50 protein-coding genes and 1 pseudogene (2 of these 51 only partly in view) are annotated in these 56,030 nt (G+C 70.0%); 25 read left to right on the plus strand and 26 right to left on the minus strand.

Annotated features, from left to right (window positions below; all coding sequences use genetic code 11):
* A protein-coding gene (locus ABD212_RS00540; RefSeq protein WP_344090085.1) for an SLC13 family permease crosses the window boundary here: on the plus strand, positions 1-261 show its 3' portion. It extends 1,302 nt beyond the left edge of the window; only the last 261 of its 1,563 coding nucleotides appear in the window; its start codon lies off the left edge, out of view; the stop codon is at positions 259-261.
* Positions 262-316: 55 nt separating this feature from the next.
* On the opposite strand, the gene ABD212_RS00545 is transcribed toward ABD212_RS00540, so the two are convergent.
* Complete coding sequence (locus tag ABD212_RS00545; protein ID WP_344090087.1) at positions 317-1,384, minus strand: SDR family NAD(P)-dependent oxidoreductase; 1,068 nt, start codon at positions 1,382-1,384, stop codon at positions 317-319.
* An 88-nt stretch (positions 1,385-1,472) separates the two neighbouring features.
* On the opposite strand from ABD212_RS00545, the gene ABD212_RS00550 reads away from it, so the two are divergent.
* Both ABD212_RS00550 and ABD212_RS00555 read left to right on the plus strand, forming a co-directional pair.
* Positions 1,473-2,042, plus strand: a complete 570-nt coding sequence (locus tag ABD212_RS00550; RefSeq protein WP_344090090.1) for a TetR/AcrR family transcriptional regulator — start codon at positions 1,473-1,475, stop codon at positions 2,040-2,042.
* Between the two features lie 21 nt (positions 2,043-2,063).
* Entirely contained in the window at positions 2,064-2,381 is a 318-nt protein-coding gene (locus ABD212_RS00555; protein WP_344090092.1) for a DUF7882 family protein, read from the plus strand.
* A gap of 171 nt (positions 2,382-2,552) precedes the next feature.
* Here the strand turns inward: ABD212_RS00555 and ABD212_RS00560 are convergent.
* The 8 genes and pseudogenes from ABD212_RS00560 to ABD212_RS00595 all read right to left on the minus strand — a co-directional run.
* A pseudogene (locus tag ABD212_RS00560) lies at positions 2,553-2,852 on the minus strand (DUF7882 family protein); the annotation flags it as partial.
* A gap of 60 nt (positions 2,853-2,912) precedes the next feature.
* A complete protein-coding gene (locus tag ABD212_RS00565) occupies positions 2,913-3,548 on the minus strand; it encodes an NADPH-dependent F420 reductase (protein WP_344090094.1) in 636 nt (211 codons plus the stop codon).
* A 69-nt stretch (positions 3,549-3,617) separates the two neighbouring features.
* Positions 3,618-5,021: an aspartate aminotransferase family protein gene (locus ABD212_RS00570; RefSeq protein ID WP_344090096.1), complete on the minus strand. Its 1,404-nt coding sequence runs from the start codon at positions 5,019-5,021 to the stop codon at positions 3,618-3,620.
* Between the two features lie 120 nt (positions 5,022-5,141).
* Positions 5,142-5,468, minus strand: a complete 327-nt coding sequence (locus ABD212_RS00575) for a hypothetical protein (protein WP_344090098.1) — start codon at positions 5,466-5,468, stop codon at positions 5,142-5,144.
* Between the two features lie 83 nt (positions 5,469-5,551).
* Positions 5,552-7,858: a beta-xylosidase/alpha-l-arabinosidase gene (locus tag ABD212_RS00580; RefSeq protein WP_344090100.1), complete on the minus strand. Its 2,307-nt coding sequence runs from the start codon at positions 7,856-7,858 to the stop codon at positions 5,552-5,554.
* The gene (locus ABD212_RS00585) at positions 7,855-8,721 is read right to left on the minus strand and encodes a carbohydrate ABC transporter permease (protein WP_344090102.1); all 867 of its coding nucleotides are present in this window, start codon (positions 8,719-8,721) and stop codon (positions 7,855-7,857) included. Before ABD212_RS00585 ends, ABD212_RS00580 begins: the two co-directional genes overlap by 4 nt.
* Positions 8,718-9,770, minus strand: coding sequence for a carbohydrate ABC transporter permease (locus tag ABD212_RS00590; protein WP_344090105.1), 1,053 nt, complete (start codon positions 9,768-9,770; stop codon positions 8,718-8,720). The genes ABD212_RS00585 and ABD212_RS00590 overlap by 4 nt, the downstream gene beginning before the upstream one ends.
* 11 nt (positions 9,771-9,781) lie before the next feature.
* Complete coding sequence (locus tag ABD212_RS00595; RefSeq protein ID WP_344090107.1) at positions 9,782-11,074, minus strand: ABC transporter substrate-binding protein; 1,293 nt, start codon at positions 11,072-11,074, stop codon at positions 9,782-9,784.
* 170 nt (positions 11,075-11,244) lie between these two features.
* On the opposite strand from ABD212_RS00595, the gene ABD212_RS00600 reads away from it, so the two are divergent.
* Positions 11,245-12,240, plus strand: a complete 996-nt coding sequence (locus tag ABD212_RS00600; RefSeq protein WP_344090109.1) for a LacI family DNA-binding transcriptional regulator — start codon at positions 11,245-11,247, stop codon at positions 12,238-12,240.
* A 17-nt stretch (positions 12,241-12,257) separates the two neighbouring features.
* On the opposite strand, the gene ABD212_RS00605 is transcribed toward ABD212_RS00600, so the two are convergent.
* Positions 12,258-13,421: an ROK family transcriptional regulator gene (locus ABD212_RS00605; RefSeq protein WP_344090111.1), complete on the minus strand. Its 1,164-nt coding sequence runs from the start codon at positions 13,419-13,421 to the stop codon at positions 12,258-12,260.
* A gap of 196 nt (positions 13,422-13,617) precedes the next feature.
* Here ABD212_RS00605 and xylA point away from each other — a divergent pair, with 196 nt between their 5' ends.
* The 6 genes from xylA to ABD212_RS00635 all read left to right on the plus strand — a co-directional run bounded on the left by xylA (position 13,618) and on the right by ABD212_RS00635 (position 19,606).
* Positions 13,618-14,808 carry a xylose isomerase gene (gene xylA, locus ABD212_RS00610; RefSeq protein ID WP_344090113.1) on the plus strand — a complete coding sequence of 397 codons (1,191 nt, stop codon included), beginning with the start codon at positions 13,618-13,620 and terminating at the stop codon, positions 14,806-14,808.
* Between the two features lie 15 nt (positions 14,809-14,823).
* Positions 14,824-16,128 carry a xylulokinase gene (xylB, locus tag ABD212_RS00615; protein ID WP_344090116.1) on the plus strand — a complete coding sequence of 435 codons (1,305 nt, stop codon included), beginning with the start codon at positions 14,824-14,826 and terminating at the stop codon, positions 16,126-16,128.
* A gap of 160 nt (positions 16,129-16,288) precedes the next feature.
* Positions 16,289-16,975: a GTP pyrophosphokinase gene (locus ABD212_RS00620; protein ID WP_344090118.1), complete on the plus strand. Its 687-nt coding sequence runs from the start codon at positions 16,289-16,291 to the stop codon at positions 16,973-16,975.
* Between the two features lie 41 nt (positions 16,976-17,016).
* Positions 17,017-17,868 (plus strand): transposase, encoded by an 852-nt coding sequence (locus tag ABD212_RS00625; RefSeq protein ID WP_344090120.1) that lies wholly within the window; start codon positions 17,017-17,019, stop codon positions 17,866-17,868.
* A gap of 53 nt (positions 17,869-17,921) precedes the next feature.
* Positions 17,922-19,124, plus strand: a complete 1,203-nt coding sequence (locus ABD212_RS00630) for a cation:proton antiporter (protein WP_344090122.1) — start codon at positions 17,922-17,924, stop codon at positions 19,122-19,124.
* Positions 19,121-19,606, plus strand: a complete 486-nt coding sequence (locus ABD212_RS00635; RefSeq protein WP_344090124.1) for a glutaminase — start codon at positions 19,121-19,123, stop codon at positions 19,604-19,606. Before ABD212_RS00630 ends, ABD212_RS00635 begins: the two co-directional genes overlap by 4 nt.
* Positions 19,607-19,616: 10 nt before the next feature.
* Here the strand turns inward: ABD212_RS00635 and ABD212_RS00640 are convergent, their stop codons facing one another.
* On the minus strand, positions 19,617-20,372 hold the full coding sequence (locus ABD212_RS00640) for a glutamine amidotransferase-related protein (RefSeq protein ID WP_344090126.1): 756 nt from the start codon (positions 20,370-20,372) through the stop codon (positions 19,617-19,619).
* A gap of 161 nt (positions 20,373-20,533) precedes the next feature.
* On the opposite strand from ABD212_RS00640, the gene ABD212_RS00645 reads away from it, so the two are divergent.
* The 4 genes from ABD212_RS00645 to ABD212_RS00660 all read left to right on the plus strand — a co-directional run bounded on the left by ABD212_RS00645 (position 20,534) and on the right by ABD212_RS00660 (position 25,984).
* Positions 20,534-21,151 (plus strand): RNA polymerase sigma factor, encoded by a 618-nt coding sequence (locus tag ABD212_RS00645; RefSeq protein WP_344090128.1) that lies wholly within the window; start codon positions 20,534-20,536, stop codon positions 21,149-21,151.
* Entirely contained in the window at positions 21,138-21,614 is a 477-nt protein-coding gene (locus ABD212_RS00650) for a hypothetical protein (RefSeq protein WP_344090131.1), read from the plus strand. Before ABD212_RS00645 ends, ABD212_RS00650 begins: the two co-directional genes overlap by 14 nt.
* Before the next feature lie 64 nt (positions 21,615-21,678).
* Positions 21,679-23,427 (plus strand): S8 family peptidase, encoded by a 1,749-nt coding sequence (locus ABD212_RS00655; protein WP_344090134.1) that lies wholly within the window; start codon positions 21,679-21,681, stop codon positions 23,425-23,427.
* Between the two features lie 64 nt (positions 23,428-23,491).
* Entirely contained in the window at positions 23,492-25,984 is a 2,493-nt protein-coding gene (locus tag ABD212_RS00660; RefSeq protein WP_344090136.1) for a CHAT domain-containing protein, read from the plus strand.
* A gap of 202 nt (positions 25,985-26,186) precedes the next feature.
* Here ABD212_RS00660 and ABD212_RS00665 read toward each other — a convergent pair whose 3' ends face one another.
* A complete protein-coding gene (locus ABD212_RS00665; protein ID WP_344090138.1) occupies positions 26,187-26,936 on the minus strand; it encodes a LysR substrate-binding domain-containing protein in 750 nt (249 codons plus the stop codon).
* Between the two features lie 34 nt (positions 26,937-26,970).
* Between ABD212_RS00665 and ABD212_RS00670 the strand changes: the two genes are divergently transcribed.
* Together ABD212_RS00670 and ABD212_RS00675 are read left to right on the plus strand one after the other, a co-directional pair.
* Positions 26,971-27,372: a DUF1304 domain-containing protein gene (locus ABD212_RS00670; protein ID WP_344090140.1), complete on the plus strand. Its 402-nt coding sequence runs from the start codon at positions 26,971-26,973 to the stop codon at positions 27,370-27,372.
* A 127-nt stretch (positions 27,373-27,499) separates the two neighbouring features.
* On the plus strand, positions 27,500-27,928 hold the full coding sequence (locus tag ABD212_RS00675; protein ID WP_344090142.1) for an SRPBCC domain-containing protein: 429 nt from the start codon (positions 27,500-27,502) through the stop codon (positions 27,926-27,928).
* A 34-nt stretch (positions 27,929-27,962) separates the two neighbouring features.
* Here the strand turns inward: ABD212_RS00675 and ABD212_RS00680 are convergent, their stop codons facing one another.
* Together ABD212_RS00680 and ABD212_RS00685 are read right to left on the minus strand one after the other, a co-directional pair.
* Complete coding sequence (locus ABD212_RS00680; protein WP_344090144.1) at positions 27,963-28,370, minus strand: LbetaH domain-containing protein; 408 nt, start codon at positions 28,368-28,370, stop codon at positions 27,963-27,965.
* Positions 28,371-28,567: 197 nt separating this feature from the next.
* Positions 28,568-29,974: an aspartate aminotransferase family protein gene (locus tag ABD212_RS00685; protein ID WP_344090146.1), complete on the minus strand. Its 1,407-nt coding sequence runs from the start codon at positions 29,972-29,974 to the stop codon at positions 28,568-28,570.
* 233 nt (positions 29,975-30,207) lie between these two features.
* Between ABD212_RS00685 and ABD212_RS00690 the strand changes: the two genes are divergently transcribed.
* The 3 genes from ABD212_RS00690 to ABD212_RS00700 all read left to right on the plus strand — a co-directional run bounded on the left by ABD212_RS00690 (position 30,208) and on the right by ABD212_RS00700 (position 32,769).
* Positions 30,208-31,791 carry a PucR family transcriptional regulator gene (locus tag ABD212_RS00690; protein WP_344090149.1) on the plus strand — a complete coding sequence of 528 codons (1,584 nt, stop codon included), beginning with the start codon at positions 30,208-30,210 and terminating at the stop codon, positions 31,789-31,791.
* Positions 31,792-31,906: 115 nt separating this feature from the next.
* Positions 31,907-32,335: a helix-turn-helix transcriptional regulator gene (locus ABD212_RS00695; RefSeq protein WP_344090151.1), complete on the plus strand. Its 429-nt coding sequence runs from the start codon at positions 31,907-31,909 to the stop codon at positions 32,333-32,335.
* A 23-nt stretch (positions 32,336-32,358) separates the two neighbouring features.
* On the plus strand, positions 32,359-32,769 hold the full coding sequence (locus ABD212_RS00700; RefSeq protein WP_344090153.1) for a VOC family protein: 411 nt from the start codon (positions 32,359-32,361) through the stop codon (positions 32,767-32,769).
* A gap of 103 nt (positions 32,770-32,872) precedes the next feature.
* Here the strand turns inward: ABD212_RS00700 and ABD212_RS00705 are convergent, their stop codons facing one another.
* From ABD212_RS00705 to ABD212_RS00715, 3 genes are all read right to left on the minus strand, one after another.
* Positions 32,873-34,309, minus strand: a complete 1,437-nt coding sequence (locus ABD212_RS00705) for an NAD(P)/FAD-dependent oxidoreductase (RefSeq protein WP_344090155.1) — start codon at positions 34,307-34,309, stop codon at positions 32,873-32,875.
* Between the two features lie 595 nt (positions 34,310-34,904).
* Positions 34,905-35,699: a DNA-formamidopyrimidine glycosylase family protein gene (locus tag ABD212_RS00710; protein ID WP_344090157.1), complete on the minus strand. Its 795-nt coding sequence runs from the start codon at positions 35,697-35,699 to the stop codon at positions 34,905-34,907.
* Positions 35,700-35,752: 53 nt separating this feature from the next.
* Positions 35,753-40,651: an Lhr family ATP-dependent helicase gene (locus ABD212_RS00715; protein ID WP_344090160.1), complete on the minus strand. Its 4,899-nt coding sequence runs from the start codon at positions 40,649-40,651 to the stop codon at positions 35,753-35,755.
* A gap of 124 nt (positions 40,652-40,775) precedes the next feature.
* On the opposite strand from ABD212_RS00715, the gene ABD212_RS00720 reads away from it, so the two are divergent.
* A complete protein-coding gene (locus ABD212_RS00720) occupies positions 40,776-41,783 on the plus strand; it encodes a hypothetical protein (RefSeq protein ID WP_344090162.1) in 1,008 nt (335 codons plus the stop codon).
* A gap of 16 nt (positions 41,784-41,799) precedes the next feature.
* Here ABD212_RS00720 and ABD212_RS00725 read toward each other — a convergent pair whose 3' ends face one another.
* From ABD212_RS00725 to ABD212_RS00740, 4 genes are all read right to left on the minus strand, one after another.
* Positions 41,800-41,985, minus strand: coding sequence for a PspC domain-containing protein (locus tag ABD212_RS00725; RefSeq protein WP_344090164.1), 186 nt, complete (start codon positions 41,983-41,985; stop codon positions 41,800-41,802).
* A gap of 91 nt (positions 41,986-42,076) precedes the next feature.
* Complete coding sequence (locus ABD212_RS00730) at positions 42,077-43,768, minus strand: ABC-F family ATP-binding cassette domain-containing protein (RefSeq protein WP_344090166.1); 1,692 nt, start codon at positions 43,766-43,768, stop codon at positions 42,077-42,079.
* A gap of 306 nt (positions 43,769-44,074) precedes the next feature.
* Positions 44,075-44,758 (minus strand): alpha/beta hydrolase, encoded by a 684-nt coding sequence (locus tag ABD212_RS00735; RefSeq protein ID WP_344090168.1) that lies wholly within the window; start codon positions 44,756-44,758, stop codon positions 44,075-44,077.
* Between the two features lie 38 nt (positions 44,759-44,796).
* Entirely contained in the window at positions 44,797-45,225 is a 429-nt protein-coding gene (locus ABD212_RS00740) for a CHRD domain-containing protein (RefSeq protein ID WP_344090171.1), read from the minus strand.
* Between the two features lie 187 nt (positions 45,226-45,412).
* Here ABD212_RS00740 and ABD212_RS00745 point away from each other — a divergent pair, with 187 nt between their 5' ends.
* Both ABD212_RS00745 and ABD212_RS00750 read left to right on the plus strand, forming a co-directional pair.
* On the plus strand, positions 45,413-46,081 hold the full coding sequence (locus tag ABD212_RS00745) for an NUDIX hydrolase family protein (protein WP_344090173.1): 669 nt from the start codon (positions 45,413-45,415) through the stop codon (positions 46,079-46,081).
* 256 nt (positions 46,082-46,337) lie between these two features.
* A complete protein-coding gene (locus tag ABD212_RS00750; protein ID WP_344090175.1) occupies positions 46,338-47,960 on the plus strand; it encodes a DivIVA domain-containing protein in 1,623 nt (540 codons plus the stop codon).
* A gap of 317 nt (positions 47,961-48,277) precedes the next feature.
* On the opposite strand, the gene ABD212_RS00755 is transcribed toward ABD212_RS00750, so the two are convergent.
* Positions 48,278-49,345: a threonine aldolase family protein gene (locus ABD212_RS00755; RefSeq protein WP_344090177.1), complete on the minus strand. Its 1,068-nt coding sequence runs from the start codon at positions 49,343-49,345 to the stop codon at positions 48,278-48,280.
* Between the two features lie 112 nt (positions 49,346-49,457).
* Here ABD212_RS00755 and ABD212_RS00760 point away from each other — a divergent pair, with 112 nt between their 5' ends.
* Together ABD212_RS00760 and ABD212_RS00765 are read left to right on the plus strand one after the other, a co-directional pair.
* The gene (locus ABD212_RS00760; RefSeq protein WP_344090179.1) at positions 49,458-49,961 is read left to right on the plus strand and encodes an SRPBCC family protein; all 504 of its coding nucleotides are present in this window, start codon (positions 49,458-49,460) and stop codon (positions 49,959-49,961) included.
* Positions 49,962-50,029: 68 nt separating this feature from the next.
* Complete coding sequence (locus tag ABD212_RS00765) at positions 50,030-51,424, plus strand: FAD-binding oxidoreductase (protein WP_344090182.1); 1,395 nt, start codon at positions 50,030-50,032, stop codon at positions 51,422-51,424.
* A gap of 12 nt (positions 51,425-51,436) precedes the next feature.
* On the opposite strand, the gene ABD212_RS00770 is transcribed toward ABD212_RS00765, so the two are convergent.
* The 3 genes from ABD212_RS00770 to ABD212_RS00780 are packed head-to-tail and all read right to left on the minus strand — an operon-like array spanning position 51,437 to position 54,456.
* Positions 51,437-52,246, minus strand: coding sequence for an alpha/beta fold hydrolase (locus tag ABD212_RS00770; protein ID WP_344090185.1), 810 nt, complete (start codon positions 52,244-52,246; stop codon positions 51,437-51,439).
* Between the two features lie 49 nt (positions 52,247-52,295).
* Positions 52,296-52,970 (minus strand): SDR family NAD(P)-dependent oxidoreductase, encoded by a 675-nt coding sequence (locus tag ABD212_RS00775; protein ID WP_344090188.1) that lies wholly within the window; start codon positions 52,968-52,970, stop codon positions 52,296-52,298.
* Between the two features lie 49 nt (positions 52,971-53,019).
* On the minus strand, positions 53,020-54,456 hold the full coding sequence (locus ABD212_RS00780; RefSeq protein WP_344090190.1) for a DUF6421 family protein: 1,437 nt from the start codon (positions 54,454-54,456) through the stop codon (positions 53,020-53,022).
* 145 nt (positions 54,457-54,601) lie between these two features.
* Here ABD212_RS00780 and ABD212_RS00785 point away from each other — a divergent pair, with 145 nt between their 5' ends.
* A complete protein-coding gene (locus ABD212_RS00785; protein ID WP_344090192.1) occupies positions 54,602-55,105 on the plus strand; it encodes an Lrp/AsnC family transcriptional regulator in 504 nt (167 codons plus the stop codon).
* A gap of 119 nt (positions 55,106-55,224) precedes the next feature.
* Here the strand turns inward: ABD212_RS00785 and ABD212_RS00790 are convergent, their stop codons facing one another.
* On the minus strand, positions 55,225-56,030 hold the 3' portion of the coding sequence (locus ABD212_RS00790; RefSeq protein ID WP_344090194.1) for a CoA-acylating methylmalonate-semialdehyde dehydrogenase. It continues 727 nt past the right edge of the window; only the last 806 of its 1,533 coding nucleotides appear in the window; the start codon falls outside the window, past its right edge; the stop codon is at positions 55,225-55,227.

The following is a 56,030-nucleotide window of genomic DNA, read 5'->3' on the forward strand; positions in this document are numbered from 1 at the left end:
AACACCGCGACGGTGCTCATCCTCGCCCCGGTGGGGATCTCCATCGCCACGGCGGTGGGCGTCTCCGTGCAGCCCTTCATGATGGCCCTCACCGTCGTCGCCGCAGCGGCGTTCCTCACGCCGATCGCCACGCCCGCGAATCTCATGGTGATGGAGCCGGGCGGATACCGGTTCAGCGACTACTGGAAGCTCGGGCTGCCGCTCGCCGTGATCTTCCTGCTGTTCGCGGTGTTCTACGTTCCGCTCATCTGGCCGCTCTAGCGAAGCGTCGTTGAGCGAGGAGCGAAGCGACGAGACGAAACGCGTTCGATCGCGACTACGCGGCGGACCAGCCGTTGTCGCTGGCGAGCACGATGCCGTTGACATTGACCCCGTCATCGCTCAGCAGGAAGGTGATGGATGCCGCGAGAGCTTCGGCCTCGGCGGCGTCCGGCAGGATCGACATGCCGAACTGGATGCGCTCGGCGCCCAGGGGGGAGCCGAAAGTCGCCTCGATGTTCGTGATGGTGGGTCCGGGCGCGACCGCGTTCACGCGGATGCCGCTCGGGCCGTACATGAAGGCGCTCGACTTGGTGAGTCCCACGACGGCGTGCTTCGATGCCGTGTAGGCGGCGCCTGCGGCCGAGCCGCGCAGCGCTGCCTCGGAGGCGGTGTTGACGATCGAGCCGCCGCCCTGCGCGAGCATCGCGGGGATGACGGCGCGGGTGAGCTTCATGGTGCCGGTGACGTTGACGCGCATGACGCGCTCCCACACGGCATCCGACAGATCGCCGACCGGGCTCATGTCGTCCATGATCCCGGCGATGTTCGCGAGCGCGTCGATGGTGTCGCCCGCCGCCTCGACGATGCGGGCGATGCCGGCCTCGTCGGTGATGTCAGCGGTGAGCGAGACGATGTCGGCATCCGCGTGCTCGGCGACGAACTCGTCGAGGCGCGCCTGGCTGACGTCGACCGCGATCACGCGGCCGCCCTCGCGTGCGACGCGGGATGCGGTTGCGCGGCCGATGCCGGAACCTGCGCCCGTCACGATGACCGTCTTGCCGGTGAAGCGGCCCTCGCTGATGCGCTCGGTCCATTCCCGCACTTGCACGGTGGGGGTCACGTCGTCCTCGAGGTCGTCGGAGCCGGCGACGTCGACGGTGAGCGTTCCGGCGGGGACATCGCCGTCCTGGGCGCGGCGGACGAGCTCATCGAGCATCTCCTGCGTGAATGCGCCCTGGCTGAGCTTGACGAGGCGCTTGATCGCGAGGCGTCGGACGGGCTTGAACACCTCCGGCGTCTGCCCGCCCTGGGCCAGCATGTCGGTGAGAATCGCGCTGCCCGCGGGGTCCGCGAGCCAGTCGGCGATCGAGGTGTCGCCCGAGAGCGGCTTGGTCTTGGCCATGGTTTCTCCCTCTTGTGTACCGGACAACTATGTCCGGAACAACGATACCATGATACCGGACAAAGATGTCCGGTACTAGGCTACAGCCGTGCCCACCCTGCCGAGTCCGATGCCGAAGACCAACCGCGGCCCTGCCGCCGGTCCCGCCAACCGGCAGGCGCTGATCGCCGCCGCCCGCGAGGTCTACGCCGAGTCGGGGCTCGGCGCCCCGTTCAGCGCGGTCGCCAAGCGCGCCGGCGTCGGACAGGGCAGTCTCTACCGCCATTTCCCGGACCGCACGGCACTCGCGGTCGCGGTCTTCGAAGAGAACGTGGCCGATCTCGAGGAGTTCCTCACATCCGAGGACCGCACGGTCGACGACCTGTTAGGCCGGGTCGTCGACCAGGCGGTGGCATCGACGGCATTCATCGAACTCGTCACCGCGGACCTCCACGACCCGCGCATCGTCCCGCTGGGCGAGCGGTTCAACCGCGTCGTTACGCGATTGGTGGTGCGTGAACGCAGCGCCGGACGCATCGGCGCACACGTCGAGCCCGAGGACCTCGCGATGGCGACGAGCATGCTCGCGACCGAGCTCGCCCGCACCGAACCCGATCAGCGGGCCGACGTGGCAAGGCGGGCCCGGGCACTGTTCCGTGCCGCATTCGCGCCGCGGTGACTCGCCACGTATAGTCCTCGCATGGGGCGCTTCATCTACGACACTGCGGGCAACTCGGTCGATATCGACGACCGGACGCTCGCGCACCTGCGCATCGTCGTCATGAACAAGCTCCGTCGCTCGGAGTCGTTCATGTTCGATGTCGAGATGGGCGATGGCAGTGGTCGCAGGAGCTTCTGGATGCACCCGTCCGTGCCGCTGCAGTTCCACTTCTTCGGAAGTCGTCAGCCTCGGATCAACCGGGCCTGGATCGAAGACCTCATGCAGGCTGCCAGCGGCCCCAACGGACTGAGCATCGTGCCCGAGCCGACCGACGAAGCGCCGCCCCTCGAAGGATGATCGGCTCGCGCGACGGGACGCTCAGTCGTCGTCGCGACCGCCGGACATGTCGGCCCCGGCGACGCTGAGCTTGTCGATCTCGAGGTTCTCGACCTCCACGGTGCCGAGGACGACGCCCTCGCTGCTGTCGACCGGGCTGCCGTCCTCGTCGAGCATCGGGATGGGCCCGGTGTCGAAGTGCTCCGCGACCAGCATGATGCCGCCGGAGGAGTTCGCCGAGTTCGCCAGCTCCTCGATCCATTCGCGGCTGAGCTCCGTCGGCTCCGGGTCGTCGAAGACGAATCGCAGCGGGATCGAGGGATGAAGCCACAGAGTGCTGCGCCCGCGCGGCTGGTCCTCGGGATGCTGCCAAGACACCGTGAAGCTCTCGTTGCGCCGGAGCTTGGTCGCGATGACGACTTTGAGGTGCGCGAGGGCGCGATCCTCGATGTGGATCGGAGTGGCCGATCCGCCGTAGTAGATGGTGCCCACGCTCTCACACTAAGCCCCTCGGGATCCCTCGCCGATCACCCGGCTCGGTTGCGGCGGTGGTCAGCGCGTCGCGCGGGCGAGGTTCGCGACGAGTTCCTCCCGGTTCTGGGGAACGACATAGGCGGGCTGGTCGCGCTCGACGCGCCAGCTTTCGGCGAGCGACCCGATGTCGACCGTGTCGAACCCGAAGGCGTCGTACCATGACGCGACCCACGCTGCGGCATCCGGATGATCGCTCGCCACGGCGAGGGCGTGGCGGTCCGGAGTGCCGGCCGGCGCACCCGTGGTGAGGATGTCGCTGGAGCGGATGTGGTTGAAGGCCTTGACCACCTCGGACTCGGGCAGGTGCCGCTGCAGCAGCCCGGTGACCGTGGTCTGCTTCTCGTCCAGCTCGGCGATGTGGCCATCGCGCTCCCAGTAGTAGTTGTTCGTGTCGAGCACGATCTTCCCGGCGAGCGGACCGGCGGGGATGTCCCGATAGGCCTTGAGCGGCACCGAGACGATCACCACCTCGCCTGCGGCGGCGGCATCCGTCACCGTCCCTGCGGAAGCGTTCGCCCCGAGGCCCGCGACCAGCTCCGTCAGAGTCTCGGGCCCGCGCGAGTTGCTGATCACGACCCGGTGTCCGCGGTCGACGAGACCGCGCGCGAGGGTGGATCCGATGTGTCCTGCTCCGATGATTCCGACTCGTGTCATGCCGGGGGGAAACGCGTCACGGGATGCCGCATTCCCTCGGCGAGCGGCGGGGCTCCGAAGCGGTCGGAGTCAGAGGCGGGACCAGGCCTCCGTCAGGACGCTTCGGAGGATCTGCTCGATCTCGTCGAACTCGGCCGGGCCGATGGTCAGCGGCGGCGCGAGCTGGATGACCGGGTCGCCGCGGTCGTCCGCACGGCAGTAGAGCCCGGCGTCGAAGAGGGCCTTCGAAAGGAAGCCGCGCAGCAGTCGCTCGGACTCGTCGTCATCGAATGTCTGCTTCGTCGCCTTGTCCTTGACCAGTTCGATGCCGAAGAAGTAGCCGTCCCCGCGCACGTCGCCGACGATCGGCAGATCGGTGAGACGCTCGAGCGCGGACCGGAAGACGGGCGAGTTCTCGCGAACCCGGGCGAGGAGGCCCTCCTCCTCGAAGATGTCGAGGTTCTCGAGGGCGACCGCTGCCGAGACCGGGTGGCCCGCGAACGTGTAGCCGTGCGGGAACGATACGTGGCCGTGCGAGAAGGGCTCATAGATCCGATCGCTGACGATCGTGCCGCCGAGCGGCGAATACCCGCTCGTGACGGCCTTGGCGAAGGTGATCATGTCGGGCTGGTATCCGTACGCGTCGCACGCGAAGTACTCGCCGATGCGCCCGAATGCGCAGATCACCTCGTCCGAGACGAGCAGCACGTCGTACTTGTCGCAGATCTCGCGGACGCGCTGGAAGTAGCCGGGGGGCGGCGGGAAGCAGCCGCCGGAGTTCTGCACCGGCTCGAGGAACACCGCCGCGACGGTGTCGGGGCCTTCGAAGTTGATCATCTCCTCGATGCGGTCAGCGGCCCACAGCCCGAACTCCTCGGGCGACCCGCCGCCGAATCCCATCTCGCCGGCGCGGTAGTAGTTGGTGTTCGGGACGCGGAACCCGCCGGGCGTCACCGGCTCGAACATCGACTTCATCCCCGGCAGGCCCGTGATGGCGAGAGCGCCCTGCGGGGTGCCGTGATAGGCGATGAAGCGCGAGATGACCTTGTGCTTCTGAGGCTTGCCCTGCAGCTTCCAGTAGTGCTTCGCGAGCTTGAACGCGGTCTCGACCGCCTCGCCGCCGCCCGTGGAGAAGAACACGTGGTTGAGGTCGCCGGGTGCATGATCCGCGATCCGGTCGGCCAGCTCGATCGCGGCGGGATGGGCATACGACCAGATGGGGAAGAAGGCGAGCTGCTCGGCCTGCCGCGCGCCGGCTTCCGCGAGACGCTTGCGGCCGTGTCCCGCATTGACGACGAACAGACCCGAGAGGCCGTCGATGTAGCGGCGGCCTGCCGAGTCCCAGATGTGATGGCCCTCACCCCGCACGATGATGGGGACTCCGGGCCCCTCGGTCATCACCGACTGCCGGGCGAAGTGCATCCAGAGGTGGTCCTTCGCCATCTGCTGCAGCTCGGACTCGGTGCGGGTCGGGCGTTCGGTCGTCGTCGACATGTCGTGCCTTCCGTCGGGCGTGCTCCCGACGATACCCGCGCGCCCTCGTCGCGGCCACGACGGTTCGTCCGGTTCGCCGCGCCGATGCGGCGGTCCGTCCGCGCCGCGCCGAACGGCGAGTCAGCGAAGGCCGGGGTCGCCGGGTCCGGGAGGCGCCTCGGGGGCGCTCGGCATGCCAGGCACGGGTTCGCTCGGCGCGGGAGTTCCCCCCGGCCCCGGAGGAGCCGGCGACGGTGCGGGCGGGATGCTCGGCTCGGGCGGGCTCGGCACCGTGGGCTCCTCAGGGGCAGGGAACGTCGGCTCCTCCGGCGTCGGGGCGAGGGGCTCGTCGGGGCCCGGCGCGAAGGGCTCCGCCGGCGTCGGCATCGGAGTCTCACCCGGTCCGCCGGGCGGCACCGGCTGCTCGGATGCGAGGGGACGGTCGGGGACGGTGTTGGGATCGCTCATGGAAGGCCTCCTGAGCTCTCAGCCTGCGCCGAAGCGCGGCATCCGTCTCCCGGGTTGACCGGGGGCCATGGCCGGTGTACCCGTCAGAGCGACGACTGCACCGCCGCCGCCACGGCGACCGAGACCGCTCGGGCGTCGGCTGCCGTCACCTCATGCACCGGCCCCGTCAGTCGCATCGTCGACCGCGTCTCCTGATCGTCGCAGGATGCACCCACCCAGAGCTCGATGTCGCCGGGCTCGACGATCCGCGTCCCCCGCCGATCCGCGAACGCGAGTCGCGCAGAGGGCACGTCGAACTGGACCACGGTTCGCTCGCCGGGCTCCAGCGCGACCCGCGCATAGCCCACCAGCTGGGCGACCGGGCGGGTCACACTCGCGTACGGATCTCGCGCATACAGCTGGACCACGTCGACTCCGGCGCGTCCGCCCGTGTTGTGGACCTCGACGCTGACGGTGAAGTGCGCGCTCGTCGCGGACTCGCTCGGAGCCGCCAGCCGGGTGTGCTCGAACGTGGTGTAAGTCAGGCCGAAGCCGAACGGGAGGGCCGGACTGCTGTCGGCGCTCGTGATCTCGGACGGGCCTCCCAGGATCGGATGCAGGTACGTGTACGGCTGCGCGCCCGCCGAGCGGGGCAGTGAGACCGGAAGGCGTCCCGATGGCGCCGTGCGACCCGAGACGATCTCAGAGATCGCCACGCCCCCTTCTTCGCCGGGGAAGAAGGCCTGGAGGACCGCGGAAGGTGCCGCAGGCCCGTCGAGCGCCCACCCGATCGAGTAAGGGCGGCCCGACAGCACGACCATCACCGTCGGCACGCCGGTGCTCACGACCTCTTCCACCAGCCGGCGCTGCAGGCCGGGCAGCTCGAGGTCGTCCACGTCGTTGCCTTCGCCCACCGTGCCGCGTCCGAACAGCCCGGCCCGGTCGCCGACGACGACGACGGCGACCTCGGCGGCGCGTGCTGCTGCGACTGCGGCGGGAATGCCGCTCGCGTCGTCCCCGGTCACATCGCACCCGGCAGCGACGTCGATCGCGGCATCCGTCAGCTCTGCGCGCAGGGCATCGACGAGGCTCGGGATCTCGAGGCCGAGCGGGACCTCGGGGTGGTGCGCCAGGACGTGATTGACGAAGGAGTAGCAGCCCATGAGCGCCTCCGGCGAGTCGGCGTTCGGACCGATCACCGCGATTCGCGCGTGGGCAGCCGGATCGAGCGGCAGCGTCCCGTCGTTCGAGAGCAGCACGACCGACTCCGCGGCGAGGCGACGTGCGACCTCCCGATGAGCGCGGGTGTCGAGATCGATCTCGGTGGGGGGCTCGTCGAACCTCTCGTCGAGCAGCCCGAGATCCTCCTTCTGGGCGAGCACCCGGAGCACCGCGCGATCGACGAAGGATTCGTCCAGCCGGCCCTCTCGCACGGCATCGGCGAGTGGGGCCGTGAATGCATCACCCGTCGGAAGTTCGACGTCGATGCCGGCCCTGAGGGCGAGCGCAGCGGCGGCTCCGAGATCCTCGGCGACGGCATGCATCGTGTGAAGGAACGCGACCGAGAAGTAGTCGGCGACGACGACCCCGTCGAACCCCCAGCGCTCTCGCAGGATGCCTGTCAGCAGTTCCTCCGACGTCGCGACCGGTACGCCGTCGATCTCCGCGTACGAGTTCATTATCGAACGGGCACCGCCGTCGCGCACGGCCATCTCGAACGGTGGGAGCAGCACGTCTGCGAGTTCGCGTCCGCCGGCATGGACGGGCGCGTGATTGCGCCCCGCCTGCGACGCGGAGTACCCCACGAAGTGCTTGAGCGTGGCGTGGATGCCGGCATCCTGCAGTCCGCGCACATAGGCGGTGCCGATCGTGCCGACGACGTAGGGGTCCTCGGCGATGCACTCATCGACACGTCCCCAGCGCGGGTCGCGGATGACGTCGAGCACGGGCGCGAGTCCCTGATGGATGCCGAGCTCCCGCATCGAGTCGCCGATGAGCCGGCCCATCTCCTCGACGAGGGCAGGGTCGAAGGACGCGCCCCACGCGAGGGGAGTCGGGAAGGTGGCCGCCTTCCACGCGGCGAGACCGGTGAGGCACTCTTCGTGCACGATCGCCGGGATCCCGAGCCGTGTCTGCTCGCGCAGCCGTCGCTGCTCAGTCCACAGCCACTCCGCGCGCTCGACCGGATCGACCGGTCGGGTCCCGTACACGCGGGTCAGATGCCCGATGCCGTGCGCGGTGGCATCCTCGTACCTCGTCGAGGTCACCATTTCGCCCGCCATGGGCGCCACGAGCTCATCACCCTGGTCGACCCAGTACCCGACCAGCTGGGCGATCTTCTCGTCGAGGGTCATCTGCGCGTGCAGGGACCGCACCCGCTCGGATACCAGCGGGAGTCCGATATCGCTCATCCCTTGACCGCCCCCGTCAGGCCGCCGACGATCCGACGCTCGAAGAGACTGAAGAAGGCCAGTGCGGGGATCATCGAAAGCGACGTGAAGGCAAGCACCTTCGCGGTGTCCACGGAGTACTGCGACGAGAATGCCTGCACCCCCAGCGGCAGCGTGAAGTTCGCATTGTCGCTCAGAAGGAACAGTGGCAGCAGGTAGCTGTTCCAGCTGCCGATGAAGGCGAGGATGCCGACCGTGATGACACCCGGGACCGCGAGCGGCAGCACCATGCGCCAGAAGAATCCGAGTCGACTGCACCCGTCGATGAACGCGGCCTCCTGGATCTCGTCCGGGATCGCGCGCAGGAACGGCACCAGGATGATGATCGTCGTCGGCAGCGCGAAGGCGATCTGGGGCAGGATGACGCCTCCGAGCGAATTGATGAGCCCGAGGTTGCGCACGACGATGTACAGCGGCGTGATCGCGACGGTGATCGGGAACATGAGCCCGGCCGCGAACAGTGCGTACAGCGCCCCTCGACCCCGGAATTGGTATCGAGCCAGGACGTAGCTGGCCATGAGGCCGAGTACGACGACTCCCAGCGTGGTCGTCACTGCCACGATCGAGGAGTTGAGCACGGCGGTCCAGAACGCTCCGCCTGTGAGCACTTCGAGGTAGTTGGTCCAGACCCACGGGTTGGGCAGCGCTGCGGGGTCCGTCGTGATCTGCGAATTCGTGCGGAACCCGCCCAGGATGATGTAGAGGACGGGACCCAGCATGAGGGCGATCACGATGAGTGCGACGAAGTACACGGCGGGCGAACCCGCCTTCAACCCCTCGCGTCGGGGCGGCGGCAGCTCAATGGTCGCCAGGGCGGCGGTCATCGGGTGATCCTTTCGGTGAGGGCGCCCGCGGTGTCGCGGCGCAGCACGAAGCGCTGATAGATCAGGGCGACGACAAGGGAGATGAGGAAGATGACGACGGCGACGGCGTTGCCGTAGCCGAAGTTGCCCGAGTTGCGGCCGTTGGTGACCATGTAGGTCGCCATCGTGGATGTCCCCGCGACGGGTGCGATGTACTGGCCCCAGATGATGTACACCAGGTCGAACAGCTGCAGCGCCCCGATGATGGACAGGAACGCCCAGATGCGCAGTGTCGGGCCGAGCAGCGGGATGGTGATGCTCCGTTGGATCTGCCAGTAGCTCGCTCCGTCGATGGCGGCCGCCTCGTGGAGCTCGTCCGGGATGCCCTGGAGCCCTGCGAGGAAGAGGATGACGGCGAAGCCGACATACTTCCACGTGAGGATCGCGATGAGCGTCCAGATCGCGATGCTCGGATCCGAGAGCCAATCTCGCGTGAGACCGGACAGCCCGAGGTCGTTGAGCAGCCCGTTCAGGGCGCCATTGGTCGCAAGCATGAGGCTGAAGCCGGTGCCGACGACGACCTCGGCGATCACGTAGGGCACGAAGATGAGCACCCGGATGACCGACTGCCCGCGCATCTTGCGGTTGAGCAGCAGTGCGAGCAGCAGCGCGACGGGTCCCTGGATGATCAGTCCGACCACCAGGATGAACGCGTTGTGGCTCAGCGCCGCCTGGAAGTCGGGGTCGGTGAGGATCGTGACGTAGTTCTTCAGGCCGATGAAGTCCGTCGCGGGTCCATACCCGTGCCAGTTGAAGAAGCCGTAGTAGGCCGCCATGATCACGGGGAAGATGACGAAGCCGATGAAGAAGATCATCGCCGGCCCGGCCAGCAGGGCGATCTCCCAACGGCCCGACCGTCCGATTCCCTTGCGTCGGAGGCGCGGCGATGCCGAGGGCGGCGGTGTGACGCCACCGCCCCCGGCGCGCTGCGCGAGACCCGTCTCAGGGTCGCGCTGCGCGAGACCCGTCTCCGGGCGATCGTCCGTCTTCGGTGTCTCGCTGATATCCATGCGCGGTGTTCCTAGCCCTTCGCGCCGGCCTTGTTGGCGGCGTCGATCATCCCTTGGGGTGAGCTCTGACCGGCGAGCATCGAGACGACCGCCACGTTGAGCGCGTTGCCGACGTTCTGACCCAGCACGGTGTCGAGCCACTGCGAGACGAACGGCGCCTTGTTGTAGGCCTCGAGGATCTGCTGCAGGTAGGGCTCGGTGACCGCCTTCTGCGCCACGGAGTTGACCGGGGGTGACGCGTACGCCTTGTAGTACGCAGTCTGCTGGGCGTCCGAGCCGACGAAGCTGAGGAAGTCGGCGCACTCGGGGGGCGCCTGCTTCGAGCAGGAGTAGCCGTCGACGCCGCCCATGATCGAGCCGGGCTCACCCTGTCCGCCTGAGACCTCGGGGAACGGGTACCACGCGAGGTCCGCCAGCGGCTTCTGGTCGGGCGTCAGCGAGGCGATCACGCCCGGGTCCCATGCGCCCATCAGTTCGCCGCCCGCCTTGTGGTTGGCTACGAGGCCGGCTGAGCTGCCGGCGCCCTGCTGTGCGGAGGTCGTGAGGAAGCCCTTGTTGAACGGCTCGGTCTTCGCGAAGTCTTGCAGGTCCTGCGCGGCCTTCAGCCAGCAAGGGTCGCTGAAGTCCTTCGAGTCACCCGTCTTCTCCATCGTCTGGGCGGAGCACTCGCGCAGCGCGAACCAGTAGAACCAGTGCGCCGCGGGCCATGCGTCCTTCGCACCGAGCGCGATCGGAGCGACGCCCGAGGCCTTTAGCTTGTCGTCGGCGGCCTGCAGCTCGTCGATCGTCGTCGGTGTCTGCGTGATACCCGCGGCCTGATAGAGGTCCTTGCTGTAGAAGATGCCGCCGGGCAGCACCGACAGCGGAATCGCCCACACCTTGTCCTGGTAGGTCTCCGCCTTGAAGGAGCCTGCCGAGATGTTGTCCTTCGCCTCGCCCGTGATCTTGCCGGTGAGGTCCTTGAGTTGGTCGGCCTGCACCATGGCCGCCATCTTGCCGCCGCCTCGCTGCAGGAAGATGTCCGGCGGGTCGCCGGCGTTGAGCGACGTCTGGAGCTTGCCGTCCAACTCCTCGTTCTGGATGGACTGCATCTTGATGGTGACGTTCGGGTGGTCCTTCTGGTACGCGGTGACCGCGTCCTTCCAGAACTGCACGCCCGGTCCGGTGGTGGAGTTCTGCCACAGCGTCATCGTGACCGGGCCGCCGCTGCTCGCGGTGGAGCCGCCCCCGCCGCTGCAGCCGGCGAGCGCCAGCGCGCCGATGACGAGTGCGGCGGACCCAGCGAGGATCCTGTTTCGCTTCATGTGATTCCCGTTCTCTTCTTTGAGGGCACCCCTGCTCCGGGGTGCGATGATCCGCGCGGTCGGGACCGCGCAAGCTCGGCGTGCGAACCGAGTAGGGAAAGTCTGCGTTCACAACAAATCAGATGTCAAACGTTTTCGAAAACGTTTTTTAACCGTTATGCTTCCAGATCATGGAACGACGCCCGACCATCATGGATGTCGCCGCTGCGGCAGGCGTGTCTGTGGCCACCGTCTCCAAGGCTGTCAACGGGCGCTATGGGGTTGCCCCTCAGACCGTCGATCGCGTATTGGCGGTCGTGGCCGATCTCGGCTACGAGTCCAGCCTCATCGCGAGCAGCATGCGCTCGCGGACCACGGGGGTCATCGGCGTACTCGTGGCGGACTTCGAGCCGTTCAGCGCCGAGATCCTCAAGGGCGTCGGGCAGGCCTTGAGAGACTCGCGGTACGACCTGCTCGCATATTCGGGCTCGCACGGGGCCGCGGAGGGCTGGGAGCGGCGCTCTCTCTCGCGGCTGAGTGGAACGCTCATCGACGGCGCGATAATGGTGACTCCGACGGTCGTCAATGTCGGCACCGAGGTGCCCGTCGTGGCGATCGACCCGCACACGGGGCCGGCCGACCGCCCGACTGTGGAGTGCGACAGCTTCGGCGGCGCGATCCAGGCGACCCGCCACCTCATCCAGCTCGGTCACTCTCGCATCGGCTTCATCGCCGGCAGAACCGACTTGCGCTCGTCGATCGCACGGGATGCCGGGTACCGGCGGGCGCTGACGGATGCCGGGCTCCACGTGGACCCCGCGCTCATCGGATCGGGCAGCTACCGCCAGGACGCGGTGCGGGTCGCCGCCCTCGAGATGCTCAGTCGCGTCGACAGGCCCACGGCAGTCTTCGCCGCCAACGACATCTCGGCGCTCGAGATCATGAAGGTCGCTGCGGAGCTCGGGCTCCGGGTTCCGCAGGATCTCTCGATCATCGGGTTCGACGACGTGCCCGAAGCGTCGGCCGCCAACCCCCCGCTGTCAACGGTCCGTCAGCCCATGCAGACGCTCGGCGCCGAGGCTGCCCGGCTGCTGGTCTCGCTCATGCAGGGCGAGACGCCCGCGGCGACGCACCTCACCCTGCCGACCCGACTCGTGCCGCGCGCGACGACGGCGCCGCCCGCCTGACGTCGTCGCAGCCGCGTTCACCGCAGCGCGAAGCCGGCGGGGTCCCGCAGCAGCTCGGCGAACGCCGCCTCGGCGGCGCCGATGAGAAGCCGATCCTCCCCGAGCGCCGCCGGGAAGATCTCGAGGTCCTCGCCGTTCGCGTGCATGGCGTGTGCCACGACGGCGCTGCGAAAGCCATCGAGATCGTGAGCGGCCAGCATCCCGAGGAATCCGCCGAGGATCACGACAGCGGGATTGAGCACGTTGACCGCATTGGCCAATGCCGTTGCGAGGATGCGGCGCTGCCGCGACATCTCGTCGAGAACGTCGGCGGAATGCGTCGTGCGCAGCAGCTCGGCGAGCGTGGGCTCGTCGACGTTTCCTCGGCCGAGCGCTGCGAGCAGGCGCAAGCGGCTGACCTCGTCCTCGAGCACGCCATCGTCGGCGCGACGATCGGCCGGAGACGGGATGCCCGGCCGGTTCTGGCCGAACTCTCCTGAGTAGCCCGACGCGCCGGCAACCGGCATCCCCTGCACGATGAGACCGCCGCCGATGCCGCTCGCGCCGCCATTGAGGTAGACGACGTCATCGATGCCCTGGGCGGCGCCGAACAGGTGCTCGGCGAGCACGCCCATCGCGGCGTCGTTGCCCACGACGGTGGGGAGCCCTGTCGCGGCCTCGATGAGTTCGCGGATCGCGACGTCGGTCCACGACAGGTGGGGGGCGTGGCGCACGAGCCCGTCCGACGCGCGCACCAGACCCGGCACCGCGACACCGATTCCGGTGATGGCTGCGTCGGCGAACTCATCGCTCCGCCACTCCTCGACCCGCTCGCCGATGAGTTGAGCGGTCCGCTCGGGGCCGATGAGTCCTGTCATCTCGATGCGCTCGCGCCGTCGCAGGGTGCGGTCGAGCCCGACGGCGCCCAGCGTGAGAGCGTCGACTTCGGGATTGACCGCGATCGCCACGACCCCGGGGTGCGCGCTCACCAGCGGGGAAGGCCGGCCCACACGCCGGCTGGGGTCGGGTGCCCGTTCCTCGACGAGGCCGAGCGCGACGAGGTCCCCGACGAGATCCGCGATCGTCGAGCGGTTCAGACCCGTCACGACGGTGAGCGTCGCGCGAGAGACCGGTCCCTCGAGGTGAACGAGGCGCAGCAGTCGCGACAGATTGGCTTGGCGGCTCCCGACCGTCTCGTTCATGGCATCACTGTACGGGGGTCTCGTCGAGGCGGCCGACCGGGACAGGAAACGCGGACGGTATACGTTGTAGTCGACAACAATCCACCGCCATGCGTCGATCGTAGCGCTCGAAAGCATCGGAACCGGTGGACGCGGCATCCATCATGCGATAGGTTGTCTTTAACAACATTTCGTTCATCGTCGAACTAGGAGCGTCATGCCCACCCCCACACCCGCCGACAAGTTCTCGTTCGGTCTCTGGACCATCGGCTACAACGGCACCGACCCCTTCGGCGGGCCTACCCGCCACCCGCTCGACGTCGTGCACGGCGTCGAGAAGCTCGCCGAGCTGGGCGCGTACGGCCTGACGTTCCACGACGACGACCTCTTCGCCTTCGCGTCCACGGATGCCGAGCGCCAGACCCAGATCGACCGGCTCAAGGGCGCGCTCGCCGACACCGGCCTGATCGTGCCGATGGTCACGACCAACCTGTTCTCGGCTCCGGTCTTCAAAGACGGCGGCTTCACCTCGAACGACCGACAGGTGCGGCGCTTCGCGCTGCGCAAGGTCTTCCGCCAGCTCGACCTCGGTGCCGAGCTCGGCGCGAAGACGTTCGTCATGTGGGGCGGCCGCGAAGGTGCGGAGTACGACTCCGCCAAGGATGTTCGCGCAGCCCTCGAGCGCTACCGCGAGTCGGTCAACCTTCTCGCGAACTATGTCACCGACAAGGGCTACGACATCCGCTTCGCGATCGAGCCGAAGCCCAACGAGCCGCGCGGCGACATCCTGCTGCCGACCCTCGGCCACGCGATCGCGTTCATCGACTCGCTCGAGCGTCCGGAGCTCTTCGGTGTCAACCCTGAGGTCGGGCACGAGCAGATGGCGGGCCTCAACTTCGCCGCGGGCATCGCGCAGGCGCTGTATCACGGCAAGCTCTTCCACATCGATCTCAACGGCCAGCGTGGCATCAAGTACGACCAGGACCTGGTGTTCGGGCACGGCGACCTGCACAACGCGTTCGCGCTGGTCGACCTGCTCGAGAACGGCGGCCCCGGCGGCGTCCCGGCATACGACGGCCCGCGCCACTTCGACTACAAGCCGAGCCGCACCGAGGACGAAACGGGTGTCTGGGACTCGGCATCCGCCAACATGAGCACGTATCTGCTGCTCAAAGAGCGTGCCGCGGCCTTCCGCGCCGACCCCGAGGTGCAGGAGGCGCTCGCCGCGGCGAAGGTCGATCAGCTCTCGGTGCCGACGCTGAACCCGGGGGAGTCCTACGACGACTTCCTCGCCGACCGCTCGGCGTACGAGGACTTCGACACGAGCGTGTACCTCGGCGGCAAGGGCTTCGGCTTCGTTCGGCTGCAGCAGCTCGCGACCGAGCACCTGCTCGGCGCCCGCGGCTGACGGCGTCCGGCCGCCATGGCTCTGGTCGCAGGAGTCGACTCGTCGACGCAGTCGTGCAAAGTCGTGATCACGGATGCCGCGACCGGTGCGGTCGTGCGGTCCGGACGGGCGTCCCATCCCGACGGCACGGAGGTCGATCCCGCCGCCTGGTGGGTCGCGCTCCAGTCGGCGCTCGCGGATGCGGGCGGGCTCGCGGATGTCGACGCGTGGGCGATCGGCGGCCAGCAGCACGGGATGGTCGTCCTCGACGATGAAGGCCGCGTCATCCGTCCTGCGCTGCTGTGGAACGACACGCGCTCGGCGGGCGCCGCGGCCGCGCTGATCGCGGAGTTCGGCGCCGACGCCCTCGCGAAGCGCACCGGCCTGGTGCCGGTGGCATCCTTCACGATCACGAAGCTGCGATGGCTGCGTGACAACGAGCCCGTCAACGCGGCGCGGGTCGCGGCCGTCGCGCTGCCGCACGACTGGCTGACGTGGCGGCTGCGCGGCTTCGGGCCCGCCGCCGAGTCGCCGCGCGGGCCGGTGCTCGACGAGCTCATCACCGACAGATCGGATGCCTCGGGCACCGGCTACTGGGATCCCGCGAACAGCGGCTACGACCGTGGGCTTCTCAGCGCCGCGCTCGGGCACGACGCGGTGCTCCCGCGCGTGCTCGGAGCCTACGAATGGGTCACGGACGAAGCCGGCCGCAGAGTCGGCCCTGGGGCGGGTGACAACGCCGGCGCGGCGCTCGGGCTCGGCGCCCAGCCGGGCGATGTCGTGGTGTCGATCGGGACCAGCGGCACGGTCTTCGCGGTGAGCGAGGAGCGCACGATCGATCCTTCCGGCACGGTCGCCGGCTTCGCCGACTGCACCGGGCGGTTCCTCCCGCTCGTCGCGACGCTCAACGCGGCGCGTGTGCTCGACGCGATCGCGCGCCTGCTCGGCGTCGACCATGCCGAGCTCAGCAGACTCGCACTGCAGGCGCAGCCGGGAGCGGGCGGCCTCTCGCTGCTGCCGTACTTCGAGGGTGAGCGCACGCCGAACCTCCCCGACGCCACGGCCGCGCTCACCGGCATGACCCTCACCTCGACGACACGCGAGAACCTCGCGCGCGCCGCCGTCGAGGGGATGCTGTCGGGGCTGGGCGCCGGGCTCGAGGCGCTGCGGGCACTGGGCGTGCCCCTCGAGCGTGCGCTCCTCATCGGCGGAGGAGCGCAGTCCGAAGCCGTGCGGGTGATCGCCCCGGCGGTGCTCGGCGTCGAGGTGAGTGTTCCCGAGCCGGGCGAGTACGTCGCGCTCGGCGCGGCGCGGCAGGCCGCGATCGTCGCGACGGCGTGAGCCTCCCCGGGCGAGTGGGACTGCGGCGCATCATCCCGGTGGCCGACCACGGCACCGTCGAGTGCCTCGCCCCTCCCGCTCTCACCGCGTGGCTCGACCGGTGGACGATCGGCGACGCAGCTCACAGAGGGTTCGTAGCCAGCGTCCGTACGGTGGAGCAATGGCGTCCTCGCTCGATGAGCAGCAGATCACCCTCTCGCCCGCCGAACTGCGCAGCGCGCGCGACGAGCTCCAGCGATTCCTGCTGGAATACCGCTTCGGGATGCAGGAGATCGAGACGAAGATCGGCATCCTGCGCGACGAGTTCCTCCACAACCACGACTACAACCCGATCGAGCATGTCTCGAGTCGCGTCAAGTCACCCGACAGCCTCGTCGACAAGGTCATCCGAAAGGGGATCGACGCCGACTTCGAGTCGATCCGCACGAACATCCTCGACATCGCGGGAGTCCGGGTCACCTGCAGCTTCATCCCCGACACCTATCGCCTGTTCGACCTGCTCACGGCACAGGACGACATCACGGTCCGTGCCGTGAGGGACTACGTCGCCGAGCCGAAGCCAAACGGCTACAAGAGCCTGCACGCGATCGTCGAAGTTCCGGTCTTCCTCTCTACCGGCCGTGTGCAGGTGCCCGTCGAGGTGCAGTTCCGCACGATCGCCATGGATTTCTGGGCGAGCCTCGAGCACAAGATCTACTACAAGTACGACCGGCAGGTGCCGGCACGCCTGCTCTCCGAGCTCAAGGGCGCCGCCGACACCGCCGCCGAGCTCGATGCCCACATGGAGCTGCTCCACCGCGAGCTGCACGGGTCGCGGGGCGACAGGGGCGGTCTGCTCTCGACCTGAGCGCACTCGCGGCGGCCGTGCCCGAGGGCGAGAATGGGCGAATGAGCGCCGCCGAAGAAGCGATCGACGCAGTGGATGCCATCGCCGTCGAGCTCTACGCCCTGCCGCCCGAGCAGTTCACCGCCGCGCGCAACGCTCGGGCCGCCGGAGACCGCGAGCTCTCGGGGCGTGTGAAGGCGCTGCGAAAGCCCACTGTCGCAGCATGGGCGGTGAACCTGCTCGCACGCGAAGGCCAGCTGCGTGATGCGCTCGAACTCGCCGCGGCACTGCGCGAAGCACAGGACGATCTCGATTCCGCAGAGCTTGCGCGGCTGAGCCGGCGGCGCCGCGCGCTGGTCTCCGCCTTGGCGACCCAGGCCGTCCAACTCGCGCACGATCGCGGTGTGACCGTGAGTGGCGCCGCGCGCGACGACATCCAGAAGACGGTCAACGCTGCGGTGATGGATGCCGCCGCCGCCGCGGCCGTGATGTCCGCGCGGCTGGTCCGGCCGCTGGAGGCCAGCGGGTTCGACGCCGTCGATGTGACGGATGCCGTCGGCGGGAGCCTTCCCGGACTGCCGGACACTCCCGCCCCCACAAGGGACGACCTGGCCGAGCGGCGCGCCCGAAAAGCGGCGGAGCGCGAGGCGCGAGAGGCGGAGCGCGCCGCGGGCGAAGCCGGACGTGAGCTCGACAAGATCGAGGCGCTGCTCGCGAAGACCCGCGAGCGGTCGGGTCTGCTGCGCGAGCGCATCGAGGATGTGCGCGCCGACCTCGCGCGGCTCGAGGCCGAGGAGGCGAAGGCCGCCCGCGAGACCGAGCGGCTCGACGAGGAGTTCGGGGCCGCGGCATCCCGCGCCAGGGCAGCGACCAAGCGCGCGGATGCGGCGCGCGCCGCCGTGAGCGCGGACTGATCCGCCCGGTGATGGCCGCCCAGACTGCCCCGACCCATCGCTAGGGTGAGTGCGTGGACTCGCTCGAGCCGACGCTGCTGATCGTTCCCCTCCTCGCCGTCCTCGCCCCCCTGCTGGCGCGAGGGCTGAGCCGCTGGGTGCGCGTGCCGATCGTCGTGTTCGAGCTGCTGCTCGGCATGATCGTGGGGCCGGACATCCTGGGATGGGCACACCCGCACGAGTTCCTCGCGACGCTATCGCAGCTCGGGCTGGCGATGCTGTTCTTCGTCGCCGGGTCCGAGATCGAGTTCGCCGTCTTCCGCGGCAGAACGGGCCGCAACGCCATCGTCGGCTGGCTCGTCAGCATCGGCGTCGGCGTCGGCCTGGGATGGCTGATCGCGCCGGGCGAGGAGGCGATCATCATCGGCATCGCACTGTCGTCCACGGCGCTCGGCACGATCCTGCCGTTCCTGCGCGACTCCGGCGAGCTGAAGACGCCGTTCGGCCGCGCGACGAGCGCCGTCGGCGCGGTCGGCGAGTTCGGTCCCCTGATCGCCATCTCGATCTTCCTCGGGGGCAGGCAGCCGGGCGTCTCGACGATCGTGCTCGCCCTCTATGCCGCGATCGCTGCCCTTGCCATCGGGCTCGCCTTCAAGCTGCCGCGGGGGGCGATGCACAGATTCGTGAATGCGAGCCTGCACACTTCGGGTCAGTTCGCGATCCGGGTGGTGCTGTGCATCCTCGCAGTCCTGCTGTCGGTGAGCATCTTCCTCGACCTCGACATCCTGCTCGGCGCGTTCACCGCCGGCATCGTCTGGCGTCTCATCATGCGCGACGCCGACGAGTCCGATCGCGAAGCGGTCGAGAGCAAGGTCGAGGCGGTCGCGTTCGGGTTCCTCGTGCCGATGTTCTTCCTGTACACGGGGCTGACGTTCGATCTCAACGCCCTCCTCGCGCAGCCGGTCCTCTTCCTGCTCATCCCCGTCGTGCTCGTCGTGCTGCTGGTCGTCCGGGGGCTGCCGTCGACGCTCGCCGCACCCGAGGGCTCGACGATCCGGGACCGTGCGTCACTCGCGCTGTTCGGTGCGACGGCGCTGCCGATCATCGTGGCTGTCACCGCCATCGGCATCGACCAGAAGATCCTCTCGAGCTCGAACGCCGCGCTGCTGGTCGGCGCGGGGATGCTGTCGGTGCTGCTGTTCCCGTTCCTTGCCGCGACCATCCGCGGCGAGCGGAAGGCCCTGACGGCGCAGCCTGTGGAGGACGACCTGGCGTGAGCTTCGCCTCGCTCTTCGACGACGCCCGCGGGGCGCTCGCCGGGGTTCCGCGCGAGCCGCTCGGCGAGCTGCGAACACCCCGCCGGGTGCTGGGGATGCCGCGCGCCACGCGGATCGTCCGCGTCGGATCCGCGTGGCACCTCGGCGTGCTGCTCCTCGGTGATGACGTCGTCTACGCCACCGGCCAGATCGTTCGCGCCCGGCAGGAGGCTCCGCGCGGGTACACCGCCGAGTCGCAGCGAGCCCGGGCCGACCTCGCCGCCGCGGCGCGGCGCGGCGGATTCGCCGAAGGAGAGGCGCTGCACATCGGCTGGCGGATGCTGGACCTCGAGGCGGTGGCCGCGGGTGCGGCATCCGGTCCGCTGGCGCAGATCGAGGGCATCCCGAGCGTTCGATGGAGCGCGGCGGCCGCGCACGTGCCGCTCGATGCCTACCTTCGCGAGCGCGTGGCGCTGCTGCGGGATCCGCCCCAGGGAGCCTGAGCACCGCGCCTCACACCGAGACGGGTCCGAACATGCGGGCGAAGGAGCGAAGCAGGCGGACGGGCTCGGTGATGGATGCCGCGCGCACGCGTCCCGCGATGAGGTCGTAGTCGTTGGCGGCGAAGTAGCCGTCGTCTCGGTACACCGCCATCCGCTCGGTGAACGCCTCGCCCGTGGGCTCGGGATGGAACTGCGTCGCGTACAGCCGGTCGCCGACGCGGTACGCCTGAACCGGGCATTCGGCGTTCTCCGCCAGCAGCGTCGCGCCGGGCGGAGTGAGGGCAGCGCCTTCCTTGTGCGCGGTGAGCGCCGTGAACCTCGTCGCGAGGCCGCCGAACAGGGCGTCCGAACCGGCGTCGGGCCCGAGTTCGATGGTGACGGGGCCGGTGTTCTCGGGGTAGGCGCGGCTGACGGTGCCGCCGAGCAGGCGCGTGACGATCCCGATGCCGTAGCACGTGAAGAGGGCCGCCGGGGCATCCGCGCGCGTCGACGGAGCGCATTCCGTGGCGATGCGCTCGAGGTCCGCCTCGAGCCTGCGCTGGACGTCGGTCTTGGTCGACTCCGGATCGGTGACGTTGAACGGGCTGCCTCCGATGAGGAAGCCGCTGCAGCGCTCGAACACGCCGTCCGGCAGGGGCTCGCGCACCAGGTCGTGTTGGGCGAGGTCGGCTTCGTCGAGCCTCATGGCGGTACGGAAGGAGTGGTACTCCGCGGCGGCCGCGCCCTGCTGGGGTCGCACGCAGACGTACAGCAGCGGGGCGGTCATGGCGCGAGTCTAGGCGGGGTGCCCGGCGGGCGCGAGCGATCCGTCACGCAGCGAGCGGCCCCGCGCGCGCGCGCCGAGCCACGCATGCCGCCAGGCGTATTCGAGGGCATGTATCAGGCCCGGCCTATCGCTCTCTGCCCAGTGTGGACACAATGGGCGCTATGACGCATGCGGGCGCTGAGGCCTCCGTCGACTCCGTCGAGCCGCCGAGGTGGGAGCGTGCCGCTGCGCTGTTCGTCCGGTGGCGGGAGGGCGACAGCCGGGCGATGGATGAGCTCGTGCGCACGATGACGCCCACGCTGTGGCACGTCGTGCGCGCGTACGGTCTCGACTCCGCGCTGGCGCAGGATGTCGTGCAGACCACGTGGCTGACGCTCGTCCGCCGGCATGAGTCGATCCTCGATCCGCAGGCGATCTCGGGATGGCTGACCATGTGCGCGCGGCGCGAGGCCTGGCGCGTGGGGAAGCTGCACCGCCGGGCCGATGCCACGGACGTCGAAGCGCTCGAGCCGCATCTCCCGGTCCAGGAGTCCGCAGAGCAGACGGCTGCGACCGACGATGAGTCCCGCCGGCTCTGGGTCGCCGTCGGCACGCTCAACGAGCGATGCCAGCGCCTGCTGCGGGTCGTGGCGTTCGAAGAGCGCCCGGACTATGCGCGCATCGCAGAAGACCTCGCGATGCCGATCGGGTCCATCGGACCGACACGCCAGCGCTGTCTCGCCAAGCTTCGCGCCTTACTCGAGGGCGACGGATGGGGAGGAAGTGATGACGATGGATGATGACGACTTCAGCGCCGACGCGGCGCTGTTCGCACGCCTTCGTGCGGTATGGCAGGAGGTCGACCCGGTGCCCGCCGATCTCGTCGATCGGATGGTGGCCGCCGTCGCGGTCGAAGACCTGTCGCGTGAATACGCCATGCTGACACTCGTCGAGGGGTCGAGTCTCGCCGCGGTGCGCGGCGAGACCGATACCGCGACGCTGCAGTTCAGCGACGGTGAGACCAGCGTGCTGCTGCACGTGACCGCGACCGAAGACGGCGGGCGCCGCATCGACGGATGGGTGGATGCCGAGACCCTCGCCATCCGGCTCGTCCAGGATGACCGGGATTGGGCGGCCGAGGCGGGCGAGCACGGTCGCTTCGCGTTCGATTCGATACCTTCCGGAGTGTCGAGGCTGCGCATCGTCGTGCGCGGCGCCGACGGCGATCTGCATGACTTCCAGACACCGCGATTCGAAGTGTGAGTGAAGAGCGGATGCCGCTGCCCCTGGCCGAGGCATCCTGTCGATGAGACGAAGGGGATCATCCATGGCCGATGAGCAGACGTGGCGCGAGCGCGAAGTCGAGGACGAGGAGAGGGGAGTCTGGCTCGATCCGTCACGCGACCCCGTTCCCGGCCTTCAGGCGTACACCACCATGTACGCACCGGGACACCTGCTGATCTCGGGCGACACGGCGCGCGCGGAGAGGGCCCTGTTGGCCGCCGGCGCAGAGCTCGGGTGGGATCTGGAGCTGGAGCCCATCCGCGGGGCGAAGGACGGCACCGAGCCGCTGACCCGCGCCCGGATCATCCAGCTGCCGCGTCCGGATCGCGACGATGAGCCGGTGCCCGCCGTGGACGCCTGGCGGCTGCTGCAGCTCGCGAGGCGCAAGGCGCTGCTCGCCGAGATCGTCGGTCCACCGGGCGGCACCCCGCTGTCCGCCGCGTCCGTCGAGGCGGAGCAGCTCGATCCCGACGCCGAGAGAGAACGTCAAGCGGAGATCCAGCGGGTCAAGCGCGACATCGCGATCGAGGCATCCGCCTCCGTCGATCGCTTCCATCTCGGGGTTCCGCGCGAGACCACCCCCTACCAGCGTCCCGGGGGGGACGACCCCGCGCTTCGCGGCGTCGGTCTCGACCACGTGCTGAGCGTGGATCCGATCGGGGTGAATCCGCACGGACGGACCAATCCCCACGGCCGCACCAATCCCCACGGCCGGACCAACCCGTCGGGGACCGACGGGTATGGGGCTCCCGGAACCGGCGGGCTGGAGCTCGTCTCGTACGTCGGGCCGGCGCCGGTGCGCTCCGAGGTGGGGGACGGCGGCCGCCGCCCGGTCGTCGCGGTCGTCGACACCGGATGCGGAGTGCATCGGGACTGGCTCCCCGAGGAGACGGGAGCGGACGACATCGTACGCAGACGGGTTCCGTCTCCGACGGGGGTCGGCGTGATCGGCGTCGAGGACCCGAAGACCGATCCGGAGGTGTACGGCGACCAGGCGGGGCCGCGGGATGGCTTCATCGACGACGCCTCCGGTCACGGGACGTTCGTCTGCGGGATCGTCCGCCAGGTATGCCCCGACGCCGACCTCATCGCCGTCAGGGTGGCCGACAGCAGCGGGAATGTGCTCGAGAGCGAGCTCATCTACGCGCTCGAGGAGCTGGCGGAGCTGGTGGAAGGCGCCGGCGGACACGAGCCCGGACACATCGACGTGCTCAATCTCTCGCTCGGCTACTACCACGAGACACCCGAGGACGGCCGATACAGCACCCGGCTGCACGACACCCTGTGCCGGCTCCGGGCGAAGGGGTGCATCATCGTGTGCTCCGCAGGGAACGACGCGACGGATCGCCCGACGTTCCCGGCCGCGCTGTGGCAGTGGCCCGGCTCCGACCTGAACCTCGTGGAAGCGCCCGGGCTGGCACGGCACCTTGCCGCCGGGGCGTTGAATCCGCAGCGCACATCCGTCGCCCTGTACAGCAACATCGGGGCCTGGGTGAGTCACTTCGCGCCGGGGACGTCGGTGCTCAGCTCGTTCCCGTCCTTCGAGGGGGGCGTGCAGGCAGGATCGCGGTTCGACCTGTACGGCCGCTGCCGGCAGGGGATCGATCCCGACGACTTCAGCGGCGGCTACGCGATCTGGAGCGGGACCTCGTTCGCGGCGCCGTACCTGGCCGGGAAGGTCGCCCTCGCGCTCGCGCCGACGTTGATGAACGCGGCGACGACCGTGACGGACCCCGACCCGGTCGGGAGGGCGCTGGACGACGTGGATGACTTCGACAAGTCGAAGAGATAGCCGTTCGCTGCCGTCCCGCGCGCGGCCGGTCGCAACCCGACGTCGGGAGAGCCATCATGGCTGAATGACGACCAGCGCAGCAGGGCTCTACGAGCGCGGCGTCGAACTCGCCAACCGCGGCCGGTACGCGCAGGCTCAGCGCGCACTCGCATCGGCGCAGCAGGCAGCCGCGGAGGCTCGCGACATCGAGCTGCTCGCCCGCATCGCGGGCACCACCGCGTACGTGCTGGCCCGGCTGGGGGATGTCGACGCCGGCGAGCGGCTCTGCCTCGACGCGCTGGCGCGAGAGGGCCTCTCGCCGGCGGCCGTCGCCCAGTTGCAGGGTCAGCTCGGCGCGCTCGCCCTGGAGCGAGGGCTGCTCGATGAGGCGGCATCCTGGCTGACGAAGAGCATCCGAGGTCTGGCGGGCGAACCGGTGCGGGAGGCCAACATGCGCATGAACCGCAGCCTGGTCGACATGCAGCGCGGCCATCTCGCCGACGCGATGGCGGATCTGGAACGCGCAGAGGCTGCCTACCGGGATGCCGGGCTGGTCGCCGAGGCGAACCAGGCCGTCCACAATCGCGGCTACACCTGGATGCTCGCAGGGGACCTCGTGACCGCGCTGAACATGATGCAGTCGGTGCGCGAGCCGCTCGACGAGGAGTCCGACCTGTGGGCGGCCATCAACGAGCTCGACCATGCCGAGGTCCTTCGCGAGGCCGGACTCGTCACCGAGGCCGAGCGGACTCTCGCGAACGTGTCGGTGGCGCTCGGTCGGCATCACGCTCCCCGCGAGCGGGCGACCGCCGACTACCAGCTCGCGCGGTCGCTGCTCAGCCACGACCCGGTGCGGTCGGCGACCGTCGCCGGGGCATCCGCCCGGCGCTTCCGGCGGCTGGGCAGTCATGGCTGGGCGGTGCGGGCCGAGGCGATCCGGCTGCGGGCACAGCTCGCGGTCGGGCGGATCGATCGCGCCGGAGTGCCCATCCGTCCGCCCGGCCGGCTGCCGTCGAGGCAGCAGGTCGAGGGCATCGTCGACGAGCTGGGTGCACGGGGGTTCTCACCCGAAGCCGATGCCCTCCGGATGACGGCGGCGATCGCCCGGCTCGGGCGCGAAGCGGACAGCGCCATCCCCCGTCTGCGCGTCAGTGAGCGCACGCCGCTCGAGGTCGCCCTCCTCGTCTACGAGGCGCGCGCTGCGCGCGCGGCCGCGCACGGGCGCGAAGCCCAGGCGCGAGGACAGGCGGCGCGGGGGCTGCGGGTGCTGGAACGCACCCAGCGCGCCACGGGAAGCCTCGATCTGCAGGGCTCCTCGGCGATGCGCGGCTCGGGGCTCATAACAGCCGGCCTCATCTCCGCCGTGCGGTCGAGACGCCACGACCTCGTGTTCGAATGGTCCGAGCGTGCGCGGCTCATGAACCAGCAGATCGTGGCCGTGCGCCCGCCACCGGATCCCGCCATGGCCGCCGACCTCGCCGAGCTCCGAGTGCTGCGCTCAGCCGAGCCCGACGGAGACTGGCTGGCCAGCCCGCGGGCCGTGGTGCTGCGACACCGCGCGCGAGAGCGTCAGTGGTCGGGCACACACGCGGGCGAGCTGCGCAGCCGCGCGAGCCTCGAAGAGGTGCGGGCGGCGCTTGCTCCCGGCGAGGCGCTGGTCTCGTACGTGTTCGACGGCCGAGGCCTGGTGGCGCTCGCCATCACGCCTGCGCGGACCGAACTCGTCGACCTCGATTGGCGGGCCATCAGCGCTGCCCTCAGCGGGATCCGCGCGGACCTCGATGTGTCCGCCTCGGTCACATCGGGCCCGATGGCGCGCGTGGTGCGGGCAAGCCTGGAGGGCCGCCTGTCAGCGCTCTCGAGGCTGCTGATCTCGCCGCTGGATACCCCGCTCGCCGACGCGGAGCGCATCATCCTGACCGCGCCCGGGGTGCTCTCGGCGCTGCCGTGGACCATGCTCCCGGCGATCGCGCAACGGCCTCTGACGGTGGCGTCGTCCGCGTCCGGATGGATGCGCGAGCGGCAGGAGCCGTTCGCCCGGCCCGCATCATCGGCCTTCGCCGTCGGGCCGCGGGTGGCTCGGGGCGACGAGGAGGTGACGATCGCGGCATCCGCGTGGGCGTCCGCGAGCGTGCTCCAGGATCGCGCCGCCTCGGTGGATGCCGTGACCGCACTGGCTTCGCGCGTGCAGGTGCTGCACATCGCCGCTCACGGTCGCCACGCCTTGGACAACCCGCTGTTCTCGGGGCTCGAACTGACCGATGGCGCCCTGTTCGGCTACGACATCGATCTGATGGAATCCGTCCCCGAGACGGTCGTGCTGTCTTCCTGCGAGGTCGGCCGCTCGGCGGTGCGCTGGGGCGAGGAGGCGATCGGGATGGCGCGCATCTGGCTCCACGGTGGTGCGCGGTGCGTGATCGCGGCTCCGGTCGTCGTCGCGGACGACGTCGCCTGCGAGTTGCTCGGCGCCATGCACGAAGGCCTGGCGGCGGGAGTCGCGCCCGCCGTCGCGCTCGCCGGGGCCGCAGAGCGTACCGGAATCGTCTCGCCCTTCCAGGCTCACGGAGTCGGATTCTGAGGCTCCATGTATCACCGGGCCTGGAGCGCACTCCTGTGCTTCGGAACGACTCCAGAGCAGCCGGGTATCGGGGGATCGCCGGGCGCTGGGGGCGGAGACTCGCTGGGGCAGTTGGGGAGGGGAGTCTCCGGAGTCGGATCCACGGGGGATGCCGCAGTGACCGAAGTCAGCGGCATCCCCCGATCATCGTCTCCATGAGCCGTCAGCGGGACGAGTTCGCGGTGCGGCCGCGCACGATCCCCACGAACGCTTCGACGGCGGGCGTCGTCCGATCCGCGGGCCAGGCGAGGGCCACCGTCGAGACCGGTCCGTCGCGGAGGGTGCGGTAGTCGGCGTCCTTGCGGTGATGAAGCCGTGCGAGCGACATCGGCACGACGACGAAGCCGACCCCCGATGCTGCGATCGCAATCGCCTCCTCGGTATCGTGCGGCGGGGCGAAGGATGCCGCGACGGCGCCTGGCACCTCCACTCCGAGCACATCGTCCTGCGGCACGACCACGATCTCGCCCGCCAGATCGCGCAGGCTCAGTTCGTCGGCGGCCATGAGGTGGGATTCCACCGCCGCGACGACCACCGGCACCTCGTCGTAAAGCGCGATGACGTGGAGGGCCTCGCGGTCGAGCGGCAGACGGACGAGGGCGGCATCCAGCCCACCCTCCAGCACCGCCTCGCGCTGGCCGGCGACCGGGATCTGCCGCAGCTCGAGGACGACGTCCGGCATCCGCTCGTTCCAGGCGTCGATCCACTTGCCGGGGGTGGCCCCGGGGATCACTCCCAGCACGAACGGACCCTCGATCGGCTCGGCGCCCTGGCTCGGTTCTGGCGCCGCCCCGGCCGACTTCTCGGCCCCGTCCCTGGCGGTCCCGGGTCTGGCGGATCGGCGTGCAGGGGCATCCCGCACCGGCCGTCCCGGTCGCCTGCGTGAGCCGCCTGCACCACCGGGCTTCGCCATTCCGCCAGCGTAGCCCGGGCGCTATCGTTCGGACATGACCCCGATCCTCGCCACCGTGTTCGGCGCGCTGGCCGCGCTCCTGCACGTCTACATCTTCGTCATGGAGAGCGTGCAGTGGTCGCAGCCGCGCATCTGGAGGCGCTTCGGCGTGCCCGATCAGGCCACCGCAGACGCGACGAAGCCGATGGCGTACAACCAGGGGTTCTACAACCTGTTCCTCGCGATCGGGGCGATCCTCGGGATCGTGCTGTTCTGGGCGGGTGGGGGCGATGGAGCGGCGGCGGATGTCGCCGGTCGCGCCCTGGTGCTGTTCAGCCTCGGATCGATGGTCGCGGCGGCTCTCGTGCTGCTCACGACCGGCATGAAGTATCTGCGGGCGGCGCTCATCCAGGGCACGCTGCCACTCATCGGGTTCGTGCTGTTCCTCTTCGCCTGAGCCGCTCGCGCCCGGCTGTCAACCGGGATGTGCCACGTCGGCGGCGGTGGGTATCGTGTCGATCGTTGCCGCCCGACGGCCGTTCGACGAGTTCGAGCCGCGGAGAGCGGCTCGAAGGGGGCCGATCATGACGGATCACATCTCGCGCGCGCAGGCGGACATCGAGGCACCGCCGGAACGGGTGTGGCAGCTGCTGACCCAGCCTGGTTCCGACCCCGACATCATGTTCGGCGCCGAGGTCGTCAGCGACTGGCGCGTGGGGTCGTCGATCCGCTGGAAAGGCGAATGGGAGGGCAAGGCCTTCGAAGACAAGGGCGAGGTCGTCGAGATCGATCCGCCGTCACGCCTGGTCGTGACGCATTTCAGCCCGATGTCGGGTGAAACCGACTCGCCGGACAATTACCACCGGCTGTCCTTCGAATTCGAGGAGGCGGGCGCCGGCACGCACGTCGTCCTCACCCAGGGAGGAAATGCGACCGAAGAGGCGGCGGAACACTCCACTGCGAACTGGCAGCAGATGCTCGAGGGCCTCAAGCGCGCCGCGGAACGTGAGTGAGCTGACGCCCGAGTACCTCGACCGCTCGCCGGGATCAGGCCGCGAGTCGCAGGCCGCGCCGGTCGGTGGCGACCCGCTCCCCGTCGCCGATGGTCTCGTCGTCGCCGATGAGCGATCCCACCGCGACGCGAGCGCCGGTGCCGACCTGCGTGCGCACGCCGATCTTGACGCCGGCGCCGATCGCGGCGCCGGACCCGATGTGGGCGTGCGGGGCGATGTCCGCGTCAGGGCCGATCACGGCATCCGATTCGATCCACACTCCGCGCCCGATGTGGGCGCCCGCGGCGATCTGGACACCCGGTTCGACATACGACCCGGCTTCGACGATGGCGCTCGGGTGCACCTTGGCGCCGTGCGCAACGAGACCTCGGCCGTTGGCGTGCTTGCGGTAGCGCAGCATCTCACCGCGGTCGTTCTCGATGTCGACGTAGTTCTTGCCCACTGTCCCCTCCTGCGGCACCATAACGTGCCGAGTAAAGGATTAACCGACTTCTCAGGTGATTCATTCCCTCACGCGACCCGCTCATGCACCTGTTATTCGAAGGTGACACGAGTTCGGATTCCCTCAGGTTCACCTACCCGTCGATGCGGGGGATTCCCAGGTGGGGCGCGGTGTGCGAACGAGGCTGCGCGAACCGCTCAGACGACGTGCTCGTCGGCGACCGACAGTGCCCGGTCGATCACCTCGAGGCCGCGCACGAGCTCCTGTTCGCGGATCACGAGCGGCGGCGCGACGTGCACGCGGTTGAAATGCGTGAAGGGCCATACACCCCCGCGCTTGCACGCCGCCGCCACCGCCGCGACGGGCGCGGCATCCGCCCCACTCGCGTTGAACGGCACCAGCGGCTCTCGCGTCTCGCGGTCGCGGACGAGCTCGATCGCCCAGAACAGGCCCATACCGCGCACATCGCCGATCGACGGATGCCGCCTCGCCATCTCGCGCAGGCGAGGTTCGACGATCCGCTCGCCGAGATCGCGCACGCGCGCGAGGATGCCGTCGCGCTCGAACACCTCGAAGGTCGCGACGCCTGCGGCGCATGCCAGGGGGTGACCCGAATAGGTGAGGCCGCCGGGGAACGACAGCGTGTCGAAGTGCGCCGCGATGCGGTCCGAGATCACGACGCCGCCGAGCGGGACGTAGCCCGAGTTGACGCCCTTCGCGAAGGTGACGAGGTCGGGGACGACGTCGAAGGCCTGGAACGCGAACCACTCCCCGACCCGCCCGAACCCGACCATGACCTCGTCGGCGATGTAGACGATGCCGAACCGGTCGCACAGCTCCCGGACGCCCGCCAGGTAGCCCGGCGGGGGCACCAGCACGCCGTTCGTGCCGACGATCGTCTCGATGACGACAGCCGCGATGGTGGAGGCGCCCTCGAGGATGATCGTCTGCTCGAGGTGCTCCAGAGCTCGCTGGGTCTCCTCCTCGGGCGATGCGGAGTGGAACGCGGAGCGGTAGGGGTAGGGGCCGAAGAACTTCGCCACCGAGCCGTCGGCCGGCTCGTTCGGCCAACGGCGCGGGTCGCCGGTCAGCGCGATCGCCGTCGACGTGTTGCCGTGGTAGCTGCGGTACATCGACAGCACCTTGCGCCGGCCCGTGACGAGGCGGGCCATCCGCACGGCGTTCTCATTCGCGTCGGCACCGCCGTTCGTGAAGAACACCTTCTCCATGCCGTCGGGGGCGACCCCGGCGATGCGCCGCGCAAGCTCGCCGCGGACGTCGTTGGCCATCGACGGCTGGATCGTCGCGAGCCGGCCGGCCTGCCGCTGGATGGCGGCGACGAGATCCGGATGCTGGTGCCCCAGGTTCAGATTCACGAGCTGCGAGCTGAAGTCGAGGTATGCGTTACCCGCGTAGTCCCAGAACGTCGAGCCCTCCCCCGCGGCGACCGGCATGGGGTCGATCACGGCCTGCGCGCTCCACGAATGGAACACGTGGCCGCGGTCGTCGGCTCTCACGAGCGCATCGGCATCGAGATCGGGAAGCGTGCGGATGCCGCCCGCGGCGTCGGTGTACACGGCGGCCGAGGAAAGGGTGTCGGTCATGGGTGCTCCTTCATCATCGACGCTCGTCTCGGCTCCCCGTTCGACGGCCGGGAGCCGACGACGCTCAGCAAGGCTGAGGTCGCGTCCGGACAGATCGACCGGGGTCGACTAAGCTGGCCGCGTCTCAGCATGTCAGACCCGAAGAGGGGTTAGCGGTGCGTCACCGTCACGAAGATCGGACGAACCATACGGATCGTCCGGCTCCGGCATCCGCCTCGGGAACCCTGCCGACGGTGCGCGATGTGATCGCCCTGGACGCCGTCGCACACGGGGTTCCCGAGGTGCTCGTCGGCGACGACGCGCTCGATGCGCGGGTGCGCTGGCTGCACGTGTCCGACAGCGCCGGAGTGGCGCGGCTGCTGGACGGCGGCGAGCTACTCCTCTCGACCGGCTCCGCGTGGCCGGCGGACCCCGCGGACCTGCGTCGCTTCATCGGGGAGCTCGCGGATGCCGGTCTGTCGGGCGTCGTGCTCGAGCTCGGCGCCCATCACCGGTACGTTCCGAGTGCCGTCGTGGAGGCCGCTACGCAGCGACACCTGGCGCTGATCGTCCTGCATCGCGAGGTCAAGTTCGTGACGCTCACCGAGGCCGTCCACAGCATGATCATCGCCGGGCAGAACGACGCGCTTCGCGCGCGGGACGAGGTGCGCGAGCGGTTCACGGCGCTCGTGCTGCGGGGTTCTCCTGTCGACTTCATCGTGCACCAGCTGGCGCAGACGCTGGGGGCGCCGGTGATCCTGGAGAACCTCGCGCACGAGGTGGTGGCAGCCGAGGTGCCGCTCGCCATGGAAGAGGAGCTCTTCACGGATTGGGAGCTGCGCTCGCGGTCCGCGCACCGGCGTTCCGAGCGCCGGCGCGAGCCCGAGGGGCCCGGCGACGACGAGTGGCTGATCGTGCCGGTCGAGGCTCGCGGCATCCGCTGGGGAAGCCTCATCGCGCTTCCTGGACCCGATCACCCCGCCGGGCGGACAGCAGTCCTCGAGCAGGGGGCGATCGCGCTCGCGGTCGGGCGGCTGGCCGACGGCGATGCGGACGAATGGGGACGGATCGGCCGGAGGCGGCTGCTCGACGGACTGCTCGCCGGGCGGTTCGCCGGTGTCGGTGGGGCGGCGGCGCGGCTCGAGGCGGCGGGGCTGCCGCTGCGCGGCGCGCGGCTCTACGGGGTGGTCGTCTCGGGTGCCCCGGTGTCGGCGGAGTCGGCGGCTGCGGCGGCGAAGACGCTGCGCGGGCGGGCGATCGTCGGCACCGCGCCGGACGGCATCGCGCCGCCGGCAACCGCGATGCTGCTGTCGATTCCCGCGGATGCGTCGTTCGATGACCCCGCCGCGCTCGCGTTCTCGCGTGCGCTGGTGGAACCAGGTGAGGCCTCCGAGCGCGTCGTCGTCTCGGTGGGACGCGGCGCCGAGGGCGTCGATGCGGCGCTGATCTCGCTCCACGAGGCCATCGACCTCGCTCGCGGGCGTCGGCGGCGAGCCGGTCGCGGACTGCAGCTCCGACGCGCCGAGAACCGCCCGCTGGTCCAGCTGGTGACAGCGCTGCGGGACGACCACCGCGTGCTGGAGCACGCCGAGCGGATGCTCGCGCCCATCATCGAGCATGACCTCAGCCGAGGCGGTGACCTGCTGGACGTGCTTGAGGCGATGCTCACGCATCCCGGCAACCGCACGGCCGCGGCATCCGCTTCGCATCTGTCCCGGTCGGTGTTCTACCAGCGCATCGCGCTGCTCGAGGAGCTGCTCGGGGTCGACCTCGACGACGGTGAGACGCAGACCGCCCTGCACCTCGCACTGCTGGTTCGCCGCAGCGCCGGTCGCTGAATCACGGATCCGTCGAAACGGGATTCCCGCGGCAGCGTGGGTGCGGGGCCGCACCTCGTTCGAGGGTGCGTTCAGACGGGGTGGCGGCGTCCGTGACCGGTGCTACCGTCGAATCATGAGCCCGCAGGAGATCGAGACCCTGACGTACCTGCGTCGCGCGCGTGATCTGATCGACCGCGAGTACGCGAAACCGCTCGACGTGCCGACCATGGCGTCGCGGGCGCTGATGTCGCCCGCGCACTTCTCGCGCCGGTTCCGCGCGGCATACGGCGAGACGCCCTACAGCTATCTCATGACTCGCAGGATCGAGCGCGCCATGGCGCTGCTGCGCGAGGGCGCGACCGTGACCGATGCGTGCATGGCGGTGGGCTGTACCTCGCTTGGCTCGTTCAGCTCGCGGTTCACCGAGATCGTCGGAGAGAGCCCGTCGGCCTACCGCAGCCGAGAGCATCGCGCCGTCAAGGCGATGCCGGCATGCGTCGCCAAGGCGCGCACTCGACCGGTGCGCAACGCATCGAGCAGGATCGAAGAAGCAGCCGCGTAGCCGGGGTGCCTAGAGTCGGATTCATGACCATCGCACTCCAGTACACCAACATCACCGTCAGCGACGTCGACGAGTCGATCGCGTTCTACAGCGACGCGCTCGGCCTCGAGGTCAAGAACGATGTCGCCTCCGGCGACTACCGCTGGGTCACGCTCGGCAGCGACGCGCAGCCCGGGCTCGGGATCGTCCTGTCGGAGCCGCACGCCGGCCGTTCGCAGGCGGACGGCGACGCCCTTCAGGAACTCCTCACCAAGGGCGTGCTGCCGATGCTCGTCTTCGCCTCCGACGACGTCGACGCGACGTTCGAGACCGTGCGCGCTTCGGGCGCCGAGGTGCTGCAGGAACCCATGGATCAGGGTTGGGGGCCGCGTGACTGCGCGTTCCGCGACCCGTCGGGCAACACCGTCCGGATCTCGCAGGCCCCGCCCGTCTGAAGGTCACGGCGGCGGCGTTCACCGCGCGCGGGCTGACCCGCGTTGAGGGCTTGTCCAAGGCCTTGGGTGGCGGCATCCATGACCTGCCCTCATGCGGCAGGGTTCAGGAGTCGAATCCGAGACCGAGCGCATCCAGCGTCTTGAGCAGGATGTTGCGGCGCCCCCGGTCGTGATCGGCGCGATCGAGCGACCAGCGTGTGACGTTGATCCCCGCGGCAGCGACGGGCTCGGGCGGGAAGGGGAGTGGACGCTTACGCACCATCTCGAGCTCGGTCCGCTCGGTCGGCTCTCCCGCGAGAAGGTCGAGCATCACCTCTCCTGCGAATCGCGTGGCAGCGACGCCGAGACCGGTGAATCCGGCTGCATAGGCTACGCGGTTGCGCCGGGCGGTGCCGAAGAACGCGCAGAACTGCGTCGACGTGTCGACCGCGCCCGCCCAGCGATGCGTGAAGCGCACGCCCTCGAGCTGCGGAAAGGTCGTGAAGAAGTGGCTCGCGAGCTTCTCGAACGTCTCAGGACGGTTCTCATAGCCCGAGCGGACCCGTCGGCCGTAGTGATAGACGGCGTCGTAACCGCCGAACAGGATCCGGTTGTCGCGACTCATGCGGAAGTAGTGGAACTGATTCGCGAGGTCGCTGATGCCCTGCCTGTCGCCCCAGCCGATGTCGTCGAGCTGATCGTCGGTGAGGGGCTCCGTCATGAGCACATAGTCGTAGACCGGGACGGTCATCAGCCGGTTGCGCCGCAGCAGCGACGGGAAGACGTTGGTCGCGAGCGCCACTCGTCGCGCGATTATGCGGCCATCGGCCGTCACGACCGCCACTGCGTCTGCCTCGTCCTCAATGCGGCGCACCGGTGACGCCTCGAAGATCTCCACGCCGGCCTGCTCGGCGGCGCGCGCGAGTCCCGCCGCGAGCTTGCCGGGATGGACGAGCGCCGTGCCGTGGGCATCGCTCACGGCACCGAGGAACGTGGGCGAGGCTACGGAGGCCCGCACCTCGGCCTCGCCCAGGCGCGTGATCCCGTCGTCGCCGCGGGAGGCGGCATCCGTCGCCCATTCGTCGAGCCACGCGAGCTGGTGGGGCTCGGTGGCGACCGTGAGGCTGCCGACGCGCTCCCAGTCGGCGTCGATGCGATGGGCGGCGATGTCTTCGCGCATGGCGTCGAGGTTCTCGCGACCGAGACGCTCGAGCCGGTCGATCTCGCCCGGCCAGCGGCTCAGGCCGTTGTCGCGGCCGTGTGTCAGGCTCGCCTCGCAGAATCCGCCGTTGCGGCCCGAGGCCGCCCAGCCGACCGTGCGGGCTTCGAGCACGATCACCCTGGCCGCCGGGTCACGCCGCTTGGCGTGCAGCGCGGTCCACAGGCCGGTGTAGCCGGCCCCGACGATAACGAGGTCGACGGAGACGGTACCGGTGAGCCCGGGTCGAGCCTCGCGCGGGCCGAGATCGTCAAGCCAGAACACGCGCTGCTGCGTGCCGATGAGGCTTTCACGGATGACGGATGCTGCCGGCCGCTGTCGTTCGAAGACGGTCGTGCCCACGGGTATCACTTCCCTCTCGCTCGGTGCTGTTCCATCTTTCCGGCGAGTGGCTGCCGCCGCGAGGGCTCCGTGTCGCGAGTTCTGCGGGATCCGGACACGCTGTCGGTTCGGTGCCGCCGGGTTCGGGGCGGCGTCCGTCCGTGGGGGCGCATACCGTGAGCCCCAGCGGACCAGGTCCGCCCCAAACCCAGGCGTGTCCGGCGGCGCGGCCGGGGAGGCCCGGCTGCGGCGGCCGGGGAGGCAAACCCGCTGAGGCCGAAGGGCGCGGCCGGGGCGGCGGGTTCGGGGCGGGTTCCGTCCGCTGGGGCGAATCCTGGGCACCCCAACGGACCTAGCCCGCCCCAAACCCGCTGAGGCCGAAGGGCGCGGCCGAGGCGGCGGGTTCGGGGCGGGTTCCGTCCGCTGGGGCGCATGCTGTGCGCCCCAACGGACCAAGGGCGCCCCAAACCCGGGGAGGCCGAGCGCCGCGGCCGGGGCGGTGGGTTCGGGGCGGGTTCCCTCCGCTGGGGCGCATGCTGTGCGCCCCAACGGACCAAGTCCGCCCCAAACCCGGCGGCAGGCCGAGCGCCGTGGCGGGACGGTCGGATGCCGGCGGTCAGCCGGCGCTCGCGCCCGGAGCGGCCTGGCAGACCGGGCACCAGAACACGATGCGCTCGCGCCTCTGGGCCGCGCCGAGCGAACCGCCCCGGATCAGCGTGCCGCAGCGCCGGCACGGGCGGCCTTCGCGCCGATAGACCCATGTCGTCCGGCCGGGCCTGGTGTCGCCCGTGAACGTGCGATCCGGGCGGTCCCGGTTGGCGCGGATCATGCGCGCGCCGAGGTCGACGAGGGCTGCGGCATCCGTCTCCCGCGCCGGGGTGGTGGGGAGGATGCCACGCACGAACAGGATCTCGTTCGCGTACTCGTTGCCGAACCCGGCGATGTTGCGCTGGTCCTGGATCGCGACGTGGACGGGCCGCTCATCCGCCGCCAGTCGTCGCGCGGCCTCGACCGGGTCCCAGTCCGCGGACAGCGGATCGGGGCCGAGATGCCCAACGAGCCGCGATTCGTCGGCCGTGGCGACGACCGCGATGCCGGCGAGGTCGAAGCCGACGGTCTCCCACTGCGACGTGCCCACCACCGCCCGTGCCGTGAAGGCGGGTTTGCGCCATCGCTCGCCCGGTCGGTAGACGTGCCATTCGCCCTCCATCTTGAGGTGCGAGTGGAGGGTGTGCTCGCCGATGCGATGCAGCAGATGCTTGCCGCGCGGCACCACCTCGTGCACGACCCTGCCGCGCAGATCGACGGTGGCCGCCTGCGGCACCCGCAGCTCGAAGCGGGTCACATCGGCGCCGGCCAGCACATCGTTCAACCGCCGGGCGACGCGGTGGACGCTGTCGCCCTCAGGCATGCATGCTCCGCGCGCCGGCCGTCGGTCCGGTCCTGCCCCGGGCCGTGCGAGCCTCAGCCACGCGCGACCCCCGACCCGGCGGCGGGGCCCTGCGTCTGGCGGAGCGCGCGAGCCTCATCGCCGGCCGTCACGCGGCGCAGGGTCAGCCCCCGCGGTGACTCGACGAAGCCGGCATCGCGCAGAGCGCGGCCGACAGCGGTGCCGTAGACGAAGGCGCCGTTGACCTGCTCGATCGTCAGGGTGTCCAGACGCCGTGCGCGAGCGGTCGCCGCGAGGTCGCGGGTCGCGGCCGCGAGCATCCCTTCGTCGCCCGTGAAGGCGAGCGCGGACTTCCCGCCGCGCTCGAGGTACAGAGCCAGCATGCCGTCGACGAGCACGACGAGCCCCCCGGCCTTGCGTCCGGGCCGATGCGGGACACCGTCGAGGCCGGGCCAGGCGAGCGCGGCGCCGTAGGGATTGGCCGGATCGGTCGCCGCGAGCGTGACCGCCCGCAGCGGCGGCGGATCGGCGAGACCGGCGAACTCCCGCAGCCTGTCGACGGTGGCGGATGCCGCGAACTGCGCCGCGCCGAGCTTTTCGATCACGTATCCGCGCCGGCAGTGCCCGGCCTCTTCGAAACCCGCCAGCACCCGGTAGGCCTGCGCGAACCCGCCAGGGAGGCCCTCGGCCTGTACCGCGCCGCGGGTGACGACGCCGTAGCGGTCGAGGATGAGGCTCGCCGCCGCGGTCGCGCGCATTGCAGCGTCGGGCTCGGTCTCGGGCAGCAGCGACCAGCGACCGCCGATCGAGGCTGGTCGCGGCGGGACGGATGACGTCACCGTGCGCACCGCGGCGCCCCGGTAGAGACGGGCGCGGGGCGTCTTGCGTGCCACGCGGTGCGCCTGCGACCCGCCGCCGACGAGAGCGCGCACCGGAGCGAACGTGTCGTTGGTGACCCGGCCCGCCCAGGTCAGCGCCCAGAGCGCCTCGACGACCGACTGCTCGTTCTCGGCCCCGGTGATCTGGCGCAGCTGGGCGGCGAAGTAGGCTCCGCCGGCCGAGAGGGCGGACAGCAGCTGCGACTCGAGCGTGCCGGGGGCGACGTCCTCCTCGGGCGGCGAGAGCGTCAGGCTGACGGCATCCGCGGAGTGCAGCGCGATCCACCCGTCCTGGCCGGGAAGGCTCCCGTGCCCCGACCAGACGACCTCGCCGGTCGCGGTCAGCTCGTCGAGCATGCCGGGTGTGTAGTCCGAGACCCGTGCGGGCAGGACGAGCGACTCCCACGCGCTGGCGGGGATCGGCACGCCGGCGAGCTGCTCGACGACAGCCACGACCCCGTCGATGCCCTCGAGCGGCCGCGTCACGTGCTGCCAGACCGGCAGGAACCTCGCGTACGCGTCCTGCGAGACGGGCTCCACGCTCCCGCGGATTGCCGCGAGCGAGCGCATCCGCAGGCGTCGCAGCACCTCGGCGTCGCACCACTCCCCTTCGTCGGCGCCATTCGCGCCCGCCCCGGCCCCCGAGGCGGCACCGGTCTCTGCGCCGGTCTGCGGGGCCGGGAGGAAGAAGCCGCTCGCGAGCCGGCCGTGCGACTCGAGCCGCTGGAGCGTATGCCGCGCGACGGCGATGCCGATGCCGAGGCGGTCGGCCGCGGCATCCGCCGTGAACGGACCGTGCGTGCGCGCATACCGCGCCACCAGATCGCCGAGCGGGTCGGCGAGCGGCTCGAGGAAGGCGGTCGGGATGCCGACGGGCAGCGCGACGCCGAGTGCATCGCGCAGTCTGCCGGCGTCTTCGATGGCGGCGACGCGGGGGACACCGGCGATCGTCACCGGGATGGCTCGCCGCGCGTCGATCAGCGCTGCCAGCAGGGCCGCCGCCTCGGCATCAGGCGCCACGAGGTCGTCGGGCCCGGACGTCGAGCGAGGGGAGCGGGACGACACGTCGTCGGAATCGGGAGCATGGTTCGCCTCGTCGCGTCGATCCTCGGTCAACGACGAGATCGCGGCGGGCTGCAGGCGCGCGGCGACCTCGGATGCGTCCAGCGGACCGAGGATGCGCAGCAGATCGGCGACTCCCTCGACTCCGCGAGCACGACGCTCGGGATCGAGCCGCTGCGCCTCGCGCTCGAACTGCGCGATCACGTCGGGGTCGAGCAGCTCGCGCATCTCGACCTTGCCGAGCAGCTCCGACAGCAGCGCCGGATCCACTGACAGCGCCGCCGCCCGGCGCTCGGCCAAGGGCGAATCGCCCTCGTACATGAACGCGCCGACATAGCCGAACAGGAGATCCCGCGCGAACGGAGACGGCTGCGAGGGTGTCGTCTCGATGAGCCTGATCCGTCGCTCGCCGATGCCGCGGGCGATGCGCAGCAGAGCGGGCACGTCATACACGTCCTGCAGGACTTCGCGCAGCGTCTCGAGGATGATCGGGAACGTCGGATACCGGCGGGCGACCTCGAGCAGCTGCGCCGATCGCTGGCGCTGCTGCCACAGCGGGCTGCGTCGGCCGGGATTGCGGCGGGGCATGAGCAGCGCGCGGGCCGCGCACTCGCGGAAACGCGACGCGAACAGCGCGGACCCGCCCACCTCGTCGATGACGATCTGCTCGAGTTCGTCGGGATCGAACACGAAGAGCTCCGCCCCCGGCGGTTCGGCCGCGGCATCCGGGACCCGAGCGATGATGCCGTCGTCGCTGGCCACGGCAGACCCGTCGACACCCAGCCGCTCGCGGATGCGAGCGTTGACGGCCAGAGCCCATGGCGAGTGGACTTGCATGCCGTACGGGGAATGCAGGATCACACGCCAGTCGCCGACCTCGTCGCGTCCACGCTCGACGGTGAGCGCACGGTCGGTGGGAAGCGTCCCCGTCGCCTCGCGCTGCTCGCTCAGGTACGCCAGGAGGTTGCCTGCCGCGTTGTCGTCCAGACCTGCGTCGCGCAGGCGCTCCTCGGCTTTCTCGGCGGCGGCCGTCGAGACCTCGCGTGAGAACCTGCCGAGCGCCTCACCGAGCTCGGCGGGCCGGCCGATGCCGTCGCCGTGCCAGAACGGCACCTTGCCGGGCTGGCCGAACGCGGGCACCACGTTCACGCGGTCGTGCGTGATCTCGACGATGCGCCAGCTCGTCGTGCCGAGCGTGAACACGTCGTTGACGCGGGATTCATACACCATCTCCTCGTCGAGCTCCCCGACGCGGGCGTTCTGCGACTCACCCGCGACGAAGACCCCGAACAGGCCCCGGTCGGGAATCGTGCCGCCGCTCGTCACGGCGATGCGCTGCGAACCGGGGCGACCGGTAAGGGTGCCGTGGTCGCGGTCCCACACGAGCCGGGGCCGCAGTTCCGCGAATTCATCGGACGGAAAACGCCCCGCGAGCAGGTCGAGCGTCGCCTCGTACGCCGAGCGCGGCAGTGTTCGGAACGGCGCACTGCGCTTGAGCGTCTCGAACCAGCCCTCGACGTCGACGGGACCCAGCGCGCTCGCTGCCACGGTCTGCTGCGCCAGGATGTCGAGCGGGTTCTGCGGGATGGCGATCGCCTCGATCTGTCCCGCGAGCATGCGCTCGGTGACGATCGCGGTGTGCAGCACGTCGCCGCGGTGCTTCGGGAAGAGCGCTGCCCGGCTGACCTCGCCGACCTGGTGCCCGGCTCGTCCGATGCGCTGGAGTCCCGAGGCCGCGCTCGGCGGCGCTTCGACCTGGATGACGAGATCGACAGCGCCCATGTCGATGCCGAGCTCGAGGCTGCTGGTGGCGACGACGCAGCGCAGGATGCCCGACTTCAGCTCTTCCTCGACCTGTGCGCGCTGCTCCTTCGAGACCGATCCGTGGTGGGCCTTCGCCAGCACCGGGTCGGCACCTGCCGTCGTGCCCGCCTGCGCCATTTTGGCTGCCGGGACGAGCGGGTCGGGCAGTTCGAGTCCCAGCCGCTCGGAGTAGATCTCGTTCAGCCGTGCGGTGAGCCGCTCCGCGAGGCGCCGTGAGTTGCAGAACACGATCGTGGAGCGGTGCTGCACGATGCGGTCTACGATCGCCTCTTCGACATGAGGCCACACGGATCCGGTCATCTCGGTCGACTCCGGGCGGCGACGGCCGTCGCCGGTGCCGGAACCCTCTGCGAACCAGTCCTCGTCGATCACCTCGCCCGTGGCTTCGTCGGCGTCGACGAATGCCGGTTCGGTGCCCGGAGGGGGCGGGGGATTGAGCATGTCGTTCACCGGCACGATCACGCGCATGTCGAACGCCTTGGTCGCGCGAGGGGCCACGATCTCGACAGGAGCGGCGCCGCCGAGGAACCGCGCGACCTCGTCGATGGGCCGGACCGTGGCAGAGAGCCCGATCCGCTGGGCGGGCCGCTCCAGCAGCGCGTCGAGGCGTTCCAGGCTGACCGCGAGATGCGCGCCGCGCTTGGTGGCCGCCACGGCGTGGACCTCGTCGACGATGACGGTGTGGACGTTCTTGAGCGTCTCGCCGGCCTGACTCGTGAGCATGAGATACAGCGACTCGGGGGTCGTGATGAGGATGTCGGGCGGTGCCGTGACCAGCTTGCGCCGGTCGCTGGAGGTCGTGTCGCCGGAGCGGACCCCGACCGTGACCTCAGGCACCGAGATGCCGAGCCTTCGGGCCGACTGCCCGATGCCGACGAGGGGTGAGCGGAGGTTGCGCTCGACGTCGACGCCGAGGGCCTTGAGCGGCGAGATGTAGACGATCCGTGTGGGGGAGGGAGCGGCATCCGTGGACCTGCGCTTGCGCCCGGCGACGGGCCTCGGACGCGAGTCCTTCTCGTGGAAGACCCGGTCGATCGCCCAGAGGAACGCCGACAGCGTCTTGCCGGACCCGGTCGGCGCGACCACGAGCGCGTGCCTGCCGGCCGAGATCGCGTCCCACGCGCCGACCTGGGCGTCCGTGGGCCGGGGGAAGGCGCCTCGGAACCAGTCCTGCGTGGCGGGTCCGAACCGCTCGAGCACGTCGCTCATCCCCCCATCTTCGCCGGTAGGTGCGACATCGGGGCCGTCGGTCGAGGCGGGAGGCTGTGGGACGGGCGCGCGGTCAGCGGCGGCGGCAGGTAGATTCGCCGCAAACGCAGCGGAAGGACAGTCCATGAGACGCTCGCGCCTCGCCATCGGTGTCGCTGTTCTGCTGTCGGCGCTGGCCGGCTGCGCCTCGGCGCCGCCGGAGCAGGATGCCGAGACGCCGACCGCTGTCGTGACGTCGACGCCGACTCCGACTCCCGACGTCCTGAACGTCGCGCCCGGCGGCATCCCACCGGTCGCGTTCGGTCACGACTGCGCATCGGTCCTGACCGAGGCTCAGCTGTCGGATGCCACCGGCCTCGACCTCCAGTCACAGTCCGCCGACTCGAGCGGGACCATGGCGAACGTCGGCGGACTGGTGTGCGCCTGGCGCGGGGACTCTGCGACAGTCGTCGTGGAGGTCATCCCGCAGTCGGGCGTCGGGGATGCCGTCCTGCCGGCCGACTCCGAGAAGTACTACTTCGAAGACTGCGACCCGCAATGGGTCTGCGCGTGGAAATGGGAGTCCCACGAGCTCTGGGTCGCGGGGACATTCCAGTTCGCGCCGGACATGACGCGCGCGAACGTCGACGCCTGGGGCGCGGCGCTCGGAGCCCAGATCGGAGCGAACTTCGCGGCCCGACCGGACGAGCCGTGGACTCGCGATCGCACGGGATGGTGGCCGACTCTCGACTGCCAGAGGGCGGCGGACGCGATCGGGGGCGCACTGGGAGCCACCCTCACCGGACAGGCCACGAGTCTCGGCGACCCTCCCACTCCCGGCTACGCGATGGCCGGTGTCGCCTCCCATCGATCGGAATGCGGCATCGCCGAGCGCGGAGCTTCAAGCATCTTCCTCTACCTCGACACCCTGGCGGGCACCGGCGCCACGACGCCGGACGGCTACCAGGCCATCGACCTGGGCGTCGACGGCATCCAGGGCTCCGCGGGCGGGACGGGGTCGCACGGCGGCGCGCTGTACCACCTGGCGGATGGCGTGAACTCCGCGTGGATCGAAGTGCGCGCAACGGCCGCCCTGCAGCCCGAGATGGTGGCTGCGGCGGTCGCGCGGGCTGCGGCATCCGGATTCCACTGATGCCGGGCCGCCGACGTCAGGTGCGGCCGAGGGGAATGAGCAGCCAGAGGATCACGTACAGCCAGATGCCCAGGCCGAACAAGAGCACGGCGAAGACCATGAGCGCACGCACGACCGCGACGCTCATGTCGAAGCGGTTCGCGATCGCAACGCACACGCCTGCCAGGACGCGCCCGCTGCGGGGACGGAGGAGTTCGGCCATGTGCCCATCCTGCCCCCATCCACGTCGCGCGTGAAGGCACGCGTTCGAGGCGGTCCCTGAGCCCGTCGGAAGGTCCGGCCCTTCGGCGGGCTCAGGTTCGTCGCTCGCTCAGTCGCGCGTCGGCCGCGAGTTCGAGCGTGAGGTCGATGCCAAGCCGCGCGAGGAACGCGTCGTCGTGGCTCACCACGATGACGGCGCCCCGATACGCGCCGAGGGCCTCAACCAGCTGATCCACCGTGTCGAGGTCGAGGTTGTTCGTCGGCTCGTCGAGGACGATCAGCTGCGGCGGCGGATCGGCGAGCAGCACCCTCGCCAGCGCCACCCGGAAGCGCTCACCGCCGGACAGCGTCGCCACCGGCCGATCGACGGCCGCTCCACGGATCAGGAACCGGGCGAGTCGGTTCCGCAGGTCGGCGGTGGTGATCGTGGATGCCGCCGCCCGAACGTTCTCGAGCACGGATGCCGCGTCATCCAGTCCGTCGATGCGCTGCGGGAGGTAACCCACCCTGTCGGTGTGCAGCACGGCCGTGCACGATTCCAAGCGCGGAGCCGGCATCTCGCCCAGGACCTCCGATACGTGAGTCTGCCGGCCGATCCCCGTCCCGACTGAGCCGGAGTCGGGTCCACGTCCCGACGGCAGGCCGACCAGTCGCTCGAGGAGGGTCGTCTTACCGACGCCGTTGGCGCCGATGAGCGCCACGCGCTCCGGACCCTGGACGATCCACGAGTGCTCGCCGTCGCCGATCGTCGCGATGCGGCGACCGGCCGCCACGCCCGGGTCCGGCAGGTCGATTCGCACGGAGTCGTCGTCCCGTACGCGGCGCTCGGCCGCGTCGAGCGCCGCACGGGCGCCGGCTTCCTTGTCGCGGGCCTCGGTGCGCAGCTTTCCGGCCGATACCTGCGCCGAACGCATGAGGTTGCCGGCGACGATCGGCGGGACGCGCTTCTCCAGCTGGGCTTTGCGGCCCATCGCCTGCCGGTGCGAGATCTTGATCTCGGCGTCGATGCGATCCCGCTTCTCGCGCCGCAGTGCGGCGGCGGCGGTCACCTCGGCCTGCCGGGCGGCCGACTGCTCGGAGTCGAACCATGCGCGCCACTGCGAATACGGACCGCCGAAGACACTCAGCTCGTTGCGGTACAGCTCGGCCGTGTCGTCCATGAGCTCGAGCAGGGCGATGTCGTGGCTGACGACGATGAGCGTGCCCCGCCATCCCCGGACCATCTCGCGCAGACGCGCACGGGCGTCGCGGTCGAGGTTGTTCGTCGGCTCGTCGAGCAGGGCGATGGATGGCGCGCGCAGCCGGATGCCGGCGATCGCGGTGAGCACGGCTTCGCCGCCCGACAGCTCGCCGACGTGCCGGTCGAGCATGCCGGGCGCCAGGCCGGCCTCGGCGAGCGCGGCGTTCGCGCGCGCCTCGATGTCCCAGTCGGAGCCGACCGCGTCAAAGTGGTGCGGATCGACATCGCCGGATTCGATGGCACGCACCGCGCCGAGGGTGTCGGCGATGCCGAGCAGCTCGGCGACCGGCCGGTGCACGTCGAGCGTGAGTCGCTGGGGGAGGTGCGCGACATCCATCGACGTCGTGATGCGGCCCGCGGTGGGCGAGAGCTCTCGGCCGATCAGGCGCAGGAGGGTGGACTTTCCGGAGCCGTTGCGGCCGACGAGTCCGGTGCGGCCCGCGCCGAAAATGCCGGAGACGCCGTCGAGGGCGGATGCGCCATCGGGCCAGGTGAACGAGACGCGGTCGAGGACGACGGATGGGGTGAGGGTGGGAGCAGGCATGGGACCTCCGAGATGTCAGATATGCGCTGACATCGAGGCCGCGATGCGCCCGACGACCGGCAGAGCCGGCAGAGGCCGAGGGAAGAAGCGGCAGAAAATCGACGGTCAGCGCGGAATGAAGCGCTGAACTCGTCGGACGACGACGCTCAGCGCGATTACAGCGCGGTCGCGACGATCTGCCTCAACGGACTTCCTCACACTCGGGACAAGGTCGACAGCCACGATAGCGGATGCCAGGCCCTGTCGGGTGAGTGCGACCTGAGCGTTCTCGTAACAGATCGATCGCAAGGGCGGTTGCTTCAGCGCTCACGTCGTGGGCGGAATCCGATCCGATCCGACCGGAATAGCGTCGAGCTGCTTCTCGAGGAATGTGCGGACGTCGACGACCTCTTGGTCCGAGACGCTGTGGGTGAGTCCCGGATAGACCCGTCCGCTGAGGTGGGAATGTGCGGGCAGCCATTGCGTGGTGTGGGTCACGAGGAACTCGGGGACCACGTCATCACGGGTGCCGCGTCCCCAGAACACGGGGAGTCCGCGCTTTGCGAGCGCAGCGTCGCCGGGCAGCTCCCCCGGGGTGGCGTACCCGCTGAGCACGACGACGAACGCGAAGCGCTCGGGCTCGAGCCGCATCGCCTGGATTGCGACGGCACCTCCCTGCGAGAACCCCAGGAGTCCGACTGCGGCGGCCGGCGCGATCGCGTCGAGCCATTCGAGCAGGCGGGACGCGGCATCCGTCACATGCACCGGATCGCGGCTCTCCAGTCCTTCGATGGGGTACCAGGAATAGCCCGGCGCGGGCCACGGCGGCGGGAGCGGGGCGCGCACCGCGGCGACGTCGAACCGGTCCGGCAGCACCGGCGTCAGGCCGAACAGGTCGTGCTCGTCGGCGCCGTAGCCGTGGAGCAGGACGAGCAGCGGTTTGTCGGATGACTCGAGGCGGGCCGCCGACCACAGCACGGCGTCGGCATCGAGCGGCGGAGTCGTGGGCATACCACCATCATGCCCCGATGGCTCCGACGCTCCGAGGATCACTTGAGCTGGCCGCGCACCTCCCCACCGGGGTACTTCGGCGTGTGCACGTTCACGTAGTAGGCGCGCGGGTTCGCCTGGATCGCGGCGAGCAGCATCGGGTCGGCGGTGGTGCATGCGGCGACGTCGAACGATGATTCGTTCGGCACGGACAGCGGGATCAGAACCGGACCCGCGACGTGGCGCGCAGCGATGTGGACGTGGGCCGCAACCGCCCCACCGGTCAGACCGGTGACCGAGAGGGTGTAGCAGAACTGATCGCCGCCGATCGTGTAGCCGAAGAAGCCGTGGGCGCCGCCGCGGGCGTCCGTGGTCTCCTGACCGGTGTTCAGTGGGATCGCCGGGGCGGCATTCGCTGCGACGCTGCCCCCCAGAGCGAGCAGCGCCAGCGATGCGACGGCGATCGAGGCGCGAGTGACGCGGTGCATGATGAGTACTCACTTCCTGTGGTTGCACTCCCGCGCCGCACGGCGCGCCGCGGGCAGTGGGTCGGGTAAGCACTGCAGAGGACCCCTCCCGCGACGCAACGTACGCCCACCGCACAGACTCTTCAAGGGTGTCGCGGTGGCGGAACGGAGGTTTTCGCCGATCGGCGGACGGGGGTATACAGGACACATGCCTGTCCGCACTCCAGACCCCGACCCCAATGAGCGCGACGACGACGGCACCCCGCGGGATCCACTCGAAGGGATCGGCGCCTCGTTCGGCCGCGGCGGTCATCCGCTCGGAGACGGGACGTTCGGATCGCCGACGCCCGCGAGCGCGTCGAACCCGGGGTGGCTGAGCGACATCGAGCTGGCCGAGGCACGCAGGCGCATGCCGATGCTGTACGTCGAAGCTGTGCCGGTGCGCACCGACGGCGTGGGCAATGTGACCGAGGTCGGCATCCTGCTGCGGGCCACCCCGCTCGGCGAGATGACACGCACGATCGTGAGCGGCCGGGTGCGCTACGGCGAGACGGTGCGCGACGCACTGTTCCGGCACCTCGAGAACGACCTCGGGCCGATGGCGTTCCCCCTCCTGCCCCCGCAGCCGGTGCCCTTCACCGTGGCGGAGTACTTCCCGATCCCGGGGCTGAGCGCCTTCCACGACGACCGCCAGCACGCCGTCTCGCTCGCGTTCGTCGTGCCGGTCACCGGCACCTGCGAGCCGCGTCAGGACGCGCTCGAAGTGACGTGGATGCCGCCGGCGGAAGCGGCATCCGATCTCCTCGCCGCCGAGATGGAGGGTGGAAGGGGCACGCTGATCCGCCTGGCGCTCGCGAGTGTGGGCGCCCTGCGCTGACAGCTGGATCCGCGCACTCGACGCGCCGCGTGGAGCGGTCCGCGAAACCGTGAATCCGATGGCGATCGCGCTCGGCTGGGGAAGGTATTATTCGGGCGTACCCGAGGCGCATTCCCGCGCCGAATCCCCCCAGCGGTGTCGCAGCAACGCGACGTCCTCCGCCCCGAACGCCGCCGATCCGCTCGCGCCGACTCATGGGGTGGAGCCGTCCGTCTGCCGCGCCCGCCGTGATCAGGAAGCGAAGAAGCAGAGCCAGATGTCCGATCAGCCCATTCCGGCCCGAAACGCCGGCGCCGAAGGTGTCTCTCCGTTCGACGAACTCATCGGCGCGGGCCAGCCGGTTCCCGCCAACGTCCTGCCGACCGCCAGCGACACGTCTTTCACGACCGCGTTCCGCGGCTATGACAAGGACGAGGTCGACACCGCGATCGCCCGGCTCACCGCTCGGCTGCGAGCCGACGGCGACAAGATCCTGTTCCTCGAGCGGCGCTATCGGCGGGTCAGCGAAGCGGCGGACTCGCACAGCCGCGACGCGGTGGAGCGGCTCGGCGCAGAGTTCGACGCGAAGTTCGAGGCCGCTCAAGCGCGCAGCCAGGAGACGATCGAGAAGCTGAAGTCCGACCTCGCCGCAGCGAACGCGCGTGCGGCCAAGGCCGGACAGCAGGTTCAGGTGCAGGTCGCGGCCGCGGACGCCAAGAGCCGCGAGGACATCCAGCGACTGGAAGCGGAGCTCGCCGCGGCGAACGCCCGCGCCGGGGCCGCCGAGCAGCGCGTGCAGACGCTCGGCGAGCAGCTCGTCGACGGCACGTCCGAGGCCACCAGCCGCCCGCAGTTCGAGGAGATCCTGCGCGTCGCGGAGGACCAGGCCAGCCTCATCATCCGCAACGCCAGCGTGCAGGCCGACCGCCTGCTCGAAGCCGCGCGCGAAGAGATCATGAACCGCCGCAAGGAGGTGCAGACCGAGGCCGAGTCGATCCTCTCTCAGGCCCAGGTCGACGCCCAGCAGGCGCGGCTGCGAATCGAGACCGAGGTCACGGCTCACGAGGCCCGCGTCGAGCGCGAGGCCGCCCACGCCGCCGAGAAGGTCTCGCAGGCCGAGCAGGAGGCCGCCGCCATTCGCACCGAGGCCGAGAAGGGTGCGGCCGCGCTGCGTTCCATGGTGGCCCGCGAGACCTCGCTCTCGAGGGCCGAGGCCGAGGAGGCCGTGCGCGAACTCCGCGTGCGTGCGCTCGAGTTCGAGGAGTCGCTCACCCGGCGCCAGGACGACGCACAGCAGGAGTTCCTGCTGCTGCACAATCAGGCGGTGGCGCACGCCGAGCGCATCACTCAGGACGCGAATGACCAGGTCGCGGCATCCCTCGAGCACGCGCAGCGTCTCGGAGCGAAGGCCGACGACTTCGACAGGCTCATGCGTGCACAGGCGCAGCAGGTGGAGGCGGACGCGAGCGTGCGTGCCCGCGAGATCCTCGATCGTGCGCGTGCCAAGGCGCAGAAGATCATCGACACGGTCACCGTGCACTCGCAGGGCGTGCTCCGCGACGCGGAGGACCGGACCCGTCAGCTGCGCTGGCAGCAGCACCAGCTGACCAGCTTCATGGCCGAGGTGAAGGAGCTCATCCGCCCCGAGACGTCGCTCGCGGCGTCAGATGACGAGTCCGCGGCCGATGCCGCCGAACCGGCGGATGCCGCCGAGCAGACGGATGCCGCCGAGCCCGGCGAGTTCGCCGAGCAGACGGATGCCGCCGAGTCGGACGCCGCGGGCGACGCCGCCCTGTTGGAGGACGAGACGCCTGTCGAGCACGTCCTGCACACAGAGGACGTGGATGCCGCGCACGATGAGCACGAAGACTCCGAACAGATCGAACCGGTCGAGTCCTGAGCCACCCGTCCGCCGGGTTCGGGGCGGGTTCTGTCCGTTGGGGCGGACGTTGTGCGCCCCGACGAACGGGCGACGCCCCGAACCCAGGTCGGTGGGTCTTTGAGCTCGGTGGGGAGCGCCCGCCGGGTTTCGGGGGGTCGCTGAGCCCGACCGAATCCCGAACAAGGGATCCCGCCCCGAACCTAGGTTCCGTGAGTCGCTAAACTCGCCGAACATCTCCGCGCGAGGGGTTCGGGGCGCGTTCTGTCCCTTGGGGCGTGCGAAGTACGCCCCACCGGACGGATGACGCCCCAAACCCTCGCGCAGCGCGCTGAAACTCAGACCGTGGTCTCGCGGGCGATCGCCGCCACGAATGCGTCGATGTCGTCGGGCCGGGTGTCGAACGAGCACATCCAGCGGACCTCGTTCTTCGCGGCATCCCAGTCGTAGAACCGGAAGGACTCGCGAAGGCGGTCTGCGACGCCATCGGGAAGGGTCGCGAAGACCCCGTTCGCCTGCGTCGGCTGAGTGAACGCGACCCCCTGGATCGAGCCGTCCGCGACCCCGGCCTCGACGCCGTTGCGCAGGCGCTGCGCCATCGCGTTCGAGTGCGTCGCGTTGCGCAGCCACAGGTCGCCATCGAGCAGGGCGATCAGCTGAGCCGACACGAACCGCATCTTCGACGACAGCTGCATGTTGAGCTTGCGGAGGTACTTCAGGCCGGTCGACGCCTCGGGGTTCAGCACCACGACGGCCTCGCCCAGCATCGCACCGTTCTTCGTGCCGCCGAAGCTCAGCACGTCGACGCCGACGTCGCGCGTGAACTCCCGCAGCGGCAGGCCGAGGGATGCCGCGGCGTTGGAGATGCGCGCGCCGTCCATGTGCAGGTGCATGCCGTGGCCGTGGACGTGGTCGGCGATTATGCGAAGCTCGTCGACCGAGTACAGCGTGCCGAGCTCGGTCGACTGCGTCACCGCCACCACGAGAGGCTGCGCGCGATGCTCGTCGCCCCAGCCCCACGCCTCGCGGTCGATGAGCTCGGGGGTGAGCTTGCCGTCGTCCGTCGGCACATTGAGGATCTTGATGCCTGCGACCCGCTCGGGTGCACCACCTTCGTCCACGTTGATGTGGGCGGTGGATGCCGCGATCACGGCGCCCCAGCGAGGGAGCATCGACTGCAGCCCGACCACGTTCGCGCCCGTGCCGTTGAAGACCGGGAACGCCTCGACGCCCTCGCCGAAGTGGTGGGCGAAGACCTCCTGCAGCCGAGCGGTGTATTCGTCGTCGCCGTACGCGACCTGATGGCCGTCGTTGGCCGCTGCGATGGCGGCGATCACCTCGGGATGGATGCCGGAATAGTTGTCGGACGCGAAGCCGCGGATGTTCGGGTTGTGCAGGGTGGTCACGAGGATCAAGCCTACGGCCGCGGCATCCGGTCGCTGTTCGCCCGCGGTCGACAGCGTCGGAGCCCGCCGCTAGCGTCGGTGGTGGCCGAAGCCGACGACGGAAGGACACGAAATGTCGGAACCGACATTCGACGTGCACGTCGAACGCGAGTTCGACGCACCCATCGAGCGGGTGTGGGCGGCATGGACGACGCCCGACGACCTCCGCGCCTGGTGGGGACCCACCGGATTCACCTGCCCGCACGCCGAGGCCGACGTCCGCCCCGGGGGCCGGATCCTCGTCACGATGCGTGCCCCCGACGACTGGGGAGGCTTCGAGCAGCACTCCGCATGGGACATCACCGAGGTCGACCCGCCGCATGCGCTGCGCTATGTCCACAGATTCGTGGATGCCGCCGGCACGCCGATCACACCCGCCGAGGCGGGAATCCCGGCCGCGGGGGTGCCGGCCGAGGGACACCACGAGGTGCTGCTCACCGCCCTCGGGGATGGCCGAACGCGCCTCGAGATGACCGAGCACGGCTACACGACCGCAGCAGCCCGCGACATGTCACTCGGCGGCCTCCAGCAGTGCCTCGACAAGATGGCCGGCCTGGTCGCGGCCGGCGCCCCCTGATCGCGCCGGAACCGCCGGGCCACGCGCGACCGCGGATGACGGCCGGGAGCGATGGCTAGAGTCGAGAGATGCTCGCCGACCCTCTCGACGCAGACGTCGTCGCCGCCGCGCTGCGCGCCGTTCTGAGACCCGAACAGGTGCTCTCCGGTCCCGCCGAGCGGGACGCGTACGCGCACGACGACGCCGAGTGGGCGGACTTCCACCGGCCGCTCGCCGTGGCGCTCCCGGAGTCGACGCCCGACGTCGCCGCGATCGTGCGGTTCGCCGGGCGAGCGGGCGTTCCGGTCGTGGCGCGCGGCACCGGCACCGGGCTCTCGGGCGGCGCGAATGCCGTGGAGGGCTCGATCGTCGTCTCCCTGGAGCGCATGACGAGGATGCTCGATCTCGACGTCGCGGAACGCGTCGTCATCGCCGAGGCGGGAGTGATCAACGACGACCTGCGGCAGGCGGTGGCCGCCGAAGGGCTGTGGTATCCGCCGGATCCGGCGAGCTACCGGATCTCGACGATCGGCGGCAACGTGGCGACCAACGCCGGCGGCATCTGCTGCGTGAAATACGGCGTCACCCGCGACTACGTCCTGGGGCTGACGGTCGTCCTCGCCGACGGCGAGATCGTCCGCCTCGGCCGTCGCACCGCGAAAGGGGCGACGGGCTACGACCTGACCGCCCTCATGGTCGGCTCCGAGGGCACGCTGGGCATCATCACCGAGGTCACCCTCAGGCTCCTGCCCCTCGGCGGTCGCGAAGAGCGTGCAATCGTCGGCTCGTTCCCCTCGCTCGAGACAGCGGGAGTCGCCGTCGCCGCGATCGGAGCCGCCGGCATCATCCCGTCGGCGCTCGAGCTCGTAGACGAGATGTGCCTGCGCGCGGTCGACGAATGGCGGTCGCTGGGGCTGCCGCACGACGCGGCCGCGCTGCTGCTGGCGACGGTCGATGAGCCCGGTGAGACGGGTGCGGGGGCTGCGGCATCCATCGCGCGTCTCATGACGGATGCCGGAGCCCTCGGCGTCGAACAGGCGGCCTCACCCCAAGAGGTCGAGAGGCTGTTCCTCGCCCGCAGACTCGCGTATCCCGCCCTCGAGCGACTCGGGCCGGTGCTCACCGAGGACATCTGCGTGCCGCGCCGCGCGGTGCCTGAGATGCTCGGGCGGATCCGCGACACCGCGGCCGCGCATGACGTGGTGATCGCCACGATCGCCCACGCCGGCGACGGCAACCTGCATCCGCTCATCATCGTGGCCGAGGGCGATCAGCGGGCCCAGGACCGCGCGAAGGACGCGTTCGACCGCATCGTCGACGACTGCCGGGCGCTGGGCGGCACCGTGACCGGCGAGCACGGCGTCGGGCTCCTGAAGCTGTCCGGGGCACGGCTCGAACTCGGATATCGCGTGATCGCCATGCACCGCGACATCAAGGCCGCGCTCGACCCGCAGGGGATCCTCAATCCGGGAAAGGCCTTCTAGGGCGTTCGGCGCTCAGCCGGCGAGGAACCGGCCGAGCAATTCATCGAAGACCTTCGGCTGCTCGATGTTGGTCGCGTGGCCGGCCTTTTCGATGACCGCCGAAGTCCCCTTCGGGGCGAGGGATGCCGCGGCCCCGGCGTGCTCGCAGGGCCAGAACTCGCTCTCGCGCCCCGCGATGAAGAGCACGGGCACACGCGTTGCGGCGATGGCGGGCCGCCAGTCGCGTTTGGCGTGGTCGTTCAGAAGCTCGAGCTCGGCGGGCGTGAATCCGGCCCGCGCCGCTTTGACGTCCATGGCCTTCAGCAGCCGCGCGACCCGGACAGGACCCTTCGACGCGACGGGGTGCCGCCCGGGATCCGGGATGCCCGACGCGAAGTACGTGTCGACGTTGGAGTCGTCGTAGTCGTAGAACCCGTACTCCCAGTCATCGGAGTTGAGCATCTTGGGAGTCTGATCGACGATCACGATGTCGCGGATGCCGCCGCCGCCGCCGGCCGCCAGCAGCGCCCAGATCGAGTTGCCGCCTATCGACTGTCCGACGACTGTGACGTCTTCGAGCGCCAGTTCGCGGATCGCGTCGCCGATATCGGCGCCGTGCCGGTCCATCGTGTGACCGCCGTCGGGGCCGACCTCCGAGTCGCCGTGGCCTCGACGATCAAGCGCGATGACGCGACGTCCCGCCTTCTGCAGCGCGGTGAGCTGGGGCTTCCAGCTCGTCGCCGGAGCCTTGAAGCCCGCGACGAGCAGCACCGGGTGACCGGAGGAGGCGCCCGACTCGACGTAGCTGAGTCGAACTCCGTCGGAACTGGTGATGTGGGGCATCGTCGCCTCGTTCTGGTCGTCGAAGGCGCGGCGCGCGCCGACGATCAGCCTATGACGAGAGGTCGATCACCGAGTCGTTCACCGACTCCGCGTCGCGCGCGAAAAGCCCGATGTAGGCGTCGGCGAGGGCGTCTTCGAGGCCGTCCAGGGTGGTGACGCGGAAGATGACGGATGCCGCGCGCAACGGCTCGCCGGCATCCCGAGCCGCTTTCGCGAATCCGTGGGCGAGGGCGCGCGTCCACGCCTCGCTCGCAGCCTTCACAGCCGCGTAGTTCGCGCCGCCCGCGAGCGGACGCACCAGCGCGGTCGAGGAGACGATGGCCTCGCGGCCCGCCGGCGAAGCACGTACGTCGGCGTCGAACGCCCGGCTCACATGCCTCAGGGCGGTCAGCGATCCCTCCAGGAAACGGAAGTCCTCCTCGGTCTGTGCCGCGAGGCCACCGCCGCCGCGCCATCCGCCCACGAGATGCAGGATGCCGTCCACCGGCCCGCCCGTCGCGTGCACCCGCTCCGCGAAACCGTGCACCGCGGACTCATCGGTCAGGTCGCACACCTCGGTGACGAGCCCCGGGAGGTTGCCGGCGAGCACTTCGAGCTTCTCCGGATCGTGCGCAGCGACGATGACGTGGGCACCGGCGGCGAGGAGCGCGCGCGCCGCGGCACGCCCCGCCGCGCTGGTCCCGCCGGCGAGAAGGATGGTGCGCCCGTTCAGGGAGTTCGTCATGCGCTCATCCTCGCACCCGGGGTGCCGCGCGGCGGGGGGCGCCGGGACGTCAGTCCTCGGCTCGGATCCCTGCGGTGGACTCGATGACGGGACGCATCTTCTTCTCGAGGGCCTCGTAGAACATCGACAGCGGGAACTCGTCATCCATCACAGCGTCGGTGTACCCCTTGGGGATGCCCGCGAGCACCTCGTCCGGCAGCCCGCGGGCCCAGACCGACGCGGGGTTGGGGGTCAGCGTGCCGCGCACGAGCTCGTACGCCGCGAGCCAGTGGGCCGACTTGGGACGGTCGATCGAACGCCAGTACAGCTCGTCGATGGCGTCGCCGAGCGCGACGACCACAGCAGGAACCCCGTCCCAGTCGAAGGCGAGCGACGTGTCGGTCCAGTGCAGCACGCCCCGCTGGTGCAGCCACGCGAACAGCAGCTGGCCACCCAGACCGTCGTAGTTGCGAACCCGGGTCCCGGTGATCGCGAACCGGAAGATGCGGTCGAAGATCACGGCGTACTGCACGAGCACCGCGTGCTCGAGCATCTCGGCTTCGACCGGTTCCAGCGCCTCGCCGGCCTCGACACGCGCCCGCAGCCGGGCGGTGATCGCGACGCACTCGCGGAACGCCGTCAGATCGCAGCGCAGCTCTTCCAGCGAGTACAGGAAGTACGGCATCCGCTGCTTGATCATGAACGGATCGAAGGGCAGGTCGCCGCGCATGTGCGTGCGGTCGTGGATGATGTCCCACATCACGAAGGTCTGCTCGGTGAGCACCTGATCGTCCAGCATGCGCACTGCCTCGTCGGGCAGGTCGAGCTTCGTGATCTCGGATGCCGCGCGCACCACGCGCCGGTAGCGAGCCGCTTCGCGGTCCTGGAAGATCGCACCCCAAGTGAAGGAGGGGATCTCTCGCATCGCCACCGTCTCGGGGAACAGCACCGCGGAGTTCGTGTCGTAGCCCGGCGTGAAGTCCACGAGCCGCAGCGAGACGAACAGCCGGTTGGTGTACTGGGTCTCGAGCTCGGCGATGAACTCGGGCCAGATGACCTCGACGATCAGCGCCTCGACGAAGCGGTTCGCCGATCCGTTCTGCGTATACATCGGGAACACGACGAGGTGGCGGATGCCGTCGACCCGGTGCTGCTGCGGCTGGAAGGCGACGAGCGAGTCCAGGAAATCGGGCACGCCGAACCCGTCCGACATCCACTTCTCGAAGTCCGCGACGAGCGCGGTGAGGTACTCCGCATCATGCGGGAACCAGGGCGCCAGGGCACGGACCGACTCGATGATCGCCTCGACGCCGGCCCGCGCCTGACCGGAGTCGGACGCGTCGGGCACCGAGCCGTCTTTCGCCTGGAGGCTCTGCAGTGCGATCACGGCGGCCTTCAGACCTGCCCATGCCGCAGTGTTCTCGACCCCGCGGGCGCGACCGTCCTCCACGACCTCGGGTTCGCCGACGATGACCTGGACCGCACTGTGGGTCTGGCTGAAGGGCATGGGAACCTCCGATCTGCGGGAACTGCGAGGGATGGACGGCGGGATGCCGGATACCTCACCATCATACGAGAGGAAATCCTGTGAAAACATCCTCACGCAGGAGGAATTCCGGTTCACCGCGCGTGGATCCTGATACGCTCCGGGCATGTCCGTGTTGGAGGATGCACCCGGCGACGGCGGCCCACGCGCGGGAGCGCACCTCGACGATCCGATCGACGCGAAGATCGTCCAGGAGATGTCGCTCGATGCCCGCGCCACCCTCTCGCAGGTCTCGCAGGTCGTCGGCCTGTCGGTGTCGGCCGTGCAGACGCGGTTGCGTCGTCTGGAGGCGCGCGGTGTGATCACGGGGTATCGGGCCATCCTGGATCCGGAGGCCGTCGGCAAGTCGTTGTCGGCATTCATCGAGATCACGCCGCTGGACCCGTCGCAGCCCGACAACGCTCCAGAGCTGCTCGAACACCTCGCCGAGATCGAGGCGTGCCACTCGATCGCCGGCGATGCGAGCTACATCCTGTTCGTGCGGGTCGCCACACCGCGAGATCTCGAGGCTCTGATCCGCGACATCCGCCTGGCCGCGTCGGTGCGCACCCGCACGACGGTGGTCCTGCAGACGTTCTACGAGAACCGGCCGATCTCACTCCCGGGATAGCAAGGCGCGTTTCGTCTCGCTTCGCTCGCTCAACGGCCGGGGCGCGAGCCGGGTCAGCGGAGTCCCGGTCGTTGAGCGAGGAGCGGAGCGACGAGACGAAACGCGCCGAGCCTCCCGATTCAGTCGTGCTGCGGGAAGCCCAGATTCAGCCCGCCGTGCGACGGGTCGAGCCAGCGCGAGGTGATCGCCTTCTCCTGCGTGAAGAACTCGAAGCCGTGCGGGCCGTACGCTTTGGCGTCGCCGAAGAGCGAGGCCTTCCAGCCGCCGAACGAGTGGTAGGCCACCGGGACCGGGATCGGCACGTTGATGCCGATCATCCCGACCTGCACCTCGCGCTGGAAGCGCCGGGCGGCGCCGCCATCGTTCGTGAAGATCGCCGTTCCGTTGCCGTAGAGGCTCGAGTTGATGATGCCGAGACCCTCTTCGTAGCCGTCCACGCGCACGACCGAGAGCACCGGGCCGAAGATCTCGTCCTTGTAGACGGCGGATGACGTGGGCACCTTGTCGATGAGGGTCGGGCCGAGCCAGAACCCGTCGGGGTCGCCGTCGGGCTCGACGTCACGTCCGTCCACGACGACGGATGCCCCGTCGGTGCCGGCGACATCGATGTACGACGTCACCTTGTCGCGGTGCTGTCCGGTGATGAGGGGTCCCATGTCGCACCCGCGGGTACCGTCGCCCGTTCGCAGCGTGCCCATGCGCTGCGCGACCTTCTCGACGAACTCGTCGGCGATCGTGTCGACCGCCAGCACGACCGAGATGGCCATGCAGCGCTCGCCCGCGGAGCCGAAGCCCGCGTTGACGGCGGCGTCGGCGGCGAGGTCGAGGTCGGCATCCGGAAGCACCAGCATGTGGTTCTTCGCACCGCCGAGCGCCTGCACGCGCTTGCCGTGACCGGTCGCGGTCTCGTACACGTAGCGGGCGA

It is taken from the genome of Microbacterium deminutum, from assembly GCF_039530205.1.
GTDB classification, from domain to species: domain Bacteria; phylum Actinomycetota; class Actinomycetes; order Actinomycetales; family Microbacteriaceae; genus Microbacterium; species Microbacterium deminutum.

What these genes read in the sequence shown, in the direction of transcription:
- ABD212_RS00640 (WP_344090126.1), bottom strand. Translation starts at nt 20,372, where the DNA reads ATGACCGCCCCGCTGCTGTACGTCTGCGTGCGACCCCAGCAGGGCGCG.
- xylA (WP_344090113.1), top strand. Translation starts at nt 13,618, where the DNA reads ATGCCCACCCCCACACCCGCCGACAAGTTCTCGTTCGGTCTCTGGACC.
- ABD212_RS00625 (WP_344090120.1), top strand. Translation starts at nt 17,017, where the DNA reads ATGAGCGCCGCCGAAGAAGCGATCGACGCAGTGGATGCCATCGCCGTC.
- ABD212_RS00645 (WP_344090128.1), top strand. Translation starts at nt 20,534, where the DNA reads ATGACGCATGCGGGCGCTGAGGCCTCCGTCGACTCCGTCGAGCCGCCG.
- ABD212_RS00760 (WP_344090179.1), top strand. Translation starts at nt 49,458, where the DNA reads ATGTCGGAACCGACATTCGACGTGCACGTCGAACGCGAGTTCGACGCA.
- ABD212_RS00770 (WP_344090185.1), bottom strand. Translation starts at nt 52,246, where the DNA reads ATGCCCCACATCACCAGTTCCGACGGAGTTCGACTCAGCTACGTCGAG.
- ABD212_RS00595 (WP_344090107.1), bottom strand. Translation starts at nt 11,074, where the DNA reads ATGAAGCGAAACAGGATCCTCGCTGGGTCCGCCGCACTCGTCATCGGC.
- ABD212_RS00735 (WP_344090168.1), bottom strand. Translation starts at nt 44,758, where the DNA reads ATGCCCACGACTCCGCCGCTCGATGCCGACGCCGTGCTGTGGTCGGCG.
- ABD212_RS00750 (WP_344090175.1), top strand. Translation starts at nt 46,338, where the DNA reads ATGTCCGATCAGCCCATTCCGGCCCGAAACGCCGGCGCCGAAGGTGTC.
- ABD212_RS00590 (WP_344090105.1), bottom strand. Translation starts at nt 9,770, where the DNA reads ATGGATATCAGCGAGACACCGAAGACGGACGATCGCCCGGAGACGGGT.
- ABD212_RS00730 (WP_344090166.1), bottom strand. Translation starts at nt 43,768, where the DNA reads ATGCCTGCTCCCACCCTCACCCCATCCGTCGTCCTCGACCGCGTCTCG.
- ABD212_RS00780 (WP_344090190.1), bottom strand. Translation starts at nt 54,456, where the DNA reads ATGCCCTTCAGCCAGACCCACAGTGCGGTCCAGGTCATCGTCGGCGAA.
- ABD212_RS00600 (WP_344090109.1), top strand. Translation starts at nt 11,245, where the DNA reads ATGGAACGACGCCCGACCATCATGGATGTCGCCGCTGCGGCAGGCGTG.
- ABD212_RS00620 (WP_344090118.1), top strand. Translation starts at nt 16,289, where the DNA reads ATGGCGTCCTCGCTCGATGAGCAGCAGATCACCCTCTCGCCCGCCGAA.
- ABD212_RS00775 (WP_344090188.1), bottom strand. Translation starts at nt 52,970, where the DNA reads ATGACGAACTCCCTGAACGGGCGCACCATCCTTCTCGCCGGCGGGACC.
- ABD212_RS00710 (WP_344090157.1), bottom strand. Translation starts at nt 35,699, where the DNA reads ATGCCTGAGGGCGACAGCGTCCACCGCGTCGCCCGGCGGTTGAACGAT.
- ABD212_RS00570 (WP_344090096.1), bottom strand. Translation starts at nt 5,021, where the DNA reads ATGTCGACGACGACCGAACGCCCGACCCGCACCGAGTCCGAGCTGCAG.
- ABD212_RS00585 (WP_344090102.1), bottom strand. Translation starts at nt 8,721, where the DNA reads ATGACCGCCGCCCTGGCGACCATTGAGCTGCCGCCGCCCCGACGCGAG.
- ABD212_RS00650 (WP_344090131.1), top strand. Translation starts at nt 21,138, where the DNA reads ATGACGATGGATGATGACGACTTCAGCGCCGACGCGGCGCTGTTCGCA.
- ABD212_RS00700 (WP_344090153.1), top strand. Translation starts at nt 32,359, where the DNA reads ATGACCATCGCACTCCAGTACACCAACATCACCGTCAGCGACGTCGAC.
- xylB (WP_344090116.1), top strand. Translation starts at nt 14,824, where the DNA reads ATGGCTCTGGTCGCAGGAGTCGACTCGTCGACGCAGTCGTGCAAAGTC.
- ABD212_RS00670 (WP_344090140.1), top strand. Translation starts at nt 26,971, where the DNA reads ATGACCCCGATCCTCGCCACCGTGTTCGGCGCGCTGGCCGCGCTCCTG.
- ABD212_RS00720 (WP_344090162.1), top strand. Translation starts at nt 40,776, where the DNA reads ATGAGACGCTCGCGCCTCGCCATCGGTGTCGCTGTTCTGCTGTCGGCG.
- ABD212_RS00660 (WP_344090136.1), top strand. Translation starts at nt 23,492, where the DNA reads ATGACGACCAGCGCAGCAGGGCTCTACGAGCGCGGCGTCGAACTCGCC.
- ABD212_RS00555 (WP_344090092.1), top strand. Translation starts at nt 2,064, where the DNA reads ATGGGGCGCTTCATCTACGACACTGCGGGCAACTCGGTCGATATCGAC.
- ABD212_RS00685 (WP_344090146.1), bottom strand. Translation starts at nt 29,974, where the DNA reads ATGACCGACACCCTTTCCTCGGCCGCCGTGTACACCGACGCCGCGGGC.
- ABD212_RS00565 (WP_344090094.1), bottom strand. Translation starts at nt 3,548, where the DNA reads ATGACACGAGTCGGAATCATCGGAGCAGGACACATCGGATCCACCCTC.
- ABD212_RS00785 (WP_344090192.1), top strand. Translation starts at nt 54,602, where the DNA reads ATGTCCGTGTTGGAGGATGCACCCGGCGACGGCGGCCCACGCGCGGGA.
- ABD212_RS00675 (WP_344090142.1), top strand. Translation starts at nt 27,500, where the DNA reads ATGACGGATCACATCTCGCGCGCGCAGGCGGACATCGAGGCACCGCCG.
- ABD212_RS00765 (WP_344090182.1), top strand. Translation starts at nt 50,030, where the DNA reads ATGCTCGCCGACCCTCTCGACGCAGACGTCGTCGCCGCCGCGCTGCGC.
- ABD212_RS00655 (WP_344090134.1), top strand. Translation starts at nt 21,679, where the DNA reads ATGGCCGATGAGCAGACGTGGCGCGAGCGCGAAGTCGAGGACGAGGAG.
- ABD212_RS00740 (WP_344090171.1), bottom strand. Translation starts at nt 45,225, where the DNA reads ATGCACCGCGTCACTCGCGCCTCGATCGCCGTCGCATCGCTGGCGCTG.
- ABD212_RS00605 (WP_344090111.1), bottom strand. Translation starts at nt 13,421, where the DNA reads ATGAACGAGACGGTCGGGAGCCGCCAAGCCAATCTGTCGCGACTGCTG.
- ABD212_RS00745 (WP_344090173.1), top strand. Translation starts at nt 45,413, where the DNA reads ATGCCTGTCCGCACTCCAGACCCCGACCCCAATGAGCGCGACGACGAC.
- ABD212_RS00580 (WP_344090100.1), bottom strand. Translation starts at nt 7,858, where the DNA reads ATGAGCGATATCGGACTCCCGCTGGTATCCGAGCGGGTGCGGTCCCTG.
- ABD212_RS00695 (WP_344090151.1), top strand. Translation starts at nt 31,907, where the DNA reads ATGAGCCCGCAGGAGATCGAGACCCTGACGTACCTGCGTCGCGCGCGT.
- ABD212_RS00575 (WP_344090098.1), bottom strand. Translation starts at nt 5,468, where the DNA reads ATGAGCGATCCCAACACCGTCCCCGACCGTCCCCTCGCATCCGAGCAG.
- ABD212_RS00715 (WP_344090160.1), bottom strand. Translation starts at nt 40,651, where the DNA reads ATGAGCGACGTGCTCGAGCGGTTCGGACCCGCCACGCAGGACTGGTTC.
- ABD212_RS00545 (WP_344090087.1), bottom strand. Translation starts at nt 1,384, where the DNA reads ATGGCCAAGACCAAGCCGCTCTCGGGCGACACCTCGATCGCCGACTGG.
- ABD212_RS00725 (WP_344090164.1), bottom strand. Translation starts at nt 41,985, where the DNA reads ATGGCCGAACTCCTCCGTCCCCGCAGCGGGCGCGTCCTGGCAGGCGTG.
- ABD212_RS00665 (WP_344090138.1), bottom strand. Translation starts at nt 26,936, where the DNA reads ATGGCGAAGCCCGGTGGTGCAGGCGGCTCACGCAGGCGACCGGGACGG.